Raw genomic sequence first — 57,455 nt, 5'->3', positions numbered from 1 at the left:
CGGCCGATCCGGTCGCCGAAGTGGCCGATGAACCCCGCGGCGAAAGGACGGACCACGTAGCCGATGCCGAGGGTGGCCATCGAGAGGAACTGGCCGAGGAGCGGGTCGATGCCCGGGAAGAAGATCTTGTTGAAGATCAGGGCTGAGGCCGAGCCGTAGATGAAGAAGTCGTAGTACTCGAGCGTGCTTCCGGCGAAGCTCGCCATGGCGGCCTTGCGTGCGTGCTGCCCTGGGGCGTGGGCAGCCACGGCGCTGGCTGCGGAGGTGGGGCCGGCGGTCATGCGGGTCTCCTGGAGGACGACGGTGTCAGGGAATGTGGTGCGCGTCACCAATACCAATCGTTGCGTTAAAACACGCGAGCGTCAATAAAACTGCAAAGTTTCTTCCTGACTGGGAGGATGGAGGGGTGCGCTATGACGGACAGGGGCGGGCTGGCGCCGCCATCGTCGACTTCCCCCGGCCCCAGCGCGGGGGCACGAGCCAGCACCTCCTCGTGACCCTGCTCGGCGAGTTCTGGCGGAGCACTGACCTGTGGCTCCCCACCCGGGCGATCGTCCGGCTCGCCGGGGATGTGGGGCTCAGCCGTTCCGCCGTCACGACTGCCCTGAGTCGGCTTGCTGCGCGGGGAGTCCTCGAGAACGACGGCGGGGGGCGGGCTTCGCGGTACCGCTTCACCGCGGAGGCACGCGCCAGGCTCGTCATTGGTGCCCGTCAGGTGGGCCAATTCGGGGACCCCGGGATCCCATGGGATCGGTTCTGGACCGCGGTGGCCTTCTCGGTCCCCGAGTCGGAGCGCGAGATCCGCGAGGCATTCCGGGCACGCCTCAAGTGGCTCGGGTTCGCCCCCGTCTACGGCGCGCTCTGGTTCTCGCCGCGCGACCGGATGGACCAGGTGCGGGAGGTCGCCCAGGGATACGGGGTCGAGGACTACATGGCGTTCCGCGTCGAGGACGGGGGGTTCGAGGGCCGGCGCCCGGCCATCGTCGACACCGCCGAGCCGCCCCGGCGCTACGCCGAGTTCGCTGATGCGAACGAGGCGGCCCTCGAGCGGATCCGCGCCGGGGCCGTCGGGCCGGCGGAGGGGTTCCGTCTGCGGATCGAGGTCCTGGACGAGTGGCGTGCCTTCCCCTGGGACGATCCGGGGATGCCGTACGAGCTCCTCCCGGACGACTGGCCGCTCCTGCGCGCCCGGGAGTCGTTCGTGGCCATCTTCGAGGCGACGGCGCCCCTCGTGGAGCGCCATGTCCGCACGGTCCTCGGCGAGTCTGCCCCTGAGGCGCTGGCCGGTGTCGTCGTTCCCGCGATGCTGTGAGGGCCGCGTCGTGACGAACTGGTACGTCATCACCGGAGGGCCCAGCTCGGGCAAGACGACCACGGTCAACCTGCTCAAGGAGCGCGGCTATGCGACCACCATCGAGGATGCGAGGCACTACATCGACCTCCAGCGGCTCGGTGGGCGCACCGTCGAGGAGATCCGCGCGCGCCAGGCGGAGTTCCAGCGCAACGTGCTCGCGATCGAGATCGAGCAGGAGGGGCGCCTCGATCCGGAGCAGATAGTCTTCCTCGACCGGGCCATCCCCGACTCGCTCGCCTACTACCGGTTCCTCCACCTCGAGCCGGAGCCCGCGCTCCTTCAGGCGCTCGAGCGCGTCAACTATCGGAAGGTGTTCGTGCTCGATCTCCTCCCCATGGTCAACGACTACGCGCGGACCGAGGACGCCGCGGCGCAGCAGCAGATCCACGAGCTGATCACCGACGTCTACATGGCCCTGCCGTTCCCCGTGGTGAAGGTCCCGCCCCTCGAGGCCTCCGCCCGTGTCGACTACATCCTGGCGAGACTGTAGACGCGCCACCTTGCGAAAACATACCCCCTAGGGGTATGTTCGAAGTGCTGCCAGCGATGCACACGGTCCGCCAGCCGCTACCGTCGATCGCCCCACAGCCCGAACTCATCCGCACTGGGAAAGGAACGGGTACCGAAGGTGAACGAGCACAGCCACCACATGCACGAGGGCGAGGCGCCCGAGACGGAGCGTGCCGCGGGCGAGGTGCATGGCCCTGACCCGCAGGGCCGTGTCGTGACTAGGTCCCACGACGCGCGCGCTGGTCACGACATGGCCTCCCACGACATGGCTTCGCACGACATGACTTCGCACGACATGACGGCCCAGCTCCACGCAGGCCACGGCGACCCCCACGCGGTCCACACCCATGGGGAGCACATGGGCCACTCGGTGGCCATGTTCCGCGACAGGTTCTGGCTCACGCTGGGGCTCTCCGTCGTCGTCGTGATCTTCAGCCCGATGTTCTGGCACCTGTTCAGCGCGATGCCGCCCACGTTCCCGGGGAGCGAGTGGATCGGTCCCGTGCTCGGCACGGCGATCTTCTTCTACGGCGGAATGCCCTTCCTCAAGGGCGGCGTCGGCGAGCTGAAGGCGCGACAGCCCGGGATGATGCTGCTGATCGGAATGGCGATCACGGTCGCGTTCGCGGCCTCGTGGGCCACGAGCCTGCGCATCGGCGGGTTCGACCTGGATTTCTGGTGGGAGCTCGCCCTCCTCGTGACCATCATGCTGCTGGGGCACTGGCTCGAGATGCGTGCGCTCGGCGCATCGCAGGGTGCGCTCGCCGCACTCGCGGCGCTCCTGCCGGACGAGGCGGAGCGCGTTGCGGAGGACGGCGGCACTGAGACCGTCCCTGCCGCCGACCTCGCCCCCGGCGACCTCGTCCTCGTCCGCGCCGGCGGGCGCCTCCCCGCGGACGGCCGCATCGAGGAGGGCACCGCCGAGCTCGATGAGTCGATGATCACTGGCGAGTCCAAGACCGTCACCCGTGGGCCGGGCAGCGCCGTCGTCGCCGGAACCGTCGCGACCGACACGAGCGTGCGCGTCCGCGTCGAGGCAGTCGGGGAGTCGACGGCGCTCGCCGGCATCCAGCGCATGGTCGCCGACGCGCAGGCCTCCTCCTCCCGCGCCCAGGCGCTCGCTGACCGGGCGGCGGCGTTCCTCTTCTACTTCGCGACCGGCGCGGGTGTCCTCACGTTCGTTGCATGGACCCTCCTCGGCGACCTCCCGACGGCGGTCACGGCTACCGTCACGGTCCTGGTGATCGCGTGTCCGCATGCCCTCGGCCTCGCCATCCCGCTCGTCATCGCCATCTCGACCGAGCGCGCGGCGAAGGGCGGCGTCCTGGTCAAGGACCGCCTCTCGCTCGAGCGCATGCGCACGGTCGGCGTGGTGCTGTTCGACAAGACCGGAACCCTGACCAAGGGAGCGCCGGAGCTCTTCGACGTCGCTGCCGCACGCGGTGGCGACGAGCAGGACCTCCTCGCCCTCGCGGCGGCCGTAGAACTGGAAAGCGAGCACCCGGTGGCACGGGCCATCGTCCGCGCTTCCGGCGGGCGCGGGCTCACGGTGCCCCGTGCCACGGGATTCCAGTCCAGCGCAGGCCGCGGCGTCGCCGCCACGGTCGACGGGACGCTCGTCCAGGTCGGTGGCCCCGCCCTGCTGGCCGAGCTCGGGATCGATACGCCGTCCGAGCTCTCCCGCGCCGTCGACGGGTGGAAGGCCCGCGGCGCGTCGGTACTCCACGTGATCCGCGACGCTCAGGTGGTGGGCGTCCTCGCGCTCGAGGACTCGGTCCGCGAGGAGTCGCGGACGGCCGTGAAGGCCCTGCAGCAGCGCGGGATCCGTGTCGCGATGATCACGGGCGACGCCCAGCAGGTCGCCGACGCCGTCGCCACGGACCTCGGCATCGACGAGGTCTTTGCCCAGGTCCTGCCCCAGGACAAGGACCGACGCGTGGCCGACCTCCAACATCGCGGCCTCAAGGTCGCCATGGTCGGCGACGGCGTCAACGACGCCCCTGCCCTCGCCCGTGCCGACGTAGGCATCGCGATCGGCGCCGGGACGGACGTCGCGATCGAGTCCGCCGGGGTCGTGCTCGCCGGAAACGACCCGCGCTCAGTCGTCTCGGTCGTGGAGCTCTCGCGGGCAAGCTACCGCAAGATGTGGCAGAACCTCGTGTGGGCCACCGGCTACAACGTGATCACGGTGCCTCTGGCTGCGGGCGTCCTGGCGTTTGCCGGCGTCATGCTCTCGCCGGCCGCCGGCGCCATCCTCATGTCGCTGTCCACGATCGTCGTGGCGCTCAACGCACAGCTGCTGCGCCGCCTCGATCTGGACCCGCGCAAGGTCGCCGAGGGCCATTGAACCGATGCCCCGCCGGGCCACACCGCGGCGTGGGGCGGCCCCGCCAGCGCCTCACCTCGCGGTGAGAACGGTGTGCATGCCAGCCCAGTAGTGGCCCGGCAGGTTGCAGACCAGCTCGTACGTGCCGGGCTTCAGCTCGACGGTCACCCACGACGACGCGCCGGGGAGGATCCCCTCTCCCGCACCCTCGGCGCAGCTGGCCGAGGCCTCGCCCACGGAGCCGGTCTCGTCGACGCGGCCGTCGGCCCCCACGGACCGCGTGCCCGGGACCTGGCCGGCGGGGAGTGGCAGGATGACGAGCTCGTGGGGGACGCTCCCGGCGTTGGTGACGGCGAACGAGACTTTCCCGCTAGGTACCGAGGCCCTGTCGGAGGAGAGACGCATGCCGCCGCGCATCCTCGGGCCACCCAGCATGCTGCCCATGTCGGACAGGGTCACCTTCACCGTGGGGCCGGCGAAGCTCGGCGCGCTGCACGCCGTTCCCTGCACCGGAGAGCCCGGCAGTGAGAAGGGTCCCGCCGGCATCAGGAGGGCCACGCCGAGCAGTGACGCCGCAGTGAGCACGAGCGCCGCGGCGACCGAGAGGACGATCGTCCGGGTGCTCGGCGAGCCGTTCACCGCCGCACCGTCACTGCCTGCGCCTGAGCGCGTCCCTGCGCGCGTTGAACTCGGTCTCATCGATCTCGCCTCGGGCGAACCGCTGGGCAAGGATGTGCTCGGGATCATCGTTGCCGGGCCACGGGGCACCGTAGCCGCCCGATCTCCCTCTCACACCCCGGACGAGGACCACCACGAGCGCGACGACGCCGCCCCAGAACAGGAGCATCACGATCCCCATCACGATCCAGCCCCAGATACCGCCGCCACCATAGCCGTACATCATCTCGGTTCCCTTCCGACGCAACCAGTCTCTTCCCCAGCACCGCAGATCCGGCAGGGACCTAGTGCCCTTCCTCGTGTCCCTTCCACGGCCGCAGGACCGGGGACCCTTGCCAACGGGGGCTCCGCGCTGAGAGCGTGGGCCACATGGCATACACCCTGACCACCCAGGTTCCCCTTCCCTACGCCGAGGCGATCGACGCGATCAAGGCTGCCCTCGCCGAGCAGGGGTTCGGCGTCCTGACCGAGATCGACATCCGGAAGACGTTCACCGCCAAGCTCGGCCCTGAGGCCGGCGACTCCGTAGGCGACTACGTGATCCTCGGCGCCTGCAATCCGAACCTCGCGAGCAGGGCGATCGCCGCCGAGCCTGAGATGGGCGCGCTCCTGCCGTGCAACGTCGTGGTGCGGCGCGGCCCCGACGCAGAGTCGACCACCATCGAGGCGATCGACCCCCAGACCATGGTGCAGCTCAGCTCGAGCGCGCACGTGCGGGAGGTTGCGGACGACGCCGGCACCCGCCTCCGCGCGGCTCTCGCGGCCCTGCCACTCTGATCCCGTCACAGTGACAGGGGCCCGCGCGGCAGGAGTCTGCGCGGGCGCCGTCTGCGGCTCAGTGCCGTCACCGCGAAGTAGCCGCCCAGGCCACCGAGCGCGGCCATGCCGGTGCGTACGAGCGGCTCGCGCAGGCCCTGCCAGCGGCGGTCGGACGCGACGACCTCCCCGACCCCGCGGATGAACGCCGCCGCGATGACTCCTGCGAGCACCTTGTTGCCGATCCGCTCGGCGCGTGCCACGAGCGGCTCGAGCTCGGCTGCGCGGAGGTGGACCTCGAACCCTCCCGACTCGAGGACGCGGTTCAGGCTGTCGATGAGGTCCGGGACGTCGGCGGCGAGATCCAGGGCGGTGAGTCCGGCGGCCTTGAGCCCGCGCACGATCGCCGCTGGCGAGTACTGCTCGAGCAGGAGCCGGCGCACATGGGGTTCGAGGACCCGTGACAGGCGGAAGCCGGGGTCGAGGACGCGGCCGAGCCCCTCGGCCATCACCATCATCTTGATGACGATCGCCGCCTCGGCCGGCATGAGCAGCCGGTGGTTCCGCACCACCCCCAGGAGCTTCTGCGCGAGGCGGGCCACGTTGACGTCGGCGAGGTCCACGCCGTCGTAGAGCTGGATGAACTCGGCGACGTCCGCGGCCAGACGGGCACGGTCGGTGACGGGCCCGCCGAGCGACATCGACTCGAGGGCGCGCGCGAGCCGGCGGGCGTCCTTGCGGGCGAGGGCGATCAGCAGGTGGCCGAGCTGGCCGCGCAGGTCGTCGTTGATCTCTCCGACCATGCCGAAGTCGATGATCGAGATCCGTCCGTCCGGCTCGACGAACATGTTCCCAGGGTGCGGGTCGGCGTGGAAGAAGCCGTCCTCGAAGATCATCTGCGCGAGCGCCCCGGCCGCATGGTCCGCGAGGGCCCGGCGGTCGATCCCTGCCGCGTCCAGGGCCGTGACGTCGTTGACCTTGATGCCCTCCATGAACTCGAGGGTGAGCACACGGGACGTCGTCGTGTGCCAGAAGACACGCGGGAAGCGGTAGCGGGTGTCGCCCGCGAAGTTGGCGGCGAAGCGCTCGGCGTTCCGCCCCTCCTCGAGGTAGTCGAGCTCCTTGGTGAGCGTGCGTGAGAATTCCGCGACGAGGCCCACCACGTTGTAGTCCTCGAGCACGGGCCACGCGCGGCTTGCCGTTGCGGCGACATTGCGGAGGATCTCGAGATCTTCGCGGATCCTCTCGACCGCCCCGGGCTTGCGGACCTTGACCACGACCTTGGTGCCGTCCGCGAGGCGGGCGCCGTGGACCTGGCCGATCGACGCGCTCGCGAGCGGGGCGTCGTCGAACTCGGTGAACGCCGTGAGCGCGTCCTCGCCGAGCTCTTCGCGCACGACGCCGAGGATCGCCTCGGCGGGGACCGGCGGCGCCGCGTCCTGCAGCTTCGCGAGCTCCAGCTGGTACGCCTCGGGCACGAGATCCGGACGGGTCGAGAGGATCTGCCCGAGCTTCATGAAGGTGGGTCCGAGCTCCTCGAGGGCCAGACGCACGTGCACCGGGCCTCCGATAGGGGCTCCCGGCGCTCCCTTGCCGTCTGCGGCCGAGCGCCCTCGGGGGATGAACCGTGCGAACCCGGCGCGTTCCAGCACCTGACTGAGGCCGTGGCGGGCGAGGACGTCGGCGATCTCGCGGTAGCGACGTGTGTGTGCGGTCCAAGGGCTCGGCGCCATGCCACGAGCCTACGTTGCGCGGGCGGCCGTGTCCCGAAGGCGGTCGCCGGCTACTCGAGCAGGACTCTGGCGAGCCCCTCCGTGACCGGTTTCCGCCCAGCCTCGACGTGGGCCGCGGAGAGGGACTCGGCAAGCTGGGACCGGCCCGTGAGGATCGCGTCGGCGAGGTCGTCGTGCTCGTGGGCGCTGACGTCCAGAGGCCGGTTGACCGAAAGCCCGAAGATCCAGCGGTTGAGGCCCCGAAGAGGCCGCATGGAGCGCTCGAGGAGTGCATTTCCGGCCAGGGCGACGATCTGGTCGTGGAAGGCCGAGTTGAGTTCGGCGGTGGTCGCAAAATCGCCCTCCTCGAGGGCCTTCCGCGCCCTGGCGAGGGTCTCGGTGAGCACGGAGCCGTCAACGCCCTGCGCGACGCGCTCTGCAGCCCGCGCAGCAGCAAACGATTCGAGGAGCACGCGCAGGTCGAACAGTTCGTCGACGTCGTTGAGCGTCAGCCGCCGTACCACCGCGCCGCGGCGGGGAGCGGTGACCACGAACCCGTCCTGCTCGAGCCGGTGGATCGCCTCCCGGACGGGAATGCGGGACACGCCGTACTGCTCCGAGAGCTCGCGCTCGCGCAGCCGCTGGCCAGGCTGCAGCTTCCCGGCGACGATCGTCGCGATGATCTGCTGATAGACCTGCGCGGCCATGGCCTCATCGGGCGCTGTCACCTTGCTCTCCACCCAAGCGACGATACCCGTGTCAGGGCGCGGGAAATGCACGTGGCGGTGGCCTGGATCTGTCGTAATCTGAGAGCACCAGTTCCGCCCCCAGCCGGAGGTCATTGTGACCGTGCCCGACCACCCCACCGTGCCTCGCACCGCGACGGCCCTCCGCCCCGAGCCCGGCGTCCCGGTCCGGTCACCGTGGATCCTCGGCGTGGTCCTCGTCAACGTGGGCATCAACGTGGCGTTCTTCGGACCCCTCCAGGTGCTCCTGGCCCAGCAGGCCGCATACCTCGAGCCCGGGCAGAAAGAGGCTATGTTCGCGCTCGTGACGGGCGCTGGGGCCGCCGTTTCGGTGTTCAGCAACCCGCTGGCCGGTGCGCTTTCGGACCGGACGCCGGGTCGGTTCGGGCGCCGTCGCCCGTGGGTCCTTTTCGGGGCTGTCGGCGGGGCCGTGGCCCTGGTGGCGCTCGCTGGGGCGCCCAACGTGGCGTTCATGACGGCGATGTGGTGCCTCGTGCAGGCGGGCTGCAACTCCGCATACGCCGCGATCACCGCTGCTGTCCCGGACAAGGTGCCCGTGACCCAGCGCGGCACCGTGGGCGGACTCGCGTCCATGGGCGTGACCGCAGGCATCCTGCTGGGCTCCGTGGTGGCGGCCGCCGTCGCAGGCAACTTCTCGCTCGGCTATCTCGTCTGCGCTGCCGCGCTCCTCCTGGGCGTCATCATCTATCTGCTTCGCGCAGATGACGCCCCGATCCTGCGCTCATCACTCGCGCCCTTCTCGCTCGGGAAGTTCGTTTCCTCGTTCTGGATCAGCCCGCGCCGCTACCCCGACTTCGCCTGGGCCTGGATCACGAAGCTGCTTGTGAACATCGGCAACCACATGATCCTGCTCTACCTCATCTACTTCCTGGCGGACCGGGTCCACCTCGAGCAGACGACGGGAATCGCCCCTGCTACCGGCGTGCTCATCCTGACGGGCATCTACGCCGTTCTGGTCATTACGACGAGCGTGATCGGCGGCAGGATCAGCGACTACATGGGCAAGCGCAAGCCCCTTGTGATCATCTCCTCGTGCATCATCGCCGCGGCGTCACTCATCCTCGCCGTAGTCCCCACCTGGGCCGGCGCGCTCGTCGCGGCTTCCGTGCTGGGCATCGGTTTCGGGGCCTATATGGCGGTCGACTTCGCCCTTGTCACCCAAGTGCTCCCGCGCGCCGAAGACACTGGCAAGGATCTGGGTGTCATCAACATCGCCAACTCCCTCGCACAGGTGGTCGCCCCGTCCATCGCGTATCCCTTCGTCGCCTTCCTCGGGGGCTATGTGTCGCTCTACGTCGCGGCGGCGGTGATCGGTCTCCTCGGGGCCGTGTTCGTCACGCGAATCCGCAGCGTTGCCTAGAGGTGACCCCAGAAGGCCGGGGCGACCCATAGGCGGGGCGGCGTAGCGCACGACGGCGAGCGGTCGCCGTCGTGCGCCCCACCAGAAAGTGTGACTCTCGGCAGGTGACCGTCAGAGGGTTCGCTTCAGCCGCGCATGGCGCGGCGGCTGGCCACGATCTCGCAGGCGGTCTTGAGCTGCCGCTCCGCCTCGAAGGGCATGAGCCGACCGGTGCGCACAGCGCTCACGAGCCCCGCGATGATGTGGACGATGCTGCGTCCGCGCTCGTTGTCACCGGCGAGCCGGCCCAGGATGGACCACGAGAGCTCGTCGACCTCACCGACCAAGGCGGTGAGCTCGTGCTCGACCGGCACCACGAGCTCGGAGAGGCAGGAGTTCACGGCCGGCTGGGCCAGGCGCATCGCGAACATTTCCACGGCTGCCCCGGCAAGGTTCCGGGCGCGCTGCTGGTCCGTGCGGGCCGTGGCCGCCCGGTCGTCCACGCGGGCGCGGAGCTCGAGCAGCTGGCGCCGGTAGAGGGCGAGCAGGAGATGCGCGGAAGAGGGGAAGTAGCGGTGGGCCGTGCTCGTGGCGACGCCAGCCTCGAGTGCGACTTCGTTGACGTCGACGTTCGGGTACTCACGGGTGGAGAACTTGGGTGCCGCGTCGAGGATCTGGTCGTACCGGGCAGCCATTCTGGGCGTGGCCGGTGGAGGCGCAGGGGTCACCAGATCCTGGGGCAGTTCGAGCACCGCGCAGCAACCTCTTTTCGGGACGCTTCGGCACCTCCGGCGTGCACAGATGGGGGGTGCGCTGGGGGACTATCCAACTATACGCCAGAGCCCTGTACGGGGGCCGAGGAGCTCGCGGGCCCGGGCCGCCAGCCGATCGAACCGTTGACATGGTCCGGGCCGCGTACTTACGATCGCCGACCATGTCCACGCTGTCTCCGCCTCCTGTGCTGATCCCGCCTGTGCTGATCCCGAGCCCCGTACTGTTCCCTCGTCCCGTACTGTCCCCGAGCCGCCTCCCCGGGCCTGCCGCACAGTCAGGCCTCACGGCATGAGGCGAACCCTCTGGACCAATCCCGACCGACCGATCGCAGACCTCGATGAGCTGCGGACCCGGGCGCGCGCCGTCCTCGCCCAGAATGACAAGGGCACTATGGTCACCGCAGCCCCCAACCTCTACCCGCACCAGTGGAGCTGGGATGCGGCCTTCGTCGCGACGGGCCTCTCGACCGTGGGCGTGCCCCGCGCGCTCGCGGAACTCGACCATCTCCTCGCCGCCCAGTGGGACAGTGGCATGATCCCGCACATCGTCTTCGCCGACGAGGTGCAGTTCCGCGGTGCTGGCTACTTCCCGGGCGTGGACCGCTGGCGGACCGAGGGGGCCTCGCCTGCCGGGGTGAAGTCAAGCGGCATCTGCCAGCCGCCCGTCCACGCGACGCTCGTCCGCCGGATCGTGGAGCGGGCGACGTCGCGCGGCGGCGAGGATGGCCGCCTCGCCGAGGAGTTCGCGCGGCGCACGCTGCCCCAGTGGATTCGGTGGCACGAGTGGATGCGGCGTGCCCGCGCGTCCGACGGGTCCGGCCTCGTGACCATCTACCACGGCTGGGAATCCGGCATGGACAACTCGCCCCGCTTCGACGGCCCCTACTCTCGCGTGCACCCCGGCGACCTCGAGCCCTTTGTGCGCACGGACACGAGAATCGTCGAGGACGCGAGCCAGCGGCCCAGCGACGAGGAGTACGCGCGCTACCTCTGGCTCGTCCAGCAGATGGCGGACGTGCGCTTCGACGATGCCCGCCTCCCCGGGGCGGTGGACTTCCAGGTCAAGGACGTCTTCATGTCCGCCGCATTCGCCGCCGCGAACGAGGACCTTGCGGTGCTCGCGGAGGGATTCGGGCACAGTGACGAAGTGACCCGGCTGCGGGAGTGGTCTGCCGAGTTCCGCGAGGGCGTCGACGCCACGGTGGACCCGGCAACGGGGCTCGCGCGAGACCGTGACCTCCTCACGGGAGAGTGGATCTCCCTCCCGACGATTGCCGGTTTCGCCCCGCTCCTCTCCACCGCCGATCCCGCACTGCGCGCCGCGCAGCTGGTGCTCATCGAGGGCCCGGACTGGGCGGGCGACCCACGCCTCGCGTTTCCCCTCTCGCCTTCGACGTCGACGACATCACCGCTCCTGCGGCCTCGCGAATACTGGCGGGGCCCTGTGTGGCCCGTCGTGACCTGGTATATCGCCGAGGCCGTGCGCCGCCATGGCGACGGCGGGCGGTACGCGCGCTGGCGCGAGGCATCGATCGCCCAGCTCATGGAGGGGCACTTCGGGGAGTACTACGAGCCCTTCACGGGCGAGCCGCTCGGCAGCCACCACCAGTCCTGGACGGCGGCCGTGGCACTTGAATGGCTCGACAGCTCCTGAGCTGACGTTTCCGCCTTGGGAAAACGGACGAAGCCCCCGGTATGATGGCCTTACCTCTTTCTCCGAGGCCGGCGCTCGACGGACATCCCCGCGCATCTGCTGGCCCCCGGAAGTGCCGAACCCGGCAATGACCCCGGATCCCCCTCAAGGCCCGCGCCCTGGACTGTCCTGTGCCCGACGAAGCGGTCGGTGCCCTGTCCAGCGCGAGGCCCACCACGCCGTCGTGCGCCTGACGCCGCGACGGCAACGACCCAGGAGACAACGCCGTGTCCACTCCCACCATCCCTGCCCACTCCACCTCAAGCGGTTCGACTACCGGTTCGACTTCCCTGCCAATCACCACCGAGGAGATCTTCGCCGCGCATGAGGGCGGGAAGCTCTCGATCGGCGTCGACCGTCCGCTGGCCACGAAGCGGGACCTCTCGATCGCCTACACGCCCGGGGTGGCCGAGGTGAGCCGCGCGATCGCCGCGGATCCCGCGCTCGCCCAGACCCACACGTGGGCGTCCCGCCTCGTGGCCGTCGTCTCGGACGGCACGGCAGTGCTCGGCCTGGGCGACATCGGCCCGAGCGCTTCCCTGCCGGTGATGGAGGGCAAGAGCGCGCTGTTCAAGACGTTCGGCGGGCTCGACTCGATCCCGATCGTGCTCAACACCAAGAACGTGGACGAGATCGTCGAGACGGTGGTGCGGATCGCCCCGAGCTTCGGGGCCGTGAACCTCGAGGACATTTCCGCGCCGCGCTGCTTCGAGGTGGAGCGGCGCCTCATCGAGGCCCTCGACATGCCTGTCATGCACGACGACCAGCACGGCACGGCCGTGGTGGTCCTGGCAGCGCTCACGAACGCGGTCCGGGTGGTAGGCAAGGACCTCGCCGGGCTCAAGGCCGTGATCGCCGGCGCCGGCGCCGCGGGCATCGCGATCGCCGAGATCCTCCTCGCCTCCGGCGTCGACGACGTGGTGCTCATCGATTCCAAGGGCACCCTCCACACCGGCCGCGAGGACCTCGCCAAGGGCACCAACTCCATGAAGAGGGAGTTCGCCGAGCGCACGAACCCGCGTGGGGTGGCCGGAGGCATCGCCCAGGCGCTCGAGGGCGCGGACGTGTTCATCGGCGTCTCGTCGTCGAAGGTCCCCGAGGAGGACATCGCGCGCATGGCCGAGGGTGCGATCGTCTTCGCGCTGTCCAACCCGGATCCGGAGGTGGCGCCGGACGTCGCGCGCCGCCATGCCGCCGTCGTCGCCACGGGACGCAGCGACTTCCCGAACCAGATCAACAACGTGCTCGCGTTCCCGGGCATCTTCCGCGGCGCGCTCGACGCAGGGGCCCGCCGCATCACGCCCGCGATGAAGCTCGCCGCGGCCCGGGCGATCGCTGGACTCGCAGAGGACAAGCTCTCGGCGGACTACATCGTCCCGAGCCCCCTCGACCCCCGCGTCGGGCCCGCGGTGACCGCCGCGGTCGCGGCCGCCGTCGTGCCGGGGGAGTAGCCACACCGGCCGGTTCCCAACGCCGCGTCGGGACATGCCGCTAGAGTGCGGCCTTTGCGGCCTTTGCGGCATTGCTGCCTTGCGGCATGTCCTGACGCAGCCTTCGCATGGGGCAGGATGGGCCGGGTGGATACCAGCGTCCTTGCCGCCCTCCTGTGCGGTGCCGCCCTTGCCGTCTCCCTGGCCGGCATCATCATCCCGGTGCTGCCCGGGAGCATCCTCGGCCTCCTCGCCCTCCTCGAGTGGGCGCTGTTCGGCGGCGCGGGGTGGGGCGGATGGCTTGTCTTCGCGCTCGGCGGGGCGCTGTTCGCGTGCGGCATGGGGTCCTCGGCGTTCCTGACGGGCAGGCGGCTCAGGCAACGCTCCATCCCCGGCCGGTCGGTGGTGATCGGTGCAGTGCTCGCAATCATCGGGATGTTCATCGTGCCCGTCGTGGGGCTCGTGCTGGGGTTCGCCCTCGGGCTGTTCCTGAGCGAATGGCAGCGGGCGGGGCACCTCAGGGGCGCGGCGTCGTCGTCATGGGCCGCGCTCAAGGCGACGGGCCTCGGCATCCTCGTCGAGTTCGGCTTCGCGTGCGCGGCCGCGAGCGTGTGGGTCATCGGACTGTGGGTCCACTTCGCGACGCGCTGACCCGCCCCGCACGCGAGGCGGCGAAACCCGCGAAGCCCGCGAAACCCGCCGGAGATCCGTACCCGAAACGGGAGGGTGCGGGGGTCGCTAGCATGGTGGGCATGTCTTCCGGCGAGCTGGGCCGTAGGCCCTCGTTCCACGACACCCGGGACCTCACGCCGTTCCGTGGCGCGCAGGTCTACGCCCCCGTGCGCGGGGCCGGGCGCAGGATCGCGCAGCGGGTGGCCGGGAGAGTCCGGGCCCCGCGGCTGAGGGCGTTCGCCTCCAAGGTCGAGAAGCAGGTGCACAGTGCGGTGTTCGTGCACGGTGAGCCCGAGCGGCTCGTGCTCCTCGCCCGGGCGCATCCGGGCTGGTCCGGGGTCTGCTACGTCATGGCCGGCATGCAGGCGTACCGCCAGCACCACCACGCCCAGGCCGCCGAGCTCCTCGCCCGGGGGCTCGCTGGCTCGAGCGAGCCGGCCGCGGCCGCGTTCGCGAGTCAGTATCTGGGCGGTATCCGGCACTGGATCGAGGTATCCGAGGGTGTCGATGTGGAGGTTCTGTTCAGCGAGGAGGCCGTGGCCCTGGCGCTAGCGCACAGCCTCCGCGAGATCGGCCGCCCGGACGAGGCACTCGACGTCCTTGCGCCCCTCCCGCCCTCGGTGCCCTCGGCTCTCGCCGCGTGCGGCATCGCGGCGGCGCTCGGGCAGCCGCTGGAGATCGTGGCGCGGACCGAGGGCCTGACCAACGCGACCGACCTCGCTGCGGCCCTGCTCGTCCTGCGGGCGAGGGCCCTGCGCGAGCTGGGCCGGCGTGCCGAGGCGCAGGCGGCGGTCCGCGAGGCCATGCGCCGCCGCCGCACCGCCTTCGCCGTCAAGAACGCCGCGGCCACCGAGCGCGCATTGCTCATGCTCGGCGTGGGACGGCGCGGCAGGAACGGCGGCGGTGCGTCTGCGCCGTCGTCCGCCTTCGACGAGCTCCGCGCCGTTACCCGAGCGCGCCGCGCCCGCGAGTCCGAGGCCCGCGAGCTGTGGCTCCGGGACTTCCAACAGCTCGACCGGGCGCCGGGGGAGTAGCGCGCGGCGCCTGCGGTGCCTGCGGTCCTCCGCCTTCCGGCTCTGCGAGCAGGGGAGACGTCCGGTAGGGGATCACGGTGCGCAGGATCATGCGGGTCGAGGTCCGGCGGATCCCGGGACAGAGGCGGATCTCTTCGGACACCCGGTAGAGGTCGTCGGGGCTCGTCGCGACCACGCGGATGAGCAGGTCGGTGTCCCCGGCCGGGGCGAGGCATTCGAGCACCTCTGGGATGCCGCCGAGGGCGGCGACGGCCTCGTTGAGGTGGCTCTGGTCGAGCTCAGCGCTGACCTCCGCGAGGACGCCCCGGCCAAGGCCCTCGGGCTGGACTCGGGTGCTGTTGGCGCGGAACACGCCGCTCGCCGTCATGCGTTCGACGCGTGACTGCACCGTGCCCCTCGCGAGGCCCAGCTTCTGCGCGAGCACCATGATGGGCGCGCGCGGGTCCTCGTCGAGCGCGAGCAGGATCCGTCGGTCTGTCGGGTCAAGCTGCTGCGATTTGACCACTCCTCGCCTAGAATTCGGTGAACCGTTGATCAGATTGACCACTCTACGCCGAGCCTGTTGTCAGTGGTGCTGATGGCTTGCTCTCATAGTGGCAGACAGCCCAACGGTCCATCGGCCGGGAGGGCGTGGCGACGGCCCGTTCGGAACATCAACCGCCCGGGACCTGAGGAGGGCACCACCGGCCCGGCCGCACGGTTTGGTTGGCGCTATCTGGCTTATTTGGCGTCGCGCCAGCACGCGGGAGGCCCCTCGGCACATGCCGAGGGGCCTCCCGTTGCGTCCAAGGTGTGCCGGGTGCGTGGTGGGCCACCGGGTCGTGCGCTGGGGAGGTGCCGGGCTGCCGGTTCAGCTCGCGCGGCCGACGACGAGCGCCGGCTGGGTGCCCGTGTGCGGTCCGGAGCGGGCCGGGGCCGCGGCTGGCCGTGCCGGGCGCATCGGGGAGACGACGGCGATCGCGCGTGCGGGCGCAGGCTTCGTGGCGGCGAAGGCGGCGGGTATCGCTACCTCCTCGTCGTCGGGTTCGGCGTCCTCCGACCCGGATGCCTGCGACGGAGATGCGGCGGCGGCCTTCGAGGCGGCGGTTGCGGCAGACGCGGCGGCCGCGTCCGCCCGCCGGGCGGCCAGGATGGCATCGGCCTTGGCGACCACCGCCTTGCGGGTGTACTCGGTGCGGGCGGCCTCGGCGAGCATCTCGGGCTCTTCGTGGGGGCGGGTGCGGAGCAACCGCAGGATCGTCGCGACGATTGAGGCCACACCCTGGCCGGCGCCGGCGATGATCAGCGTGATGACGGTGGCGGCTGCGAGGAACACGATGAGGGCGCCACCGACGATCAGCGTTCCGAAGTACACCAGATTGGTCACCATCAACGCATCGTCCACAGCAACTCCTCCCCAGAAGGCCAGCCCCAAAAGTCGGTGGGCCCAACGGCTCCAGCCACGACCTGTCCATTGTTCACAGAAAGCCCCCCTGTGGGACAAGCGAGAACCGCCGACGTTGCCGAAAAGCAACGGACCTGTTATCCAACGTGACAGACGGCTCACACTTGTCTCGGGAACATCTCGCTGGCCCCGCGGGTTGCCGCTGACGTGACTGCTCTCTCGATCCTGGACCTCGCCCCCATTGTGGAGGGCTCAACAGTCGTGGACGCGCTGGCCTCGGCCACGCGTCTCGCGCGCGTCGCCGAGGAGGCCGGGTACCGACGCCTCTGGTACGCCGAGCACCACAACTCCGACGCCCTGGCCTCGAGCGCCACGGCACTGCTCATCGCCAACGCCGCAGCGAACACGTCCACCCTGCGTGTCGGCTCGGGCGGGATCATGCTCCCGAACCACGCGCCCCTCGCCGTCGCGGAGGCCTTCGGCACCCTCGCGAACCTCTACGGCGACCGCATCGATCTGGGTCTGGGCCGAGCACCCGGCACCGACCCGCGCACCGCGGCCCTGCTACGCCGTGGGGCGCGGGACGACGGCGAGGCCGCCTTCGCCTCGAACATCCGCCTCCTTGCGTGGTTCTTCGGGGAGCAGGTTGACGACGCCGAGTCTGTTGAACTTTCGCATGGCGTCCACGCCTCCGTTGCCCGCGGAACGAACGTGCCGCTGTGGGTCCTCGGAAGTTCGACGGCGGGGGCCGCCATCGCGGGCCAGCTCGGCCTCCCCTTCGCTGCCGCAAGCCACTTCGCCCCGTTCCAGCTCTCCGAGGCGATCTGGACCTATCGGCAGATGTTCAACCCCTCCGCCCCGACGGCGCAGATTTCCGAGCCATATGTCATGGCGGGGGCGAACCTCATGGTCGCGCCCAGCCGCGAGGAGGCCGAATTCCTCTTCACGACGCACCAGCAGATGTTCCTCGGCATCCGGCGCGGCACCCGAGGCCCGCTCCGCCCGCCGGTCAAGGAGATGGACTGGTCGCCGGCCGAGGAACAGATGGCCACGTCGGCGCTGCGGTTCTCCGCGGTCGGGACGCCGGCGGAGGGCGCCGAGTTCCTCCGCAGCTTCGTCTCGTCCTACGGGATCGACGAGGTCATCCTCACCGGCTACGCCCACGACCCGGCCCTGCGGGAGCGTTCCTTCCACCTCTTGGCTCAGGAGTGGGCGTCCCGCCCCTCGCACGTGCTGAGTTGAGCAGCGCCGCCGCGCCTCACCCCCTGCTCAGGCCAACTTTTCCACGGCGCGCGAGGGAGTGGGCGCGTGCCGCATCGAGGGCCGCGCGGACGATCTCCTCGCCGGCTCGGACCCCCGGCGTCTCGGTGACCCGTAGTCCCGACCGGGTGTAGCCTGCGGCCTCGAGTTCGCCGTGGCACGGCCGCAGCGCGACGTCGGCCATCTCGAGCAGCCCCTGGTCCAGGAGCGAGTCCCCGGCGGCGACGAGGGACGAGGCCCCGACGCGTTCCATGACCTCGGCGACCGCGGCCTCCTTCGTCACTGACGCCGGGACGCAGTACAGCTTGCGGCCCTGGAGCGACACGACCCACCCGCGCTCCCTACACCAGGCCGTAAGCCCCGCGACGTAGCCTTCGGGCAGCTCGGCCCGCTCGACGATCGCGTACGCGAAGAGCTCCTCCGCCGTGCGGACCCGCTGGACCCCGGGCGACGGCTTGGTCGACAGGCGTGCCACGACCTCCTCGAGGGGTGCCGACCAGCGCCGCACGGCGTCGTGCACGCGGGCGGCCCACGCGCCGTCGGGCTCGCCGCGGTGGAGGAGGACGCCGCCGTTGGTCGTGATCGCATACCGCGTGCGCGGAAGCTGGACGCGGCGGAACTGGGCGCGTGTCCGGGTCGTGACGGGCACGAGGAACGCGTGGTCGAGGAGCTCCCGGAGAAGGTCCTCGGCAGCGCGCGTCATATAGCTCAGGGGGAGGCCCTCGTGCATCTCGCTCACCACGAGCCGGGGCGCCGCGTGGTCCGGCCCGTCGAGATAGAGAGCCTTGGCGGAGTAGATGAGGGTCCGGTCGAGGTCGCACGCGACGACCGGCAGGCCGGAGAGGTGCGCGGGGAGCTGGTCCTGGGGTGCGGACGCGCCGGGGCCCGCGGCCGGGGGCTCCCCGGTGGTCGGCTGCAGTGTCTCAGACATCGAGGACCGTCTTCCCATCGGCCCCGGTCGCACCGGGGGTGAACTGCGGATGGATGAGGCCCACGCAGCTGTAGGGCAGGTCCGCGACCGGTTCGACCGGGACCCCTCGTTGCGCGGCGAGCAGGAGCACATGGGCGAGGTCACCGCGAAGGAGGCGCCCGGCGTCGTCCGTCGCGAGCAGCTCCGGACGGGCCAGGACCTTCCATGGGACGCGGCGCAGGAGCACGCGGGTCGTCTCGCCGACGCCCGGCTTGACGAGGTTGACGGCGCTGAGGAGGGGGCCGAGACCGTGCTCCACCGCGATGCGTTCGACGGCGGCCCAGCCGGCCCAGGTGGGCTCGACCCGCGGCTTCGGCTCCGCTTCCGCCCACCGAGTCCGCGTGCGCTCCGCCATGACGTTCGGGAAGCATGCTGCGACCGCATCGACGAACGCGTTCGAGACGTCCCGGCCCGCGAGCTCTCGATAGAACTTGGCGCCGTGCAGATCATGCGGTCCGATGAGCGCTTGATTGAAGACCGTGCGGGATACCAGTCCCGAGACCGTCGAGTTGAGGCACGCGGACGGGATGAGGAAGTCGTCCCGCGTGCCGAACACCCGCACGCAGTGCCCCGGGTCAGCGAGGACTGCGAGCTCGGCGGAGAGGCGCGCGCTGCCGGACCCGGGGTCTGTGGCTGAGAAGGCCTCGACGGCGGCGGCGAGCTCGCGCGATCGCACCCTTGCCCGTCCAGCCGTCCACGAACATGATCTGCTCGGGCCGGTGCCGGGTGAGGAGGTACCGCAGCGCGTTCCTGTCGATGCCCAGCCCGCGCACGATGCTCATCGTGTAGTGCGGCACGTCGAGCCCGTGAGCGTGCCGGGCCCAGCGGCGCATGAGGACTCCGATCGGCGTCCCGGCGCGGGCGAGCGAGACGAGCGCAGGTTCGCGGTCCCGCAGTGCGAGGACCTGCTCGGTCACGTCCGCGACGGCCCGCGCAATCCGGTGCTTGGACTCCGTGAGCGCCTCATGGAACAGGGCCTGGTACTCGGGGCTCGGCTCGTACTCTTGGGGCAGCGACTCGGCGTAGCTCGCTCGGCCGGACTGGATCGCCGCCTCCCGCTCGTGGGCCGGCGCCTCGAGCTTGGCCCCGGAGAGGTCCTTGAGCAGCCACGCGACGTCGTCCGGAGGGTAGGAGCCGAAGACTGGTCCGCGCATCGGCTCCTGATAGGGCGGCGCGGCGTCGAGGTGGAGCACGACGACGGTTCCCGCCTCCCGCGCGAGGGCTTCCGTCACGCTCGGCTCGCCCTCGGCAGGCGTGCCCGCGAGGCCCGGGGCCGTGAGGTGCTCGCGTGCAGAGCCCGGTTCGGGGACGTAGACGATCGCGTCGAACGGTGCGCCGCTTCGGTCCGGTCCGGCGCCGGCGACGTTGTAGGTGAAGCGCCGGGCCGTGCCGGGGGCGCCGTCCTCGGCATGGTCGTGGGACGCGAACGTGATGGCCGAACGGATCGCGTACCCGGCCTCGTCGTGGGCGTGGACGGGGGAGCGGGTCGTCGAGGAGACCAGGACACGCGGCGCGTGGGCGTGGTCCGCATCGAGCTCGGACGCCAGCCTGTCCGCGATCGCGAGCGGGAGCGCGAGGTGCTCCTCGGATCCGAGCACCAGGACGCGCGCGTGGCGCGGGACGCCTGCCCGCGCGAGGGCGGCTGCCGCCGCGCTGCCCGATGCGAGCGCCGTTTCGGCGAGGCGGGTCCCGTGAGGCCCAGCGGTGTCGACGCCGAACCGGGCGCTGCGAATGTGTTCGGCCTGCACATCGACGTGCACCACCCTGCCCGCACCGCCGAGGTCACCTCCCGTGGTGCCGAGGTCACCTCCCGTGGCACCGAGGTCGTGCCCTGCGCTTCCTGCGAGCCATGCCGTAGCCCGTTCGAGGACGTCGTCGGGCAGCTCGACGGCTCCCTGCCCCAGCGCCACCACCCCCAGGTCGCAGCCGAGCTCGGCCGCGAGCGCATCGAAGCGCGCCCGGTCCTGCCCAGAACGCAGGTCTAAGAGGGTGGCGACCACATACCGGCGGCGGGCCGGGCCGCCGCCGGTCGCGGCGTCGTCGTGCGCGGGAATGGCGTCCCTCATCGACCCGCCCGAATCAGGCGAGCCAGCCCCCGGTCGCCATGCGGCATGAAGCTCGCGCACGGTGTTCAGAACGGTTTGACCGGTGCTGAGCTCGTCGTCGACGAGGACCACCGTGTCCGCGCGGGCGAGGCGCTCAGGGTCACTCGGCACCAGGGTGTGGCTCGTCGCATGCGAATGCTCCTCCTCGAACGCGCCGAAAGGCCGCACACGCGTCGCGATCCGCGTCGAATGGAGGTAGTACGAGCCGAGGAATTCCGCGACGAGGTGCCCGAGACCCGTCGCGGTCTCCGCGTAGCCGAGCGTGACGATCTCACCGGACCCAGCAGTCCGTGCGGGCGGCGATGCGGGGAGCGGGAGCACCTCGGGCCTGCGCGGAGCCGAGCCCGCGAGCCAGCCGGTGATCGCGCGGGCCGCCTCCTCGAGGTCCGAAGGCTCCGGTGTCCCGTCCAGACCCAGGTGCAGGGCGGCCGTCGCGCCCAGGAGCCGGCCCGCGCCGATCGCCAGACCCGGCGGGGTGGGGACGTGTTTCGCGAGCACACGCGAGACGAGCAACTGCGCGCGCCTCGGATTGCGTCGCACGGCGAGACCCGCAAGCGCGTCGACGGGCAGGAGGCTGCCGGGCGACGTCGTGAGCCGGATCCCGAGCCGGTCCCGCACGACGGCGCCGCTCCATTCGTGCGCCTCTGCTGCGGACCCGATTTCGGCACCGCGGGGGGTGACTTCGGCGCCAGGCGGGGTGATCTCGGCGTCACGGGGGGTGACTTCGGCGTCACGGGGGGTGATCTCGGCGGTGTCTGTCATTTCATGCTCGCTTCCAGCAGGTCGACGAAGGTCACCTCGGGACGCGCCACGCCGTAGGCGTCGGCCCGCCGCAGGGTGCGCCGGGCCCAGGCCCGGTGCGGCTTGGACTCGTTCATGCGGTTCCCGGATCGCGACGCCGTGGCGCCCCCGCCCTCCGAGGCCATGATGTCGAGGGCATCGTGGTACTCCTCGTGGCTCACAACGTGCAGCGCGTGGACCACAGGAATGTGGGCCGGGTGGATCACGGTCTTGCCGAGCAGCCCGTTGGCGAGGTCCAGCTCGATCTCGCGGATGAGCCCGTCGAGGTTCGCCCCGAGCAGCTGCTCGCGCAGCACGGTCGAGTTGGACTCGTCGAACGGGGTGGCGCGCAGGAGCGGGCGCAGGATCCGTTCGGTGTTGGAGTAGTGCTCCCATACGGTGCCAGAGATGGTCCAGCCCTCGTCGGTCCTGCCCAGAATGCTCACGACGTCGGCAATCACCTCCCCCACGACGGCGACGTCGTAGATGGTCAGGTCACGCGAGCGGCGCAGGCCGTAGGCCGAGGCGATGTCCGTCGCGCCGAGCCGGACCGAGAGCACGAGCCCCCGGTGGGCACGCAGGAGGTCGCGGACGCCGAGCAGCGCCTCGGCCCGCGTCTCGCGGTGCGTGGTCACGGCGTGCTCGATGATGGGCATCGCCAGCAGCGGCGTCTGCCGGGCCAGTTCGGTGTTGAGGCGCTCGAGTGCGGCCAGGAACTGCTCGCCCCGCCCCGAAGCGTTCTCGAACTTCGGCAGGACGAAGCCCGTCAACAGGCCCGCGGCGCGACCGAGCCTGCGGCCCACGTCGAGCAGCTGCTCCGGGGACCTCGGCCGCACGAACAGCAGAGGCAGCCGGTCCGGGACCGTGCCGGACGCCTGCGCGAGGGCCCGCGCCTGCTCGAGCTCCATCAGCGTCGCGATCACGCTCGCCTCGGCACGTTCCACGTCCGCGTCGGCCACGGAGTCCTCGAGGCACAGGACGTTGCTCGTGCAGCCCGCCCTGGCGCGCTTGAGGATGGTCTGGGTCAGCTCCGGGCGCGATCCCGGCGTGTATAGGGTCGCCCCGAGCCCGGTCGCGAGGGTCTCGCGGTCCGAGGCTGGCCCGATCTCCTGCGGCGCTCGATGGAACAGCCGCGTCCGGCTGCTCTCAGTGAGAAACGAGTAGTGCAGCACGTGTCCCCCCAAAGTGTGTGCGTGCGGTCCGGCCACCGACGGGTGCGGTCGGTGTCGGTGTGGCGTCGCGGCCAGCGGCGTCGCCGTCGGCCTGAGAGCACCGGGTCTAGCGCCGCAGGGTTCCCAGCCCCACGGTCATCGTGAACGCGAACTCGCGCCAGATCTCCCCGTCGTCCCACTGTTCGGGCACCGACTCGGCGCGCAGCTCCAGGAGCGCGCCGATCCGGGTCGCGGTCAGGACTGTCCGCTGCCCCGGGCCGAGAGCACCCTGGACGGCGATGGCTGAGCCGTCGAACGTCTGGACCGTCATGGTGCCGCCGGCCCCGATGAAGAGGGCACGCCGGAGACTGCGCACGTGGCGCAGCACCACAACGGCGTCACGATTAACGAAGCTCACGAGGGGCCGGTTCCCCGGCGTCGGAATGGCCGTGCCGATCTGCTCGCGGTGAACGCTCTGCGCGCCCGTCGTGCGGTCCTCGCCCTCCCACGCGGTCCCGCGCGTCCCCGTGACGAAGAGTGATCCGATTCCCGCTTGCCTCGGGTTCAGACGCACGACGGCGTGACTCGCCGTGAGCTGGTGGAGCCCGCCGAAGGCGGGGGCCGGGTAGAGGCGCGACTCGACGGTCCGGGCCAAGCCCCGTGGCGCCGATGGCGCCGGGGCGGGCCGAGGCGACAGGTCAAGCGGGTCCCGGAGCACGGGCTGCGGCCCGGAGCGTTGCTGCCCGGAGTCCTGCCGAGCCGGAGTCTGGGGGGACGAGAGATCGAGGGGGCTTCGACTCCGCTCGCCCACCGGTCCGGGATTCCGTGTGCGCTCGACCTGAGCCACCGGTTCCTTCACGCGCCGCGTCATGAAGGGAACGTCAGCGCCCCGCAGGCCCTTCATCAGAGGTCGAGCCCGAAGTCACGGGCCACGCCGGCGAGTCCGTTCTCGTACCCCTGCCCGAGGGCACGGAACTTCCAGTCGTCCCGGTGCCGGTACAGCTCGCCGAACATCATCGCCTTGATGCGCTCGCCGTTGACGGCGGGGACATCGAAGCGCAGGAGCTCGAAGCCGTCGGGGCGGGCGAGCCGGATGTACGAGCCGCGCACGGCGCCGAACGTTCCGGGGCCCCGGACCTCGGGGTCCACATAGGCGAGGAACGCGATCTTGGAGACCTCGGCCGGGATGAGTCCGAACTCGACGTCGACCTGTTCGGTGTCGTGCTGGCCAGCGGCTGAGCCGGCCTCGAAGCGGACGCCGCCGCCCGCCGTCGTGAGCTGATTGAAGAAGACGAGGTGTTCGGGGGAGATGGCCCGGCCGTCGTCCCCGCAGAGGATCGCCATGGAGGTCAGCTCCGACTGGGGGCCGTTGCTCGGCACGAGCTGCCAGCCCATGGCCACCATGACCCCTGTGAGCCCTGGGTTCTCCGCGGTGAGCGGCGCGTTGCTGCCTGCGACCATCGTGGCCATCAGTGCGTTTCTCCTTCTCGCAGGGTGGAATCGGGGGTGAGGTGGATCCCGCCGACGTCGAACTTGTCCTGCAGGAACCGTCCGTGCACGCTCAGCTCCGCGATGGCGCCGGTGCGGACCTGGTGGTCGAGATCGAGGGCCGTGGAGTGGAGGATGTCGAGCTGCTCGAGCAGCTTCTCCGATTCGGGGCTCGCGTCAGTGTGCGTCTCCGGCGGAAGGGCCCGGTACACGCGCAGCGACGTGGGCAGGTAGTCGGTCACGATCGCGTTGAGCAGGACGCGCTGCTCGGTCGAGGCACCATGCTCGGCGATGTGGTCGATGAGGTTCGCGAGGAGGTCGTCGGTCTGGCGGACCCGCGAGAGCGCGAGGGGCGGCAGGACCGATCCCGCGCGGCGGATCGCGCTGCGCAGGGTGCCCAGGGCTGTGCGCGTCTCCTCGAGCTCCTGGGCCTGGGTGAGCGGGAGCTGCTCGTCGAGGGCATGCTCAGGCTCGTGCCCGGCACCTCCGAACAGCGAGCCGAAGAACTTGGCGACCATGCTTGCTAGCCTAGCCTCTGGGCCATGCCGCGACGCGGGTCAGTACGGCTCGTCCGCTGTGGGCAGATGGCTCGCGTAGGTCTCGAAGGAGCAGGGGAACGCGACGGCGAACATCGCGTCAACCTCCGGATTCTCTCCATGGCCCCCGGCGAGCCGCAGTGCGACCAGCGTGTTGATCAGCATGCCGTTGGCGAAGAACTGCTTGGTCTCGTGCTCGTCGAAGCCAGCCTTGTCTCGGATGAGCTGCCAGGTGCGCAGGAAGCACGCACGGGCCTCCGGTCCGATCACGGGATCGCCTCCGAGCAGGAAGGCCTGCGCGAGCACCTGATGCAGCCCGCGCTCGGCGATGAGGCCCACGTACGCCATGCCCAGGCGCTCGTGGAGGGAGCCCGGCTCCGCGCCGACGGCGCCCGCGGGTGAGGCCACCGTGTCGGCTGCTTCGGCGCGGCGTGCCTCTTCGATGGCCCCGAGGAATGTCTCGGCGAGGAGACGCTCGGCGCGGGCGAGCACTTCGAGGAAGAGCTTCTCCTTGGTGCCGAACATCCGCACGACGTACGGCTGGCTCACGCCCGAGGCCTGGGCGACGAGGTCCGTCGTCGTGCCTCCGTAGCCGTTCGCGGCGAACACCGCAGTGGCCTCGCTCAGAATGAGCTCGCGCCGCTCTGCGGCCGGCATACGGGTGCGGGGAATCTGCTCGGTTTCCACACTTGACATGTTATCAGCCGATTACTTAGCCTCTTAGTAATCGATCGATAACTAATCCTCCAGCTCGCTCGCCCAAGGAGCATTCCGTGGCACTCGATCAAGGTTCCTCCTCCACCCGCGCCGCGCAGCGGCCCGTCTGGGCCGTCGTCGCGGCGGCGTCCCTCCCCATGTTCATGGCCACGCTCGACAACCTGGTGGTGACCAACGCGCTCCCCACGATCCGGGCTACCCTCGGCGCGAGCGTCGATGAGCTCCAGTGGGTCGTCAACGCCTACACCCTCGCCTTCGCGAGCGGCATCCTCCTTGCGGCCGGGATCGGGGACCGGATCGGCCGCCGATCCGTCTTCCTCGGCGGGATCGCACTCTTCACGATCGCCTCAGCCCTCGCCGCGCTCAGCACCGATCCGGGCCAGCTCATCGCCGCCCGGGCCGTGCAGGGGATCGGAGGCGCCGTCGTCGTGCCCCTCTCGCTCGCGCTCATCACTGGATCAGTCACAGCGCAACGGAGAGCGCTCGCCATCGGCATCTGGGGCGGCATCTCGGGCCTCGGCGTGGCCGTCGGCCCGCTCGTGGGCGGTCTCGTGCTCGGATCGTGGTCCTGGGAGGCCATCTTCTGGATCAATGTCCCCGTGGGCGTGGTCGCGGTCGTGCTCGCACGGCTTGGCCTTCCAGAGTCCCGCGGCCTCAGCGAGCCGCTCGACGTGCTCGGCGCGGTCCTGGGCGGCGCGGGCGTCTTCGCCCTCGTCTACGGGATCATCCGCGGCGGGGCCGTAGGCTGGGGCGCCGCCGAGACGGTCGTCTCGCTGGTCGCGGCAGCCGTCCTTATCGCACTGTTCCTTCTCCGGCAGCGGACGACGGCGGCTCCCCTCCTCCCGCTCGGGATGTTCGCCAACCGCCCCTTCACGGCGTCCAATGTCCTGGGGTTCGGCATGAGCTTCGGAACGTTCGGCGCGATCTTCCTCCTCATCCAGTTCCTCCAGTTGGTCCAGGGGGACACCGCGCTCGAGGCGGCCTGGAAGACTGCGCCGTGGACGCTCGCGCCCATGGTCGTGGCCCCGGTGGCCGGTCTCTTCGTCTCTCGGATCGGCGCGAGGCCGTTCATCGCGGCGGGCCTTGTACTCCAGGCCATCGGTCTCGGGTGGATCGCGCTCGAGATGACCCGGGCCATCGAGTATTCGGCGCTCGTGCCGCCGTTCGTCCTCGCGGGCGCTGGAATGGGCCTCGTGTTCGCCCCGCTCTCCACGGCGCTCCTCGCGACCCTGCCTGAGGCCGGCCATGCGAAGGCGTCCGGCGCCAATGCGACGATCCGGGAAGTCGGGGTAGCCCTCGGGATCGCCGTCTTCACCACGCTCTTCACCTCGTGGGGCGGGAACCTCACGCCCACCGGGTTCGTGGACGCCGCGCGCAGCGTGGTCGGTGTCGCGGCCGGGATTCTGGCGGTGACCGCCATCGGCGCGGTCGCGGTGCCGGGCGCGGCGGGCAAGGTCCGGCCGGCGCCGCGGGAGGTCGCAGTCGCGGGGTGATCCTCGGCTTGCCGGTCGCGGGCTGCCGGGCGCGGTCTGGCGGCGCGGGAGGTCGCAGTCGCGGGGTGATCGTCGGCTTGCCGGTCGCCAGCTGCCGGTCGCGGTCTGGCGGCGCGTCGAGTCGCGTCGCGTGGCAGGCAGTTGTATCTTGAAGCTTCGCAAGCAGCGAGGGCCGGGATCCCCGGCCCTCGCTGCTTTCCCGGCCGTTAACCCGTCGTTCATGCTCCCTTTCCGTAGCGCCCGTACTGTCCCGAGGGTCCAGCTTTTCCCCCAGCGCTGGCTGGCGCGCGCCTTTGACGAAAGGTCCCTCGGGCCATGGGCAGACGAAGTACTTCCCCTTCAAGCCGTCGCGCCTCCCGTCGACGCCGCGCAACCCGTCCCTGGGGACGCCTCACGATCATCGGGGGCACGGTCGCAGCCCTGGTCCTCGCAGGATTCCTGTGGGCGCCCTCGCTCTACAATTCGCTGACCGTCAACCGCATTCCGAAGGCAACGACGGCCAAGCTCACACCGACGCAGCCCGCAGCAGCCCTCGTGGGGGACACCTTTCCGAGCGCCCCGGGCGCCGCCCCGTGCACCCGGCTCAACGTGCTCGCCTCGCCCGAGAACGCGGGAATGGTCCGCGCCGTCGCGGACGCCTACCAGGGAGCCAAGCGGAACGCAGGCGGGCGTTGCGTGGACGTCAAGGTTGCGGCCCGCAAGTCCGGTCTGGCCGCCGACGACGCCGCGCGCGGCTTCGCCGCGACGCCCGCCGACCAGCAGCCCGCCGTGTGGATCCCGGATGCCTCGGTCTGGCTCGCCACCGCCCGGTCCGCCAAGGGGCAGGGCTCCTCGATCGTCCCCGAATCCGGCATGAGCGTTGCCTCGACCGCCGTCACGGTCGCGATGCCGCCCGAGATGGCCGCCGCACTCGGCTGGGACGCGAAGCCGCCCACGTGGGCGGACGTCTACAAGGTTGCCTCCGACCCGCGCAGCTGGGAGCGTGCTGGCAAGCCCGAATGGGGCTACTTCCGCATCGCCAAGGCCAACCCGACCATGGCAAGTTCCGGCCTCTTCGCCCTCGCGACCGCCTACTCGGCTGCGGCCGGGCACAGCGGCATGCTCACGACGGCGGACCTCGCCTCGAGCTTCGTGACCTCCCAGGTGCGGCTCGGGGAAAGCGCGACGAGCAGCTACCTCACCACTCCGGCGCACTTCCTGAACTCGATCCGTGACGCGGCGGACACCAAGGCGGCATCCGGCACCCTCTCCGCCGTCATCACCGACGAGAAGTCCGTGTGGGAGTACAACCGCGGGATCACGAGCCCCGACGGCACAACCCTTGCCAATGGTGCCCCGCCCAAAGTCCAGCTCACCCCGTACTACCCGTCCGACGGCGTCTTCGCGGCCGACTCGCCGGCCGTCGTGCTCTCCGCGACGTGGGTCGGTGACGCCCAGCGGGCAGCAGGCGAGGACTTTGTCCGGTTCGCGCGGACCACAGAGGGCCAGACCGCGGTGCGCGCCTCCGGGTTCCGGGACATCCGCGGTGAGGCGGACCTCGCGGTGGCCGACGCCGGTCACTTCGGGACCGCGTCAACGATCCTCGAGACGCCCTCGGCCGAGCTCGTCACCGGACTGCAGAAGGGCTTCGCCGCGGTGCGCAAGCCCGCACGGGTGCTGTTTGCCGTGGACGTCTCCGGTTCGATGCGAGACGAGATCCAGCCAGGGGTCACGAAGATCCAGGCGGCGAAGAATGCGGTCGACGGCGCTCTGGCCCTCTTCGGGTACGACGACCAAGTCGGGATCGAGGGCTTCTCCAACAAGGACGGCGGCGCGCTCGAGCCCGGCGTCGTGCAGCAGCTCGCGAGCGTCAAGGCGCAGCGGGAGTCAATCTCCGCCAAGGTGCACGGGCTGTCCCCGATCGCCTACACACCGCTCTATGAGGCCGTGGGGCTCGCCGTGGACACGGTGGGCGCCGGCTACCGCTCGGACGCGCTCAACTCCGTGATCCTCCTCAGCGACGGCACCAACGACACGGCACGGCCGGGCACGCTCGAGGACACGATCGCGAAGCTGTCTGCCCAGTCGGCGACGGGCAAGAAGATCAAGGTCTTCACCCTCGCCTACGGGGCTCAGGCGGACACCGAGGCGCTCCAGAAGATCGCGGCCTCCTCGGGCGGTCAGTACTTCGACGCGACCGACCCGACGCGGATCCAGGACGTGCTCAAGGACCTCGCCAGCAGCCTCTGAGCCATCGTGCGCCCATTACCATCAGACAGGAATGGGCTGGTGCGCCGGTTTTCCGGACGCACCAGCCCACTCGGGCGGTGCCGCATCGTGCGGCCAACCGCTGCCTAGTGTGTTGGGCTGACAGTGGCCTCGTAGGTGAGGATCTCCGTGCCGTTGCCCTCGTCACCGTTGTCAGGCGCGACCTTGAGCGTGAGGTGGTCGCCGTCCGCGGTCATCTTGAAGGGATTGCGCGTTGCGACATGGCCGGCAGTGGACCACTTCTGGAACGGGACCTCGCGGATCACGCTTTGGGACGTCAAGTCGATCATCGCCATCCCGCCCAACTCGTAGGTTGCGCTGCTTCCCCCAGCGGCCGGGGTCTGGGGAAGGTTCGTCACGCCCCCGCACAGCATCTTGGAGTTCGGCACGTACTGGCAGTCCTGGTAGTCGATGAAGAAGTTCGGGTTGTCCCACGTGGCCAACTGCTTGCCCTGGAGGTTCCATTCGGCGAAGCGGCGCGAGCCCCAGGTATTGCCCACAAGGTGGCCCGTCTGCAGATCCCTGACGATGCCGCCGAAATGGTCGGGGACCTCGAACTGCTTCTGCACGTCCAGGGTTCCAGCGTCGACGCGGTAGATGATCGCGCTGCTGTTGGGCCGGTACTGCGCCACGGGAACCCACACGTTGGTCCCGTCGAAGTCGATCCCACCCGGGTGGTACATATCCCCCTCCCCGAGGGTGATGTCCTTCTGGAGGCTGCCATTCCGGTCCATGACGAAGAGGTGGCCCACTCCCTTGCCGGGGGTGCGGTCGAAGCCGTTCTGCGGGGTCGGGTACTTCACGGTCGGCTCGATGATCTGGACGGCCGAGAGGAAGATGTGGTCCGGGCTGAAGGCGATCCCCTCGGTGTGGTACGTGGGAAAATTCAGCTTCTGCTTGCTGGTAAGCTGCCAGCTCGTGCTTCGGCTCACAGCATCGAAGTCGGTGGCGAGGGTCGTCGTGACGTCGTGGTGGTCGATGTTCCCTGACGGCTGGCCGGCCGCTTGTGCGGCAACGGCGCCCCCTGCCGTGAGAGCGATGAATGCAGCCATTCCGGCCGCGATGATCTTGCGCTGACGTGTCCTACTCATGAGGAGCCTCCGTAGACGGGGTTCGCAAGGGGCCGACAGTGCCGGCCCATGAGCATGTCCTAGCATTCACGCGTGAACGCTGGACGAACGTGCTATGAACGCACAGCGCGCCCGCAGCACGCACGGGGGAAGTGAGGCGGCGCCGTCATACGTCAGAGAGCGTACGCTCGTGTCATGCCGAAGAGCCGCACGCGCAAGCCGAAGAACACCCGCCCGCGCACCGCGACGCCGCTGGGCGAGTACGAGCGCCGGCGCCGGAGTGTCGACCTCATGGTCGACCGGCTTACCCCCGACTACATCGCATGGGCGTCCCAGGGCGAGGATGACCTCTCCGCCTTCGCCACGGGCCAGCTGCTCGTGGTGAAGATGTTCGTCACGATCGTCTCGAGCCTCGGCAAGGGAGCCCCGACCCTGCGCCTCGACCCTGATCAGGTGGCCGGTTTCCTGCCGCCGTTCCTCGACGACGTGGCGGCCTCCGCGGATCCGGAGGACGCGGCCGTCGACGACCAGAGGTACGTGGTGGGCACGCTCGTGGACTGGCTCAGCTTCCTCGAGGAGACCGGCCGGTGGGAGGGGACCGCCGACGAACTCGAAGCCGTGGCGGAGGTCCTCGACACCGAGGCGGAGAAGCTCGGCGGGATTGTGGACGCGAGCCCCCGAGACGGTCTTCCTGAGGCGACAGAGGAGGAGGCCGCCGAGTTCGCCGCAAGCGCGCCGTTCGTGCAGCACGCCCGCGCGCTCCTCGGCTGGCTCGGCGCCGGACGCGAGACGACTCCGGACGCCACGCTGTCCGAGGACTCATTGGCCACCGCGGCCGAGATCGTGGGCTCCCCCGACCGGGCCCGTCGACTGTGGGAGGCCATGGTCAACGCCGAACTCGTGGACGTCACAGGCGGGTCAGCGCGGCCCGGCGAGGGCGCCGCCGATCTGGGGAACAGCGATGGGCTGGGGCAGCTCGAGGCGCAGTTCCTCGGGACCGAGATCGTGGTGGCCGCATGCACCGACGGCACACCGGGCACGCTCGAGGGCGAGACCGCCGCGGTCCTCACGACGATCCTGACCGCCGCGGTCCACCAGGAGCCCTTCCCCCTCGACGACGTCGTTTCCCTGGGTGCCGACCCCAGCGGCCTCAACGTGCACGGGGATGATCTGGGCGTGGAGGAAGAGCTCGGCCCCGACGCATCCCAGCAGCTCAAGGGGCTCGCCGAGGGGCTCCTCACGGAGATCCGGGAGCTCGAGGCCCTGGGACTGCTCACCACGGCTGACGGCATGGTCAGCGTCCCGGTCGCCGCCCTCGACGCCGTCTATGACGCGGTCGTGGACTACGAGGGCGGCGAGGCCGACGACGAGGACGAGCAGCCGCTCGACTACGCCGCGCTCGACGAGGACGGCGGGGAGGCCGCCGACGACGCTGCGCTCGAGCTGGCCGACCACCCCGAGGACGCCGGGGAGCCGGAGGCCTGACTCAGGCGTTCCCCTCCTGCCGGCGCACGCGCTCGATGTACGGGCGCGACCTCTCGAGCCCCGACTCGAGCGCCTGGACCGTGCTTTCCATGTTCTTGGCAGCCTGGGAACGGAACGTGTCGATCGCGTCCATCGTCTGGTAGATGTTCGCGAAGGCCTTCTCAAGCGTCTGGACCGAGACGCCCGAGCTGGACGCCTGCTGGTGGATGCGCGTGGTCTGGTCCTTCAGCATCTCCGAGGTTCGCAGGATCATGTTGTTCGTCGTCGTGTTGATCGCGTCGATCTGGTCGAGCACGAGCTTCTGGTTGGCGAGCGCCTGCGCGACGATCACCGCCGTGCGGAGGGCGCTGATCGTCGTCGTGCGGGCGCGGTCCACGCCCTTGATGAGCTCGGTGTTGTTCTTCCGGATCAGGTCGATCGCGAGGTAGCCCTGCACTGACACGGCCAGCTGCGTGAGGATGTCCTGACGGCGCTGGCGCACGGGGAACAGGACATCCGACTCGAGGTGCTGCGCGTGCTCGGTCTGACCGTTGCGGCGGACTTCCTCGATCTTCTCGACCGTGGCCTTGTCCAGTTCCTGGGCGAAGACGGCGTACTCGGAGAGCTGCTTCATGACCTCCCAGAGGTTCGTCTTCTCCTCGGCGAGCGACGCGTTGTCCTTCATGAGGGCGTCCTGGCCGGACATGAGGGCCTTGATGATCTTGTCCAGCTGCGTCTGGGCCGACTCGTAGCGCTGGAAGTAGCGCGCGAGCTTGTTGCCGCCCGGGACGAAGCCGAGGATCTTCCGGCCCGCGCCCAGCTCCTGGTTCGGAGTGAGGTCCTCGACGGTGGTGCGCAGCTCGCCGAGGGTCGAGGCGACGTACATCTGGGCACTGTTGCCCGACTTCTTCGCGCTCGCGCGCGACGTGTTCGAGTGGTCGAGCATGCGGTTGGAGGCGTCCGAGGAGGCGACCATCTCCCTGCCCGCGAAGCGGTTGAGGCCCTCGACCTTCTGCTGGAAATCGGGGCTCCGCGAGTCCATCGCCGCGATCTCCGCCACGAAGGCCTTGGCCTGGCTCGCGATCTCGGACTGGCGCTCGCTGCCGACCGGGACCATCCCTGCGGCTTCCTCCTCCTTCACCACGGGCGCGGAGTCGGGTGCCTGGAGGACGAGGGCGTCCTGGGACTCGGTGGGGTCTGGTGGGGTCAGGGAGATGGACATCGCGAAGGCTCCTACAGGTGGAGGGTGGGCCGGATATGGGGCGGGTACTGCCGCGGGGACGTCGTCAGCCGAGGTTCACGCCGAAGTCGGTGGCGACGCCGGCCAGACCGCTCGCGTAGCCCTGGCCGACTGCCTTGAACTTCCACTCGCCCGCGTTCCGGTAGAGCTCTGCGAAGATCATGCACGTCTCGGCGGCGGCATCCTCCGAGAGGTCATAGCGAACCACCTCGGCGTTCGAGGCCTCGTTGACGATGCGGCAGTAGGCGGAGCGGACCATGCCGAAGTTCTGCCGGCGGGCCTCGGCCTGATCGATGCTGACGACCACGACGATGCGCTCGATGTCGGCCGGCACGTTGACGAGGTGGACCTTGATCTGCTCGTCGTCGCCCTCGCCCTCGCCCGTGCGATTGTCGCCCATGTGCTCCACCGAGCCGTCGGCCGACTGCTTCTGGTTGTAGAAGATGAAGTCCGCGTCGGAGCGGACCTTGCCGTTGGCACCCAGAAGCAGGGCCGAGGCGTCCAGATCGAAGGCGTCGCCCGTCGTCGTGCGCGGGTCCCATCCGAGGCCCACGATCGCGTTGGCCAGACCCGGGTCGGTCTTGGTGAGGGAGAGATTGCCGCCCTTGGAAAGGGTCAGTCCTGCCATGTCATGCTCCTTCGGGATTGAGGTCTGGGTCCTGCCTGTGCCGCGGCGGTCAGTCGAGGACGATGCCGTAGTCGGTGGCGACGCCGTGGAGGCCGGACGCGTAGCCCTGGCCCACCGCGCGGAACTTCCACTCGTTCCCGTGGCGGTAGATCTCCGCGAAGATCATGCACGTCTCGCTCGCGGCGTCCTCGGTGAGGTCGTAGCGCACGACCTCCTGCGCGGTGGAGTCGTTCACCACGCGGCAGAACGCCCCGCGGACCATGCCGAAGTTCTGGTGGCGCGCCTCGGCCTGGTCGATCGAGACGACGATCACGACCTTCTCGATCTCGGGCGCGATCTTCGTGAGATCGATGAGGATCTGCTCGTCGTCGCCCTCGCCCTCGCCGGTGCGGTTGTCGCCCTGGTGGACTACCGAGCCGTCCTTGGACTCGAGCTGGTTGTAGAAGATGAAATCGTCGTTGCTGCGGACCCTTCCGCGTGCCGAGACGAGCAGGGCGCTCGCGTCGAGATCGAACATCTCGCCCGCCGTCGTGCGTGGATCCCAGCCGAGGCCGACCATGGCCCGAGTGAGGCCCGGATCCGCCTTGGTGAGGGAGAGGTTGCTGCCCTTGCTGAGGGTGAGGCTTGACACGATGCTCCTTGCTGCGGGTGAGATTGTTCGAACGTCAGGTCGCTATTGGGCCAGGACGGCCGTTGCGGGGGCCACGAGATCGCCGACCGTGCGGCCGTTGGCCGGCTGGCCGATGGCTGTGAACTTCCAGCCTGCACCCTCGCGGGAGAGCTTGGCCATGATCATGGCCGTGTACGGGCCCTGGTCGGTCAGCGTGTAGCGGGCCACTTCCGGGCTGCCGCCTGCGGAATCGTCGATGACGCGGCAGAACGCGTTCTTGATCTGGTTGAACGTCTGCTGCGAGTAGCTCGTGATGACGAAGACGATGTGCTGTACGGCTCCGTTCACGCTCGGCAGGTTGACCATGATGGTCTCGTCGTCGCCGTCCCCCGCGCCGGTCAGGTTGTCCCCGGTGTGCCGGATCGACCCGTCCTTGCTCGTGAGCTGGTTGAAGAACACGGTGTCGAGGGCCTGGCCGCCTGCGTTGTACAGGATGGCCGAGGCATCCAGGTCGATCTCCGTGGCGCCCCCGCCGAAGAGGCCGCCCAGGAAGCCCTTGCGGGGCTGCTCGACGGCGTCCCAGCCGAGGCCCAGGCGGACCTGGGCCATGCTCGAGCCGTCCTTCTTGGTCAGGGAGAGTCCCTGGCCCTTCTGCAAGCTCAGTCCCACAGTGTGCTCCTTACGTTCGTCTCTACAGGGTGCGGTTGATACGGTGCGGTTGGTCGGGCCCGATTACGTGGTGTGTGCGGGCTCGGGCTCTGATGCCCTTTGCTTGTTCCTCCGGATCGAGGCCAGGAAGGCGGCGCCGATGAACAGCACGCCTATCAGGCCGGTGACGATCTCGCTGACCTCCACGCCGATCGTGATGAGGAGGATGACGGCGAGCGCGCCGATGGCCCAGTGGGCGCCGTGGTCGAGGTACTCGAACTCGTCGAGCGTGCCCTGGCGGACGAGGTACACGGTGAGCGAGCGGACGAACATCGCGCCGATGAGGCCGAGGCCGAGGGCGATGATGATCGGATCGGACGTGATCGCGAAGGCGCCGATGACGCCGTCGAACGAGAACGACGCGTCGATGACCTCGAGGTAGAGGAACAGCATGAACGCGGCCTTCCCCGCGACCAAGACTGCCTTGCCGGGACCCTTGCCATGCGTGCCGCCCGCCATCGCGGGAATGTCGTCTGCATCGATCTCGCCGCTCACGTCGGTGTCGAAGAGCTCCCCGAGGCCTTGGACGAGGAAGTAGGTGACCATGCCGAAGATTCCGGACATAAGCACCGGGCCCTGAAGCTCTGAGCCGCTGAGCAGGCCGATGAGGGCGAGGGCGAACAAGCCGACCACGAGCGAGGCGCCGTTCATCCTGCCGACTTTGGCCAGCGGGATCTCGAACCAGTGCAGCCACTTGATCTCGCGCTCCTCGAAGAAGAAGTCGAGGAAGATCATGAGCAGGAAGATGCCGCCGAAGGCAGCGATCTGCGGGTGGGCGTGGTGGAGCACGTACGCGTACGTGCCCGGCTCGTTGATGGGGCCCTTGGCGAGGGCGAGCTGGACGGCCTCGACGGGGTTGAGCTTGGCGGTGAGCCCCACGATCAGGAGTGGGAAGAGCACGCGCATGCCGAACACGGCGATGACGATGCCCACGGTGAGGAACATCTTCTGCCAGAAGGGGTTCATCCGCTCGAGGATGCGGGCGTTCACGACCGCGTTGTCAAAGCTCAGGCTCACCTCGAGGACGCCGAGGACGAGCGCGAGGAAGAGGGCCTGCGGGCCCCCGTAGAGGAAGGCCGCAACGAGCGCGACGGCGCTCACCCCGAACGACCATCCGAAGGTTCTTACAAACACGTGGGGCGCAGAGCTCCTCGTTCAGGCCCGGGGTGCCGGGCGGCAAATCTGTAGGCTGCGCAGCCCGAGGAGCGGTTCCCCCCGAGACCAGCCACGGTCATTATGTCGTGGTGGCCCGACAGTTCTGAACCCCGGCGGGCCGAAGCAGCCTCTGGGACTTCAACGGGGGAGCGGCGGGGAGGGTTCCCTGGCTGTGTTCCCATCGGAGAACCGCTTGTCCTCCGCAGCGACTCCTGGACGGTGGCTCCTGGACCTCGCGTACGACGGCGCGTTGTCCACATGCGCCCGTCTTCACCTTTCGCCCCGGTCGATTCGCGCGCGAGCCTAGACCCATGTCCTTCCCGCTGCCGCACCCTGGACCTTGGCTCGCGAGCGATATTGCAGCCCGCCTTGGATCCAGTCGGGCCCCGGCTCGGCTTGTGTCATCCGGCGCTCTCCTGCGCATTTCCTATGGCGCGTACTACGAGGCGAAGGCATGGGAGTGCCTCTCCGAGGAAGACCAGCACCTTGCCGTCCTCGCGGCGCACTACCCCTATCACTCGCGGCGCGGGAGGCCTGGATTCCTTTACTCCCACCTGAGCGCCGCCCGCGCATACGGCATCGATCTCTGGAATCCGGATGCCCTTGTTCATGTCATGGCCCCAACTGCCGTGGCCCGAGGGCGGCGGCGTGAGGATGTCGTCATCCATCGAGGGGAGGTGCCGCCAGAGCAGCGCGGATTCGTCGGAGGCCTCCCGGTGACGTCCCTCGAACGGACGATCGTGGACTCGGCCCGTGTGCTTCGTCCGGGGCAGGCCCAGATCGTCGTGGACCACGGGCTTCGCCTTGGCGCCGAGCCGGACGTCCTGCGCGAGCTGGTGGAGACGGCTTCGGGACGACGAGGCGTGCTCACGGCGCGCCGGGCGCTGGACCTGGGCTCCGGCCTGAGCGAGTCGGCAGCAGAGAGCCTTCTCAACTACCTTCTTGCCGGTATGCCGTTCCCCAGGCCCCAGCAGCAGATTCGGGTCGAGACCCGGTATGGCAGGCATCGGGTCGATGCAGGGTGGCCAGCCGTCCGCCGTGGCATCGAAATGGACGGCAGGAACAAGTACTTCGACTTCGCGCCGACCGACGACGTCATCTTCCGCGAGCGCCAACGCGAGAAGGCCCTCATGGAGGACGGCTGGCTCTTCCTCCGGCTCGAGTGGCGGGATCTCTTCCAGCCGACCGTGCTCGAGGCACGCATCACGAAACTCATCGCCTCGGCCGGACCCGAAGGGGAGGCGATGCTTCGGCGCGCTCAGGCGGGTGCAGCCTGATGGGGACGAGCATCGGTGAAGTGGCTGTTCTCTTTCCGCGTGGCCGTTCTCGACGGGTCGAGAACGGCCATCTCAGAAGAGAACAGCCATCCCGGACTAGCGCTCGAGCTGGTGCGGTCGAGGACGTCGCTAGACTGGGTAGCCGTGCCAGAAGCGACCCCAGAGCCCGACGTCCCCGTGATCGGTGCGCGCCCGGGGCACATCGCGTTAGCGACCGCGACGCCGTCCGCCCGAGCATCGGTCCCAGAGCCCGACGTCCCCGTGATCGGTGCGCGCCCGGGGCACACCGCGTTTGCCGCCGCGACGCCGTCCGCCCGAGCACCCCGGACTCCCGGCAGGCGGCCCGCTGCGGCGGGGACCCCGTCGTCGTCCATGGCAACCCGGCTCGCGGACCTGGAGGCTCTCCACCGCGGACCTGCGTGGGCTCTCACCCGGTCGGCGCCCTGGACGATCGCCGCGCTGCAGATCGCGTTCACGCGCAACAGGCCCCAAGTGGAGCTCGAGACGTTCCATGAGGAGCTCGACACCTTCCTCAGCGACCTCAGGACGCACGACGCCGCGCTGGGCGCCGCCCCGACGGCCGGCACCGCGGGCGGACGCGCCGTCGCGGATGACTGGACGCGCCGTCGTTTCCTCGCCCGCAGGTCCCAGGGTGGGCGGATTGTGTACGAGCTCACCGAGGCTGCGGCGCGCGTGCTCGCGTTCCTCGACTCCCTCTCGTCGGAGCGCTCCACGCTCACCGGGTCGCGGCTGGGCACCCTCCTCAACGACGTCGAGAAGCTCGCGCGCGAGACCAACCCGGACACGACCGCGCGCATCGAGTCGCTCGAGGCGGAGATCGAGGAGCGGCTCGAGCTGGTGCGGGCCCTGCGCGCCGGGGAGCAGAGCGGCGGCCTCGACGACGACACCGCGCTCGAGGCCGCGGAGAACATCCTGGACCTCGCGGGCGGGGTGCCCGCGGACTTCAAACGCATGCGGGACCGCATCGAGGACTCGGTGGGCCAGCTGCGGAACCAGATCATCGAGGAGTCCCTCACCAAGGGGGCCACCATGGCCCAGGTCCTCGAGGCTGACAGGCGGCTGCGCGATTCGAGCGAAGGCCGGACGTTCCGCTCGTTCACGGCCTTCCTGGACGACCCCGAGCAGCAGCTGCGCTTCCGCGCCGCGATCTCGGAGGTGCTCGCGCGCGATTTCGCGGACGGCCTCGACCACGAGGAGCGCGAGACGCTCCGCAGCCTCGTTGCCGAGCTGCGCGAGGCCAACGCCCAGATCCAGCGCATCTACGGCAAGCTCTCGGAGAGCCTCAACACCTACGTCCAGAGCGACGACTACCGCCAGTCCGTTCGACTCCGGGACGCCATACGTCACGCCGAGCAGGCCGTGCGCCGGCTGCCGTACGCCCGCGAGGAGTCCGGGTTCGCGCCCGCGCCGGAGCTGTTCGGCGCCGAGTTCGAGTCGCTGTGCATGGTCAAGCTGTTCGACCCCGATGAGCTCGCTCCGCCGCCACGGCTTGCCGAGCCGCTCAGTTTTGGCCGCGAGGAGCGGGCCCGCTCGGCGCGCACCGCGAAGGCGCGGGCAGCGACGCTCCGGGAGGCGGTCGCCGTCGCTCTCGAGGCCGGCGACGGTCATGCCGCGCTCTCCGACATCTGGCATCAGATGCCTGCCGAAGAACAGCACATCAACTCGATCCGCGCGCTGCTCGGGCATCTCCTCCAGTCGGGCGTGTCCTTTGACCGTGCCTCGTGGGCACTGCTGGATTTCGAGCAGGTGGACGGGACGCGCCGTCGTGCGTTCGTCCCCAACGCGACGGTGACCCGCCAACCGCGCGACACCCGCCCTCCCCGCGAGCAGGAGAACTAGATGCACCCCACCGAGGTCACCCCTAGCGGCACCGAAGTCACCCCGTCTGACGCCGAGGTCACCCCCGGTGCCGCGCTGTACGACGGCGACACCGGCATCCTCCCGCTCAGAGTTCGCCAAGTCCTCGTCCGCCTCCTCAAGGGCCCCTACCTCGACGGCGGCCGCGACGAGAAGGCCTGGACCACGCTCCTGGACCACCAGGACGTGCTCCGCTCGCGCCTGTCCGAGCTGTTCCTCCGGCTGGCGGTCGACCGCGAGCGGAAGATCGCCGTCCTGCGTCCCGTCGACCCCGAGCTGCTAGGGACGGCATCCCGCGCCACGGTCCTGCGCCAGCAGCGCGCCCTGAGCCGGGTCGAGACCATCCTCCTGCTCCGCCTTCGCCTCCTCCTGGACCGGCATTCCACCGCCCAGACCGAGCCGACGGTCACGCTCGAGGAGCTCGCGGACGTCGTCGCCCACTATCAGCCCGCAGAGCAGCAGGACGCGCTCCGCGACGCCGATACCGTGAACCGCGCCGTCGCCAAGCTCCAGGCCCGGCGCCTCCTCATCCCCACCGCCCTCGACGATGTCTACCTCATCTCCAACGCCCTCCCGCTCGCGCTCCCGTTCGAGAACATCGGCGACGTGACGCGTCATCTCGAGGCGGTCGCTGCCGCCGGGCCGGTGCGGGATGGCAGCCTCGCGCACGACGCCGGCCAGCTCGCCTTGGAGGTCGACGGCGCCGACGACGTGGACGGGTCGGACGACCTCGAAGCCCCCGATCTCGAGGGCACAGGGGGTGACCTCGGGCTCACCGGGGGTGACGTCGGGCTCACTGGGGGTGACCTCGGCGACGAGGAGCAGGAGGCCTCCCTGTGAGCGTCGCGGCCATGCTCCCGCTCGGCACGGACATCAACCCGGGCCAGTACCGCCTTGCCCTCGTTCAGGTGGTCAACTGGGGCACGTTCCACGGTGCCCACACGATGCACGTGGACCGCGCGGGCACGATGCTCACGGGAAACTCGGGCGTGGGCAAGTCGACGCTGTTCGACGCGATCGCCCGGGTCTTCGACGCCCGCCCCCGCTCGAACGAGGCGGCCGCGGCGCGCACGGGCCACAGCGAGGACCGCCGCACCACGTACACGTACATGCGCGGCAAGGTCGGCGACGTTGCCGTCGGCGAGGGCCAGGCGAGCGCCTTCCAGCGGCCCGGGGCAACCTGGAGCGCCATCGCCCTCACCTATAGCAACGCCGCGGGTACCTCGTACACGCTCACGGCCCTCTTCGACCTGCCCAAGAACGGCACGGAGTCGAGTCTGGGCCGGTTCTACCTCATCGACTCGGTCCCGCTCGACATCGCGGCGGTCGAGGGCATCACCGGCACCGGACACAGCAGGCGCTTCACACGGTCCGCGCTCGAGGACCTCTTCCCCGATGCCCAGGTCTTCGATGTCCACAAGAACTTCGCCGAGCGCTTCCGCCGGCTTCTGGGCATCTCAAGCGACCAGGCCCTCCCGCTCCTGCGTGTCATCCAGGCCGGCAAGGGCCTGGGCGGCAGCGTCAACAGCTTCTTCCGCGACCAGGTCCTCGACCCGCCGGCCACGCTCGCGGCCGCAGACGAGGTGGTCGAGGAGTTCGGAAACCTCGTCTCGATCCGGCAGCGGCTCGAGGACGTGCGGCTCCAGCGCGACCAGCTCGCCCCGGTCCCGCAGCTCAACCAGGAGTACGAGGCCGCCCTTTCGGAGGCCGCACGGCTCCGGGAACTCGCCGACGAGCCGTTCGACGCCGTCCGGCAGTCCCACGCCGTCGCCGTCCAGGAACGCCTCATCACCGGCATCCGCCAGCGCGCGGAGGCCAAGGCCAAGGAGCTCTCCGCGGAGCGCCACCGCCGCGATGCGCTCGCGACCGAACTGCGTTCCCTCGAGGCCGAGTACAACAGCGCCGGCGGCAACCAGATCTCCACCCTCGAGCAGGCCCGCGACAACGCGACGATGGGCCTGCACCTGCGCCGCGAGATCGAAGCGGCGGCGAAGGCGGGGATGCACGACGCCGGCCTCGACGTCCCGTTCTCGGCCGAAGGGTGGGCGGCTGCCCACCTGCAGGCCGCCGAGGCCCTCGCACGGCTCGAGGGCGATGCGGACGCGCTCCGGGAGGCCCGCTTCGATGCCTTTGAGGCACATGCGACCGCGAAGCGCGAGCTCGCCCGGGCCCGCGAGGAGCTCGTCGCGATGTCCCAGAGCAAGAGCCTCCTGCCCCAGAACGCCGTTGAGAACCGCGCAGCCATCGCCGAGGCGCTCGGCGTTGCCGAGGACGAGATGCCGTTCGGCGGTGAGCTCATCGACCTGGCCGAGGAGGCGGAGTGCTGGCGGCCGGCCGCAGAGCGGGCGCTGCGCTCGCTGGCCACGACCCTGCTTGTGCCCGGCGAACACTTCGCGGCGGTGACCCGCTGGCTCGATGCGAACCCGGTGCGGGGCGCCGTGCGCGCCGTCGACCTCTCCTCCCGTGTCCCGGGCGCCGGGCCCGCGCTCAAAGCAGTGGGGGAGCGGGACCTCTTGGCCAAGCTCGACATCCTCGATTCCGGTGAGCATGCCGACGCCGGCCGCTACGTCCGCGAGCGCATCGCCGTGGACTTCGCCTACGTGTGCGTCGAGGACCCGGAAGAGCTTGCGGGCCTCGAACGTGGCCTGAGCCTCGGCGGCGTGGTCAAGCGCGGCCGCGGCACGGTCGAGAAGGACGACCGCTTCGCGGCGCGCGGGGACTACGTCCTCGGGTTCGACAACGCCTCCAAGGTCGAGTTCCTCGCCGCGCGCATCCTCGACCTCGAGTCCTCGCTCACGGCCGCCGCCGAGGCAGCGCAGGCGAGCGAGGACTCGCACCAGGGCCTGTCGCGCCGGCTCGAGGCCCTGGGCCGCGTGGCCCGGGACGAGCGTGCCTGGGACGAGGTCTCCTCGAGCGCAGCTGAGGAGGAGCTGCGCCGCATTGGCGCCCGACTCGAGGACGCGCTCGCGGCCCAGAGCGACCTCGAGCCGCTGCGCGCCAAGGTCGAAGAGGCGCGCGCCGAGCATCAGGCCTCCACCGAAGGCGCCGCGGTGCTCCAGAGCGAGTACCGCCAGCTCGACGCCCAGCTCTCGACCGCCGATCGCCTCCTCGAGGCCGCCCGGACCCGCCTCGCCGATGCGCCTCCGTCGGCCGCCGCGGCCGGGACGCTGAGCCCGCTGTTCGCTGAGTTCGGCGAGCCCGAGGACCAGCACGACCTGGAGCGGATCGCGGCCGAGGTGCACGCGCGGCTCGGCGCCCGCGTCCATGCGGCCGAGAGCCGCGCCCAGGCCGCCGCGGAGCGGCTCACGCGTATCTTCGAGCAGTTCCAGCGGGACTGGGGCTCGGCCGTCTCGGCGGACCACGGGACGGCGATCGGCGCGGCGAGCGCGTTCGAGGCACGCTACCGCCAGATCGTCTCCGAGGGTCTGCCCGCACAGGAGGCCCAGTTCCGCGAATTCTTCGCCCAGCGCACGCACGAGTCGTTCTCGACCCTCCTGCACCTGCTCGACGAGGAGCGCCGCGGCATCGCGGCCCGCATCCTGCCGCTCAACTCGATCCTCGCGGGCGTGGACTTCCACGACGGCTCGTTCCTCGAGCTCGACATCAGGCAGACCGTCCCCGCGTCCGCGAAGCAGTTCAAGGACGCGATCGTCTCCGCGCTCAAAGCGCGCCACGCGCCGTCGTCCGCAGGTGCCTCTGCGGGTGCCTCTGGGGGCGCGGCCAGTACCGCGCACGACGCCGCGGGCTCGCCTCGCACTGCCGGCGAGAGTTCGCAGGACGCGGACCAGCTCACCGTCCGGTACAAGACGCTCGAGGCGCTCGTGAAGCGGCTCTCGTCCCAGACGCCCGAGGACCGGCGCTGGCGGTCCGACGTCCTGGACACGCGCACGCACGTGTTCATCTCGTGCAAGGAGCACCGGGTGTCGCGAGACGCCGGGAACGGCAACCCCGAGGGCCCGCGGGACGAGGTGTTCGTGCACGCGGACACTGGCTCGATGTCCGGCGGCGAGCGGCAGCGGTTCACGGCCTTCATCATGGCCGCCGCGCTGAGCTACCAGCTCGGGATCGCGGAACACGGGTTCACGGGCTACGGGACGGTCATGATGGACGAGGCATTCGTCCTCGCGTCCGAGGAGTTCGCCGGCCAGGGCATCGCGGCGCTGCACGAGTTCGGCTTCCAGCTCCTGCTCGCGGCCCCGGAGAACGTCATCGACCTTTCGCGGTACCTCGGGTCGGTGACCGAGATCCTGCGGGACAAGCGGACCAACCGTTCGGGCCTCATCGAGGGGCCGCCCGCCGGGACAGCCTCCAGTCCGGGGGATCCGGCGTCGCAGGCGAACCCCGTGGACATCGTGCTGCGCTGACGGGCCGCGCTGACGGGCCGCCCGGCGGGACCCCCCGGCGGGGCTGGCCGGGCCCCGCGCGCGCCCCGGGCCCGGAGACCCCTCACCAAGGGCCCGTCGGGGCAACGTCCAGCAAGCTCGGAGACTGGCTCGCTACGGTGGGCCCGCGCCTCCGGTGGGCGCCCGATCCACTTGGAGGTACGCCGCATGCGCAAGTCTGACGACGCGCCCTACAGCAATCTGTATCAGAAGTCGCTCGCGTACGACCGGCGCTGGGTCTACCGCCGACGCCGCGTGGCCGTCCTGGCGGGGGTCCTCGCCGTGGTCCTCGTGGTCGGCGCGGGGATCTGGGCGGTCTCCCTGTACTTCGGATTCGAGAACGGAATCCGCCGGTCGCAGGCGATCAGCGGCGGGGCGGGCCTCGACCAGGACGTCAACATCCTCCTCATGGGCCTCGATTCGCGCCTCGACGAGAACGGGAAGCCCTTGAGCCAGGAGGAGTACGACGCACTGCACTCCGGATCGGCGGACGACGGCGGCTACAACAGCAACGTGCTCATGGTCCTGCACGTGCCGAAGGACGGCAGCCAGGCCACGGTCATCTCGATCCCGCGCGACGACTACGTGGACCTCGCCGGGGCGCCCGATGGCGTCAAGCAGGGAAAGGTCAAGCAGGCGTACGGGTACCGCATGGACGAGGCCATGCGCGAGCTGTCCGCGGACCCCAAGGGCAAGAGCCAGGACGAGACCTACCAGGCGGCCCGGGACGAGGGCCGCAAGGCGGAGATCGCCACGGTCGAGAACTTCCTCAAGATCAAGATCGACCACTTCGTCGAGGTCACGATGGCCGCGTTCCTCTCCGTGGCAAAGGCCGTGGCCCCCATCACTGTGTGCCTCCAGGAGGCCACCAAGGACACCTACTCCGGCGCGGACTTCAAGGCCGGCCAGCAGCAGCTCACCGCGCAGCAGGCTGTCGCGTTCGTGCGGCAGCGCCGCGACACCACCCGTTCGGGGGTCGAGCTGACGGACCTCGACCGTGCGCGCCGCCAGCAGGCGTTCATCTCCTCCCTCGCGACCCAGCTCAAGCAGAAGGGCACGATCACGGACGTCGGGAAGGTGACGGGCATCGTCGACGCGCTCAAGGGCAAGATGGCCCTAGACGAGGGCTTGAACCTCATCGACTTCGGCATGAAGGCCAAACAGCTCACAGAGAACAAGACGAAGTTCGTGACGCTGCCGATTGTGGAGTTCGGCTGGTCGGACACGGGCGAGTCCGTGAACATCGTGGACGCGGGCGCGATCCAGCAGCAGGTCGCGGACCTCCTCAACCCCCAGCCCACGCCGACCCAGGCCCCTGCCCAGGCCGCGTCTGGGCAGTCGCAGCCCGCAGTCGCCTCCGACTCTGGCGCCCAAGCCCCCGCCGCGACGCAGGCAACGGCGCAGGGCCAGGCCAAGTCCGCGGCCTCGGCAGCGGCCCCCGGGCCCTCCCCGTCGCCGACCTCGACGTACAACGCGGGAGACTGGTCCGACGCGCTCATCGGCGGCGGCATCCCCTGCGTCAAGTGATGGGCCACATGACCTGCGAGACGTGGCCACCCGACGGGCAGGGGCCGTTGAGTGGCCACCATGCGCGTCGCCCGGCGTTAACCCCCGCGTTGACCGCGTGTGACCTGCCGTCCCTACGCTGGCGGCGTGGCTAGCGCTCGCAGGCGGTTCGTGGCCCTGGGCGACTCCTTCACGGAAGGCGTCGGGGACTGGAGTCCGGTGCTGCCCAATGGAGTCCGCGGATGGGCGGACCGGGTCGCCGAGAGGCTCGCAAAGACCGAGAAGGGCTGGGAGTACGCGAACCTCGCGGTGCGGTCGAAGCGGCTGCGCCACATCGTCGCGGATCAGCTCGGGCCAGCCCTCGCGATGGAGCCCGACATCGTGACGCTCTACGCCGGCGGCAACGACATCCTCGATGTGGGCACCGACATGGACCAGCTCCTGGCGCAGTACGAGGACCTCGTGCGCCAGCTCGCCGCGACCGGTGCCACCCTCGTGCTGTTCACCGGATACGACGTCAAGGTCAACCCCCTCCTCGAGCCGCTCAAGCACCGCAACTGGCAGTACAACGAACGCGTGCGGAGCCTGGCCTCGGAGTTCGACGCCGTCCTCGTGGACTACTGGTGCTTCGACGAGTACGCGGACCGGCGCATGTGGGACAGCGATCGCCTCCACATGTCCAAGGCCGGGCACAAGTTCCTCGCTCGGATGGTGCTCCACCACCTCGGCTATCCGCAGAGCTTCAAGCCCCGCGAGTGGGAGCCGCCCGCCCGGCGCGGGGCGCGCGAGTGGATCGCCGCGCAGCGCGCGTGGCTCAACGATTGGGTGGTCCCCCTGATCGGACGCAAGATCCGCGGCGTCACCCTCGGCGATCACCTCATGCCCCGCTGGCCCGAGCCCGTCAAGGTCCCGCGCAAGGGCGGCCTGCGCCGCTACGTCGAGGAGCACCCCGAGGCCCTCGACAACACCCCGGACTGGGTGCAGTAGCGCGCCCAGCATGCGGACGAGCGGCACCCGCCACGCGTCGTCGTGTGCTGCGACCCCGTAGGCTTGGCGGGTGCCTGACGTTTCAACCATCCTTGTCCCGTGTCCCTTCGCGCCCTGAGGGCGGACGGTAGCCTGACGGCGCCGTGGCTCCTGATCCTCGCGTTCCTCGGGACCACCGCCCCGCTGTCGACGGACGTCTACCTGCCGAGCTTCCCGCGCGTCCAGCAGGAGTTCGCCGCGTCCGCGTCGGGGGTCCAGCTGACCTTGACGGGCTTCCTGATCGGCATGGCCGTGGGGCAGCTCGCCTTCGGCTCGCTCTCGGACAAGTTCGGGCGGATGCGGCCGCTCCTCGTCGGGACGGCCGGGGCGATCCTCTCCTCCGTCGTGGCAGCACTGGCTCCCAACCTCGAGGTCCTCATCGCCGCCCGGCTCGGCCAGGGGCTGTGCGGTGCGGCGGGGATCGTGATCGCGCGTGCCATCCTCGTCGACCTGACGCGCGGTGCCGAGACCGCCCGGACCATGAGCCTGATGATGACCGTGGGCGGCGTGGCCCCCGCGGTCGCCCCTTCGTTGGGTGCCCTCCTCGAGGACCCGATCGGCTGGCGCGGCATCATGTGGGTCCTCGCGGCGCTGTTTGTGGTCATGTCCGTCAGCGTCGTGACGGTGTTCCGTGAGACGCTGCCGCCCGAGGCGCGCGGGCACCACGGCGTGGTGGGGGGGTTCGCCGAGCTGTTCAAGGTTCCCCGGTTCCTCGGCTACGCAGGACTCTTCGCCACGACCTTCGCCGTCATGATGACGTATATCCCGGCCTCGCCGTTCGTGTACCAGACCGTCATGGGGCTGCCGCCGATCGCGTACGGGGCGCTGTTCGGGGCGAACGCCGTCGGGCTCATCGGGGCCGGCTACACGTCGTCGCGGCTAGTGCGCCGCGTGCCCGCGCAGCGCATCGTGACGGTGGCCGCGGCCGCGCTCCTCGTGGTGTGCGTGGTCCTGCTCGCGCTGGCGCTTGCGCCTGTGCCCCGCTGGCTCCTCGCGATTCCGATCTGGTTCGCCGTGACAGGGGTCGGGTTCATCATGGGCAACTCCTCGGCCCTCGCCCTAGACGCCGTGCGGCACGTCTCCGGCAGCGGGTCCGCCCTGCTCGGCGCGGCCCAGTTCGTGTTCGGTGCGATCGTCTCGCCGCTCTCCGGACTCGCGGGGGAGCACACCGCCGTCCCCATGGCGATCATCATGACGACGGCGGCCGCTGCCGCCGCGCTCCTGGCGCTGGTCCTGCGGCGCCGCCACGGCTGAGGACCGGCTGGCTGAGGACCGGCTGGCTGAGGTCGCCGAGCCGCAGGGCAGGTGCGGGCCGGACTACCTGCCGAGGTCGGCGGGCTCGAAGCTCCACAGCTCTGCGGAGACGCCCACGGGACGCTGACGCTGCTCTGGCGAGGGGGCGCCGTCGGCCACCGCCCCCTCGGCCCGGGCGCCTGCACCTTCGCTGGCGTCCCCGGCACCGGGCCGCCCGTGCCCGTGGCCGAACGATGCCGAGTTCTTCCACGCCTCGTAGCTCTCCTCGTCGGCCCACCGGGTCACGACGAGCCAGACGTTGCGACCGTCGGTGGGCTGCAGCAGTTCGAAGCCCTCGAAGCCGGGCTGACCGTCCACGGCGCCAGCCCGGCCGGCGAAGCGGCGCGCGAGCTCGTCGCCGGACTCTGCGGGGACGGTGATGGCGTTGATCTTCACAATGCTCATGCCCCGATCCTCGCAGGCGACGCTGACCGGCGCCTGAACATGACGGCCCCGCGGCTCGCAGCGCCCGCTACGCTTGTCCCTGACGCGTCATGGGGGCGCCGTCAGCACGGCGAAGGGGACCACCGTGGACTTCATGACCGGCCCGCTGAGGGCACGTGTCGCAGGACAGGCCGTCATGGCCGAGACCCTCCGGCTCCAGGCGGGAACGCCGCGCCGCCGCGGGCTCGCCCGGCTCTTCGGGGCCAATCCGCTCGCGCCGGAGGCCCGCAGCTGGTACGCCGGCGCCGTGGGCGAGATGCGCGTGGCGCGGGCCCTGTCCAAGCTCGGCCCCGAGTGGCACGTCCTCCATTCCATTCCGGTGGGCACCCGCGGCTCGGACATCGACCACCTCGTGGTCGGCCCGGGCGGCGTCTTCACCCTCAACACGAAGAACCACGCGGGCAAGGACGTGTGGGTCGCTGGCAGCGTGCTCATGGTCAATGGGCAGCACGAGAAGTACCTGCGCAATTCCGCGCATGAGGCCAAGCGCGCCGCTGCCCTCCTCACACGCGCGGTGGGCCGCGAGGTGCCGGTGCGCGCCGCCGTCGTGCTCGTGGCCCCGCGGCGGGTGACCATCCGACGCTTCGCCGAGGGCGCCGCGGTCGTGACCGACTCCCAACTGCGCCGCTGGCTCACCAAGCAGGCGAAGCTCCTGAACGCGGGCGACGCCGCCCGGCTCGCCGCCGTCGCCGCGGAACCGTCCACGTGGGGTCACCAGCAGGCGCCGAGTGAGGACCCGTCGGCCACGAGGATGTCCTTCGGCGCTCTGCACACCGCGGTCATGAGGGCGCAGGGGCGGCGCCTCGTGTGGGCCGGCGCGGCCGCCGTCACGCTGTTCGGGAGCGCGGCCGGGAGCATCTGGCTCCGCTAGCGCACGCTGCGTCCCGGCCGCAGTAACCTCGGCGCCCGCAACCACCCCGCAGCCTCGGCGCTACGTGCCGTCGTTAGACTCGCCTCAGCATCCATGACGCGCAAAGGAGCACTCATGACCACGTGGCGGATCAGGGACTTCCACCCCTCGGACCTCGACGGCATCCTCCACCTCTGGAGTGCCATGACGGCCTCTGGAATCGAGCCCGTGTACTCGCTCTCCGAGGTGCTCGCGAGCTGCCAGAAGGACGTGGCAGTCGTCGCGCTCCAGGGGGACGACCTCGTGGGCGCCGCGGTGGGCCGCGCGGCCCATGAGCAGGGCTGGATCGTCTTCCTCGCCACGCTCCCCGAATGGCGCTCTCGCGGGATCGGGACGGCGCTGCTCGCGGCGCTTGAGAACCGCATGGCCCCGCTTGGCCTCACGAAGCTCTCGGCCCTCATGCCGGACACCGAGACCCGCCTCGAGGCATTCCTCAGCCGGGGCTTCAAGGACGTGCAGAACCTGCGCTTCTTCGAGCGACAAATCCCCGTGGCGCGGACTGAGCTCGAGCCGCTAGCGCAGCTCGGCGGCCGCGTCCTGCCGCGGGACCTGTGGGACCAGGTCGCTGGCATGAAGAACGAGAAGCAGCTCCTCGAGCGCAGGCTCGTCCTTCCCCTGGCCCAGGCAGAGCTCGCGGACGAGTTCGGCGTGGTGCCGCCGCGCGCCGTCGTGCTCTTCGGCCCGCCCGGGACCGGCAAGACGACGTTCGCGAAGGCGATCGCGTCGCGCCTCGAGTGGCCCTTCGTCGAGGTGTTCCCCTCGCGGCTGGCCGGCGAACCGGAGGGCCTCGCGGGAGCGCTGCGCAAGACGTTCCTCGAGATCTCCGAGCTCGAGCACGCCGTCGTGTTCCTCGACGAGGTCGAGGAGATCGCGTCGCACCGCGCGGGCGATCCGCCGAGCCCCAACCAGGGCGTCACGAACGAGCTGCTCAAGATCATCCCGGCCTTCCGCGAGCAGCCCGGCCGCCTGCTGGTGTGCGCGACGAACTTCATCCGCGCCCTCGACTCGGCCTTCCTGCGCCACGGCCGCTTCGACTATGTCATCCCGATCGGCCTCCCGGACGCCGAGGCCCGCCACAGCATGTGGGAACGCTTCATCCCCGAGGCGGTCCTGCCGGAGGTCGACGTCGCGCAGCTCGTGGCGCGCACCGAGGGCTTCTCGCCGGCGGACATCGAGTTCGCGGCCCGTTCCGCGTCGCAGCGCGCGCTCGAGAAGGCGGTCTATCGCGCCGAGTCTCCCGCTGGGGCCCCCGCTGGGGCCCCCGCTGGGGCCCCAGCCGGGCGCGTCCCGGTGCTCGGCACCGCGGGGTCCGCGGCCGCTGGAGGTGCGCTCCACCGCGACGCCTCGGAGCTAGAGGGCGGCGTCGCGCACGACGTCGCGCACGGCTCCCACCACGACGTCGCGCACGGTTCCCCGCACGACGGCGAGCTGGCCGCCGACGCCGGGGCCGCGAACGGGCGGCGGGGGCCTACCACGGAGGACTACCTGGAGGCGATCGCCGAGACCAAGACGACCGTGAGCGAGGAGGTCGCGGCGGCCTTCCTCGAGGACATCGAGGAGCTCGCCCGCGCGTGACGGAGGCCTTCCCTCAGGCGGGCTGCCCTGGCGCCCGCCGGAGCGTGCGGCCGCGGAATGCTGTGAGTCCGCTGTGGCGCCGATGTGAACTGAGCCCCTCCCTCGTGGGAGAGTGTTCCTATGACAGCGCAGGAGGTCCAGGCCGTCGACGCGCCCCGCGGCACTGAAGACTCGGGGCCAACGACCAGCGGGACGGCATCGGACGGCCCGTCCTCCCGCTGCACCCCCGTGACGCCGCGGCTCAAGCCGCTCTTCCACGTGGCGCGGCGGTTCGCACAGGGGTGGAACGACCTCCGCACCCGTCAGGCCCGGCATGGCGACTATGTGGCCCAGGTCGTGGCGTACCGGGGCTACGGCAGCACCCGCCGAGTGCGTGTGCTCGGGCGCGTCCTCTACTCGCGGCCGGGGCTGCATGGGAATTCGGACGCCTTCAACAACTTCCGCGGGTGGGTCTCCTTCACGTCTGTTCCGATCCAGCATGCGGAGGTGACGGTCGAGATCGAGGGTGCGCGCGCCGTCGTGCGTGCTGATGGCGGCGGCGTGGTGGATGTGCTCGTCGACGTCGAGCTCGAGCCGGGATGGCATGAGGTGCGGATGAGCGCCGAGGGCGCCGAGCCGTCTGTGGCCCAGGTGATGATCGTCGAGCCAGGGGCACGGTTCGGGATCGTCTCGGACATCGACGACACCGTGATGGTCACCGCGCTGCCGCGCCCGTTCCTCGCGCTGTGGAACACGTTCGTGCTGAGCGAGCGCGCCCGCACGCCCACGCCGGGCATGGCGGTCCTGCTGGACCGGCTCGCCGCCGAGCACCCAGAGGCGCCGGTCGTGTACCTATCGACCGGGCCGTGGAACTCCGCGCCCACGCTCCAGCGGTTCCTGGGCCGCAACCTGTACCCGGCCGGTCCCCTCCTGCTCACAGACTGGGGCATGACGCCGGACCGCTGGTTCCGCTCCGGCCGCGAGCACAAGCGCGAGAACCTCGAGCGGCTCGCCGCCGAGTTCCCGGACATCCGCTGGCTCCTCGTCGGGGACAACGGCCAGCACGACGAATCGATCTACGCCGAGTTCGCCGCGGAGCACCCCGCCTCCGTCGGGGCAGTCGCCATCCGGCAGCTCTCCCCGGGGCAGGCGGTCTTCTCCGGGGGCACGACGCATGACGGCGATTCGGTCGCCTCCCGTCAGGACGTCGTGTGGGCGTCGGCGCCCGACGGTGCGGGGCTCGCCGCGCAGCTCGAAGCCGCCGGAGTGGTGTAGGCGCCGCCTCCCGTCTGGGGTCGCCCCACCGACAGCTTTCGATCGGATCCCCCGACCCCTTGTTTCTCCACCCCCTCCCGGGGGAAGAATGGCCCATGACCGTCCTCGTGAGGTCCCTTGAGACCGCCGTCCCGTCCACCCTCCTCAAACAGCCCGAGGCCCGAGACGTCTTCGCCGCGCAGGAGGGGCTGACACGCCTCGGCCAGCGGCTCGTCACGGCATGCTTCGACGCGGCCGCGATCGATACCCGCTACTCGGCCATCGCAGAGTTCTCGTGGGACCGCCCCGACCATGACCCGGACTTCTTCGACCCCAGCACCGGGACCCTCCTGACGCCGAGCACCAAGACGCGCAACGACCTCTTCGTCCGCGAGGCCACCCCGCTCTTCACGGAGACGGCCCGCCGCGCCCTCGATAACGCGGATGGCATCGCGCCCGAGGATGTCACCCACGTGGTCACGGTCTCGTGCACGGGCTTCTTCAACCCCGGACCGGACTACCGGATCGTGCGCGATCTGGGCCTGAGCCCCTCCGTGCAGCGCTTCCACCTCGGCTTCATGGGCTGCTACGCCGCGTTCCCGGCGCTGCGCATGGCCAAGGCGTTCTGCGACGCGGACCCGAACGCCGTCGTGCTGGTGGCGATCGTCGAGCTCTGCACGCTCCACGTCCGCAGCTCGAACAACCCGGACACCATCCTCGGGGCGTCCTTGTTCGCCGACGGCGCCGCGGCGGCCGTCGTGACCGCGCGCGGCCTCCCGCTCACGCGGCCGGCCCTCTCGCTCGACGCGTTCGAGACGACCCTGACGCCTGTGGGCGAGGAGACGATGGCCTGGAACATCGGCGACGAGGGCTTCGAGATGGTCCTCGGGACCTACGTCCCGCACATCATCGACGACCACATCACCGGTGCGCTCGAGCCGCTGCTCGCGCGGGACCCGGAGCTTGCCGGCCGCCCGCACGCGGAAATCGACCACTGGGCCGTACACCCCGGCGGCCGCAGCATCGTGGACAAGGTTGCCGCGCGCCTTGGGCTGTCCGAGGCGCAGGCCGCGCCCGCCTACGACACCCTCCGCGAGTTCGGCAACATGTCCAGCGCCACGATCATGTTCGTCCTCGAGAAGATCCTCGCGCTGCCCGTGGCGACTGGCGCTGGCGCACACGACGGCGCCGGGCCGGGTTCGCGCGCCGCCGGCGCCGAGCGCGTGTGCGCGATGGCGTTCGGCCCCGGCCTCACCGTCGAGACGGCACTCATGACCCGACTCCTGCCGTAGCGGCGGGGCAGGAGGGTGGAGGCGCACGGCCGGCGCGAGGTGCACGACGCCGTCGTCGTCGGCGGGGGGCCGGTGGGGATGTGCTTCGGAATCCTCCTGGCGCTCCACGGGGCGGACGTCGTAGTCCTCGAGGCGAGGCCCGAACGGCTCGGCCACACCCGCGCCATCGGCATCCATCCGCCCGGTCTGCGCGTCCTGGAGCGGGCCGGCGTGGCAGGGGCCCTCGTGGCGCAGGGGGTGCAGATCGGGGAGGGCGTCGCGCGCTCGCGGGCCTCGGGCCGGACGGAGGAGATAGCAAGGCTGCATTTCGATCCTCCCGTGCTCGCCGTGCCGCAGTGGGCCACGGAGGAGGCGCTCGAGTCCCGGCTCGCCGCGATCGCCCCCGGTGCCCTCCGCCGCGGCGTGCGCGCGGTGCGGACCGAGCAGACGGAGGGCGGCGCCGTCGTGCGCTGCGAGGACGGCACGTACGCGGGGCGCTGGGTCGTCGCGGCCGACGGCGCGCGCTCGCCGCTGCGCTCGTGCCTCGGCGTCCCCACGTACGGGCACCCGCTCCGCGACGCGTACCTCATGGGGGACTTCGCGGACGCGACGGGCGACGGCGCGCTCGCCGTGCTGCACCTCGAGGCGGCAGGAATCGTCGAATCGTTCCCGCTGCCGGGCGGGGTACGTCGATGGGTGGCGCATCTGGACGAGCCGGCCGTCGACCCCTCTGCCAGGGACCTCGCGCAGATCATCGAGGAGCGGACCGGCGCGGGCCTCGACACTTCCACGTGCACGATGCTGAGTGCCTTCACGGTCACGGAGCGGCTTGCGGCACGGATGGTGGTCGGGCGCGTGCTGCTCGCGGGGGATGCCGCCCATGAGGTGAGCCCCATCGGCGGCCAGGGCATGACTCTGGGATGGCTCGATGCCGAGGCCTTCGCCCCGCTCATCGCTGCCGGACTCGATTGCGGTGGTTCCATCGGTAGCGGCGGTGGTGCCAGGGGTGGTTCCGGCTCCGGCTGGTCCCAACTCTGGGCCGCGGCCGAGCGCGAGCGGCTGCGTGCGGCGCGTGCGGCCGCGCGGCAGGCGGGGGTCAATATGACCCTGGGCAGGGCCCTCCCGCCGCCGCTCATGGCCGCGCGCAACGCAGCGTTCCGCAGGCTCTACGGCGTCCCTTGGCTCGGCGGCCGCACGGCGGCGCGCTTCACGATGCAGAGCTGATCACGCAGCGTGAGGGCCGGGCGCATGTGTCGGATTAGTGCCGGTCTGAGTGGCCCCGCACCCCGCATCAACCCGACAGTTCGCGGGGTCGCGCCCGGGCGGTGAGAGCGGCCGGGTGGAGGACCCACGGATCGCGGGGGAGCGCCTCGGGGCGGAAGTCCCGGAGTGCGTCCCCGAGCGCGCTAGGCAGGCCAAGCGACTCGAGGAGGAGCGCTGTCACCTGCTCGGCTGGCACCCCCAGGAGCGCGAGGGCCGCAAGGGTCACCGCGCCGTCGCGCTTCGCGAGCCGTCGGCCAGCTGGGTTGAGCACGAGCGGCACATGCGCGTACGAGGGCACGCGCACGCCGAGCAGCCCCGCGAGGTACGCCTGCCGCGGGGTGGAGGGCAGGAGGTCGTCGCCGCGGACCACCTGGTCCACACCCTGCGCGGCGTCATCCACGACCACCGCGAGGTTGTACGCCACGACCCCGTCGTTGCGCCGCAGCACGAAGTCGTCGACAACGCCCGTGTACCGCCCGTGCAGGCCGTCGGTGACGGCCCATTCGGTGACCCCGGCGCGGAGGCGGATCGCGGCGGGACGCTCCGCGCGGCGTCGTGCGCGCTGCGCCTCGGTGAGGTCGCGGCATGTCCCGGGGTACGCCCCTTGCGGCGCGTGCGGGGCGCTGGGCGCCTCCTGGATCTCACGGCGCGTGCAGTAGCACTCGTAGGTGAGGCCCGCCGCGGTGAGGCGCGCGATCGCGTCGTCGTACAGCGAGCCGCGTTCGGTCTGGCGGACCACCTCGCCGTCCCAGTCGAGGCCGACGGCGGCGAGGTCCCGCAGCTGGACGGCCTCGGCTCCAGCGCGGGCCCGGTCCAGGTCCTCGACGCGCAGGATGAAGCGACGGCCCGTGGACCTCGCGAAGAGCCACGCGAGCAGCGCCGTGCGCAGGTTGCCGACGTGCAGTTCGCCGGAAGGGCTGGGGGCGAAGCGGCCGGCGCCGTGATTCATGGGCACAAGGCTACTGGTCCGAGCCGCTACTGGCCCAGCGCCTTCCTGACCGCCGGAACTACCTCCGTGGCGAACAGTTCGATCGACGCCGAGGTCTCGGCGAAGGGCAGTGTCCCGAGGCCCACCTGGGCCATGAAGCGGTCGGTGCCGAGCATCTCGTGCGTCGCGAGGATGCGCTCGGTGATCTGTGCGGGGCTGCCCACGAGGAGTCCGCCGCCCGGACCCGCCCACGCATCGAACTGCTCGCGCGGGAATCCATCGGCGGGGCGCGGCATGTTCTGCTCGATGTACGCCGCGTAGTGCGGGTAGAACGTATCGCGGGCCTCCTGCGACGTCCGCGCCACATACAGGTGGCTGCCGGTTCCGACTCTGAGGGACGACGCCGCGTGGCCGGCTTGGGCGGCGGCTGCCCGATAGAGCTCGACGTGCCGCGCGAAGTGCTGGGGTCCCGACAGGAGCGCGAGGAAGAGCGGGACCCCGGCCTGCCCAGCGCGGACGAAGCTCGACGGCGTGCCGCCCACGCCGCGCCAGATCGGGAGCCGGTCCTGGACGGGCCGCGGCGCGATCGCGGCGTCCTGCAGGGCGTGATGGGCGCGCTGCCTGCCATTCGCGGATCCGGGTGTCGGCCACGTGACGTCGGCCTGCTCCCGCATCTGCAGGAGGAGCTCGAACTTGTCCTCGAACAGGGCGTCGTAGTTCGCGGGGTCGTAGCCGAAGAGCGGGAAGGACTCGGGGAAGACGCCGCGCCCGGCGATGATCTCGGCGCGGCCGCCGGAGATGATGTCCAGGGTTGCGAACTGCTCGAAGACGCGGGCCGGGTCCTGGGTCGAGAGGACGGTGACCGCTGTGGTGAGCCGGATCCGCTCGGTCTCGCGTGCTATTGCGGCTAAAACGATCTCCGGCGCGGAGAACGCGAAGTCGTGGCGGTGGTGCTCGCCGAGGCCAATGATGTCGAGCCCCGCCTGGTCCGCGGCCTTAGCGAGCCGGATGGTCTCGTCGATGCGCTGGGCGGCCGAGCGGGAGGTGCCTGAGGCTCCGCGAGTGAGCTCGCCGAACGTGAAGATGCCGAAGTCCATAGTCACTTGAACATTCAACCATCACGATCGTATTCCCGCGGCATCGGATTCTGCGTCCCTCCGTGCCTGGATGGTGCCGGGATCGACGGGAGGGCCCTCCCTGAAACAGGGACGGCCCTCCGCATCGCGGTTCTGGTGTGGGACGGTCCTAGAAGAGGTTCCTAGAACACGGTCCACGTGCCGGGAACGTTGACTGTGATGCCATTCGTCGTGTCCGTCACGCTGAGGTTGGTCCAGGCGGCGCTCAGGAGCGTTGTGGTCTGTCCGGGCGGGCAGATCAGATTCGAAAGGATGGTACCCATCGACGGCGCGTTGAGCGTTTCGCTCGCGATCACGTTGCCGCCCGCGGAGGCGGTGAAGGGCTCGGACTTGGACACCGTGTTCGAGAAAGCGGTCTTGTTGGAGGCCTTCGGATGGTTGGAGCCGCCGTTGATGCAGCCGAGGACGAACGAGAACGTCGCCGTGGTCGTGACGTCCACGGTGGCCCCGGCTCCGACGCCGGCTTCTTTGAAGTTCACCTGGAGGTCACTGCCGACGAGCTGGGCGTTGACGTAGATGAAGTGCGGATTGCCGCCGCCGCCAGAGGCGGCCTGAGCGGGCGCGCCGATCGCGAAAACGGCGAGGAGGGTGACGGCGAGGATGGACAGGAATCTGCGGATACGCATGGTGGAGCTTCTTGGGACGCAGGGTCTTGGAGCGCCTCCCCAGCAAAGGCTGATGCGGAGCTGGCCCCCCAGCTGGCTTCCGCGCCTATCGGCGGCCGGTTGCGCAGAACCGTCGGCCGCTTCGATTCTACGCCGCGCCGTAGCAGAAGGGAGGCGCGCGGACGACGGCGCGTGCCCGCCGTCGTCCGCTCCGCGCCTCGCCCGTCGGTGACCCCGCTCCGCGCCTCGCCTGTCAGTGACCCCCCGGGCCCTCAGGCGCCTTCTCAGCCGGCGGGCGTGAACTTCGCCATGAGCTCGTCGCGGACATCGGCGAGGTGGGACGGCGTCGCGACGAGCGCGGCGGGGAGGGCCGGCTGCGTGGGTGCGGAGACGCCGGCGAGGGGGTCGTCCGTGCGGGGGGCAGACAGCGTGAGGGCGGCGCCGACGTCGGGCGCAGCCGCGTCCCGGCGGGTGAGCGGCGTGAGGCCGAACCGGTGCTCGACCGTGGCGAGGATGCTCGTGTGATCGAGGGGCGTGGTCCCCGGTGCTACGCGGAACACCGTGCCGGCGGGGATGAGGGGGCTCACGAGGACGGTGGGCACACGTGGGCCAAAACGGGTGAAGTCGAAGCCGAACTCGCCTGGGGAGCTGTCCGGTGGCGTGGCACCCGAGGGCGGC

50 protein-coding genes and 2 pseudogenes (2 of these 52 cut by a window edge) are annotated in these 57,455 nt (G+C 70.5%); 25 read left to right on the top strand and 27 right to left on the bottom strand.

Annotated elements, in window-relative coordinates:
• Positions 1-281 carry the 5' portion of an MFS transporter gene (locus tag RBS60_RS03240; protein WP_307956084.1) on the bottom strand. The gene continues 1,060 nt to the left of window position 1, outside the view, so the window shows 281 of its 1,341 coding nt (coding positions 1-281); its start codon is at positions 279-281; the stop codon falls past the left edge of the window.
• Between the two features lie 125 nt (positions 282-406).
• Between RBS60_RS03240 and RBS60_RS03235 the strand changes: the two genes are divergently transcribed.
• The 3 genes from RBS60_RS03235 (at position 407) to RBS60_RS03225 (ending at position 4,211) form a co-directional block, all read left to right on the top strand.
• The gene (locus RBS60_RS03235) at positions 407-1,312 is read left to right on the top strand and encodes a PaaX family transcriptional regulator C-terminal domain-containing protein (protein ID WP_307956083.1); all 906 of its coding nucleotides are present in this window, start codon (positions 407-409) and stop codon (positions 1,310-1,312) included.
• Positions 1,313-1,322: 10 nt separating this feature from the next.
• A complete protein-coding gene (locus RBS60_RS03230) occupies positions 1,323-1,844 on the top strand; it encodes an ATP-binding protein (protein ID WP_307956082.1) in 522 nt (173 codons plus the stop codon).
• Positions 1,845-2,144: 300 nt separating this feature from the next.
• Positions 2,145-4,211: a copper-translocating P-type ATPase gene (locus tag RBS60_RS03225; RefSeq protein WP_374049218.1), complete on the top strand. Its 2,067-nt coding sequence runs from the start codon at positions 2,145-2,147 to the stop codon at positions 4,209-4,211.
• 51 nt (positions 4,212-4,262) lie between these two features.
• On the opposite strand, the gene RBS60_RS03220 is transcribed toward RBS60_RS03225, so the two are convergent.
• Both RBS60_RS03220 and RBS60_RS03215 read right to left on the bottom strand, forming a co-directional pair.
• Positions 4,263-4,829, bottom strand: a complete 567-nt coding sequence (locus tag RBS60_RS03220) for a sulfocyanin-like copper-binding protein (RefSeq protein WP_307956081.1) — start codon at positions 4,827-4,829, stop codon at positions 4,263-4,265.
• A gap of 10 nt (positions 4,830-4,839) precedes the next feature.
• A complete protein-coding gene (locus RBS60_RS03215) occupies positions 4,840-5,094 on the bottom strand; it encodes an SHOCT domain-containing protein (RefSeq protein WP_307956080.1) in 255 nt (84 codons plus the stop codon).
• Between the two features lie 143 nt (positions 5,095-5,237).
• Here RBS60_RS03215 and RBS60_RS03210 point away from each other — a divergent pair, with 143 nt between their 5' ends.
• Positions 5,238-5,645: a DUF302 domain-containing protein gene (locus RBS60_RS03210; RefSeq protein ID WP_307956079.1), complete on the top strand. Its 408-nt coding sequence runs from the start codon at positions 5,238-5,240 to the stop codon at positions 5,643-5,645.
• A gap of 5 nt (positions 5,646-5,650) precedes the next feature.
• Here the strand turns inward: RBS60_RS03210 and RBS60_RS03205 are convergent, their stop codons facing one another.
• Positions 5,651-7,357 (bottom strand): AarF/ABC1/UbiB kinase family protein, encoded by a 1,707-nt coding sequence (locus RBS60_RS03205; protein ID WP_307956078.1) that lies wholly within the window; start codon positions 7,355-7,357, stop codon positions 5,651-5,653.
• Between the two features lie 50 nt (positions 7,358-7,407).
• Positions 7,408-8,064 carry a GntR family transcriptional regulator gene (locus RBS60_RS03200; RefSeq protein ID WP_307956077.1) on the bottom strand — a complete coding sequence of 219 codons (657 nt, stop codon included), beginning with the start codon at positions 8,062-8,064 and terminating at the stop codon, positions 7,408-7,410.
• Between the two features lie 121 nt (positions 8,065-8,185).
• On the opposite strand from RBS60_RS03200, the gene RBS60_RS03195 reads away from it, so the two are divergent.
• Positions 8,186-9,463, top strand: a complete 1,278-nt coding sequence (locus RBS60_RS03195; protein ID WP_307956389.1) for an MFS transporter — start codon at positions 8,186-8,188, stop codon at positions 9,461-9,463.
• Between the two features lie 125 nt (positions 9,464-9,588).
• Here the strand turns inward: RBS60_RS03195 and RBS60_RS03190 are convergent, their stop codons facing one another.
• Complete coding sequence (locus tag RBS60_RS03190; protein WP_307956076.1) at positions 9,589-10,137, bottom strand: helix-turn-helix domain-containing protein; 549 nt, start codon at positions 10,135-10,137, stop codon at positions 9,589-9,591.
• Positions 10,138-10,504: 367 nt separating this feature from the next.
• Here RBS60_RS03190 and RBS60_RS03185 point away from each other — a divergent pair, with 367 nt between their 5' ends.
• From RBS60_RS03185 to RBS60_RS03170, 4 genes are all read left to right on the top strand, one after another.
• Positions 10,505-11,869 carry an MGH1-like glycoside hydrolase domain-containing protein gene (locus RBS60_RS03185; protein WP_307956075.1) on the top strand — a complete coding sequence of 455 codons (1,365 nt, stop codon included), beginning with the start codon at positions 10,505-10,507 and terminating at the stop codon, positions 11,867-11,869.
• A gap of 281 nt (positions 11,870-12,150) precedes the next feature.
• Complete coding sequence (locus RBS60_RS03180; RefSeq protein ID WP_307956388.1) at positions 12,151-13,359, top strand: NADP-dependent malic enzyme; 1,209 nt, start codon at positions 12,151-12,153, stop codon at positions 13,357-13,359.
• A gap of 126 nt (positions 13,360-13,485) precedes the next feature.
• Positions 13,486-13,989, top strand: coding sequence for a DUF456 domain-containing protein (locus RBS60_RS03175; protein ID WP_307956074.1), 504 nt, complete (start codon positions 13,486-13,488; stop codon positions 13,987-13,989).
• 101 nt (positions 13,990-14,090) lie between these two features.
• On the top strand, positions 14,091-15,044 hold the full coding sequence (locus tag RBS60_RS03170; protein WP_307956073.1) for a hypothetical protein: 954 nt from the start codon (positions 14,091-14,093) through the stop codon (positions 15,042-15,044).
• Positions 15,045-15,084: 40 nt separating this feature from the next.
• Here the strand turns inward: RBS60_RS03170 and RBS60_RS03165 are convergent.
• Positions 15,085-15,549, bottom strand: a pseudogene (locus tag RBS60_RS03165) (Lrp/AsnC family transcriptional regulator); the annotation flags it as partial.
• Positions 15,550-15,894: 345 nt separating this feature from the next.
• Positions 15,895-16,428 (bottom strand): hypothetical protein, encoded by a 534-nt coding sequence (locus RBS60_RS03160; protein ID WP_307956071.1) that lies wholly within the window; start codon positions 16,426-16,428, stop codon positions 15,895-15,897.
• 207 nt (positions 16,429-16,635) lie between these two features.
• Between RBS60_RS03160 and RBS60_RS03155 the strand changes: the two genes are divergently transcribed.
• A complete protein-coding gene (locus RBS60_RS03155; protein ID WP_307956070.1) occupies positions 16,636-17,670 on the top strand; it encodes an LLM class flavin-dependent oxidoreductase in 1,035 nt (344 codons plus the stop codon).
• 16 nt (positions 17,671-17,686) lie between these two features.
• On the opposite strand, the gene RBS60_RS03150 is transcribed toward RBS60_RS03155, so the two are convergent.
• The 8 genes and pseudogenes from RBS60_RS03150 to RBS60_RS03115 all read right to left on the bottom strand — a co-directional run bounded on the left by RBS60_RS03150 (position 17,687) and on the right by RBS60_RS03115 (position 25,414).
• Positions 17,687-18,619, bottom strand: coding sequence for an HAD family hydrolase (locus tag RBS60_RS03150; RefSeq protein ID WP_307956069.1), 933 nt, complete (start codon positions 18,617-18,619; stop codon positions 17,687-17,689).
• Positions 18,612-19,013, bottom strand: a complete 402-nt coding sequence (locus RBS60_RS03145) for an RNA-binding protein (RefSeq protein WP_307956387.1) — start codon at positions 19,011-19,013, stop codon at positions 18,612-18,614. Before RBS60_RS03145 ends, RBS60_RS03150 begins: the two co-directional genes overlap by 8 nt.
• An 81-nt stretch (positions 19,014-19,094) precedes the next feature.
• A pseudogene (locus RBS60_RS03140) lies at positions 19,095-21,525 on the bottom strand (phosphoribosyltransferase domain-containing protein); the annotation flags it as partial.
• Complete coding sequence (locus tag RBS60_RS03135) at positions 21,522-22,715, bottom strand: HpcH/HpaI aldolase/citrate lyase family protein (protein ID WP_307956068.1); 1,194 nt, start codon at positions 22,713-22,715, stop codon at positions 21,522-21,524. The pseudogene RBS60_RS03140 and the gene RBS60_RS03135, both read right to left, overlap by 4 nt.
• A gap of 106 nt (positions 22,716-22,821) precedes the next feature.
• A complete protein-coding gene (locus tag RBS60_RS03130; RefSeq protein ID WP_307956067.1) occupies positions 22,822-23,349 on the bottom strand; it encodes a hypothetical protein in 528 nt (175 codons plus the stop codon).
• 248 nt (positions 23,350-23,597) lie between these two features.
• Positions 23,598-24,164, bottom strand: a complete 567-nt coding sequence (locus tag RBS60_RS03125; RefSeq protein ID WP_307956066.1) for a TerD family protein — start codon at positions 24,162-24,164, stop codon at positions 23,598-23,600.
• Entirely contained in the window at positions 24,164-24,700 is a 537-nt protein-coding gene (locus tag RBS60_RS03120) for a hypothetical protein (RefSeq protein ID WP_307956065.1), read from the bottom strand. The genes RBS60_RS03125 and RBS60_RS03120 overlap by 1 nt, the downstream gene beginning before the upstream one ends.
• A gap of 39 nt (positions 24,701-24,739) precedes the next feature.
• Entirely contained in the window at positions 24,740-25,414 is a 675-nt protein-coding gene (locus tag RBS60_RS03115) for a helix-turn-helix domain-containing protein (protein WP_307956064.1), read from the bottom strand.
• 77 nt (positions 25,415-25,491) lie between these two features.
• Between RBS60_RS03115 and RBS60_RS03110 the strand changes: the two genes are divergently transcribed.
• Together RBS60_RS03110 and RBS60_RS03105 are read left to right on the top strand one after the other, a co-directional pair.
• Positions 25,492-26,928 carry a DHA2 family efflux MFS transporter permease subunit gene (locus RBS60_RS03110; RefSeq protein WP_307956063.1) on the top strand — a complete coding sequence of 479 codons (1,437 nt, stop codon included), beginning with the start codon at positions 25,492-25,494 and terminating at the stop codon, positions 26,926-26,928.
• Between the two features lie 315 nt (positions 26,929-27,243).
• A complete protein-coding gene (locus RBS60_RS03105; RefSeq protein ID WP_307956062.1) occupies positions 27,244-29,157 on the top strand; it encodes a substrate-binding domain-containing protein in 1,914 nt (637 codons plus the stop codon).
• 104 nt (positions 29,158-29,261) lie between these two features.
• On the opposite strand, the gene RBS60_RS03100 is transcribed toward RBS60_RS03105, so the two are convergent.
• The gene (locus RBS60_RS03100) at positions 29,262-30,266 is read right to left on the bottom strand and encodes a DUF6454 family protein (RefSeq protein WP_307956061.1); all 1,005 of its coding nucleotides are present in this window, start codon (positions 30,264-30,266) and stop codon (positions 29,262-29,264) included.
• Positions 30,267-30,440: 174 nt separating this feature from the next.
• Between RBS60_RS03100 and RBS60_RS03095 the strand changes: the two genes are divergently transcribed.
• Positions 30,441-31,730: a hypothetical protein gene (locus RBS60_RS03095; protein ID WP_307956060.1), complete on the top strand. Its 1,290-nt coding sequence runs from the start codon at positions 30,441-30,443 to the stop codon at positions 31,728-31,730.
• 1 nt (position 31,731) lies between these two features.
• Here the strand turns inward: RBS60_RS03095 and RBS60_RS03090 are convergent, their stop codons facing one another.
• The 5 genes from RBS60_RS03090 to RBS60_RS03070 form a co-directional block, all read right to left on the bottom strand.
• A complete protein-coding gene (locus tag RBS60_RS03090; protein ID WP_307956059.1) occupies positions 31,732-32,931 on the bottom strand; it encodes a toxic anion resistance protein in 1,200 nt (399 codons plus the stop codon).
• A 64-nt stretch (positions 32,932-32,995) separates the two neighbouring features.
• Positions 32,996-33,577 (bottom strand): TerD family protein, encoded by a 582-nt coding sequence (locus RBS60_RS03085; protein WP_307956058.1) that lies wholly within the window; start codon positions 33,575-33,577, stop codon positions 32,996-32,998.
• 49 nt (positions 33,578-33,626) lie between these two features.
• Positions 33,627-34,208 carry a TerD family protein gene (locus tag RBS60_RS03080; protein ID WP_307956057.1) on the bottom strand — a complete coding sequence of 194 codons (582 nt, stop codon included), beginning with the start codon at positions 34,206-34,208 and terminating at the stop codon, positions 33,627-33,629.
• Between the two features lie 42 nt (positions 34,209-34,250).
• Positions 34,251-34,856 (bottom strand): TerD family protein, encoded by a 606-nt coding sequence (locus RBS60_RS03075; protein WP_307956056.1) that lies wholly within the window; start codon positions 34,854-34,856, stop codon positions 34,251-34,253.
• A 63-nt stretch (positions 34,857-34,919) separates the two neighbouring features.
• Entirely contained in the window at positions 34,920-36,029 is a 1,110-nt protein-coding gene (locus RBS60_RS03070; RefSeq protein WP_307956055.1) for a DUF475 domain-containing protein, read from the bottom strand.
• Positions 36,030-36,448: 419 nt separating this feature from the next.
• Between RBS60_RS03070 and RBS60_RS03065 the strand changes: the two genes are divergently transcribed.
• The 7 genes from RBS60_RS03065 to RBS60_RS03035 all read left to right on the top strand — a co-directional run bounded on the left by RBS60_RS03065 (position 36,449) and on the right by RBS60_RS03035 (position 47,373).
• Complete coding sequence (locus tag RBS60_RS03065) at positions 36,449-37,327, top strand: hypothetical protein (RefSeq protein ID WP_307956054.1); 879 nt, start codon at positions 36,449-36,451, stop codon at positions 37,325-37,327.
• A 372-nt stretch (positions 37,328-37,699) separates the two neighbouring features.
• Positions 37,700-39,187, top strand: a complete 1,488-nt coding sequence (locus tag RBS60_RS03060) for a DUF3375 family protein (protein WP_307956386.1) — start codon at positions 37,700-37,702, stop codon at positions 39,185-39,187.
• Positions 39,188-40,045: a DUF4194 domain-containing protein gene (locus tag RBS60_RS03055; RefSeq protein ID WP_307956053.1), complete on the top strand. Its 858-nt coding sequence runs from the start codon at positions 39,188-39,190 to the stop codon at positions 40,043-40,045.
• Positions 40,042-43,569 carry an ATP-binding protein gene (locus tag RBS60_RS03050; RefSeq protein WP_307956052.1) on the top strand — a complete coding sequence of 1,176 codons (3,528 nt, stop codon included), beginning with the start codon at positions 40,042-40,044 and terminating at the stop codon, positions 43,567-43,569. Before RBS60_RS03055 ends, RBS60_RS03050 begins: the two co-directional genes overlap by 4 nt.
• 186 nt (positions 43,570-43,755) lie before the next feature.
• Positions 43,756-45,114 carry an LCP family protein gene (locus RBS60_RS03045; RefSeq protein WP_307956051.1) on the top strand — a complete coding sequence of 453 codons (1,359 nt, stop codon included), beginning with the start codon at positions 43,756-43,758 and terminating at the stop codon, positions 45,112-45,114.
• A 126-nt stretch (positions 45,115-45,240) separates the two neighbouring features.
• Positions 45,241-46,080, top strand: a complete 840-nt coding sequence (locus RBS60_RS03040) for an SGNH/GDSL hydrolase family protein (protein ID WP_307956050.1) — start codon at positions 45,241-45,243, stop codon at positions 46,078-46,080.
• Positions 46,081-46,179: 99 nt separating this feature from the next.
• Positions 46,180-47,373: a multidrug effflux MFS transporter gene (locus RBS60_RS03035; RefSeq protein ID WP_307956049.1), complete on the top strand. Its 1,194-nt coding sequence runs from the start codon at positions 46,180-46,182 to the stop codon at positions 47,371-47,373.
• Positions 47,374-47,436: 63 nt separating this feature from the next.
• Here RBS60_RS03035 and RBS60_RS03030 read toward each other — a convergent pair whose 3' ends face one another.
• Complete coding sequence (locus RBS60_RS03030; protein ID WP_307956048.1) at positions 47,437-47,817, bottom strand: antibiotic biosynthesis monooxygenase; 381 nt, start codon at positions 47,815-47,817, stop codon at positions 47,437-47,439.
• 133 nt (positions 47,818-47,950) lie between these two features.
• On the opposite strand from RBS60_RS03030, the gene RBS60_RS03025 reads away from it, so the two are divergent.
• The 5 genes from RBS60_RS03025 (at position 47,951) to RBS60_RS03005 (ending at position 54,069) form a co-directional block, all read left to right on the top strand.
• Complete coding sequence (locus RBS60_RS03025; RefSeq protein WP_307956385.1) at positions 47,951-48,727, top strand: nuclease-related domain-containing protein; 777 nt, start codon at positions 47,951-47,953, stop codon at positions 48,725-48,727.
• Positions 48,728-48,841: 114 nt separating this feature from the next.
• Entirely contained in the window at positions 48,842-50,341 is a 1,500-nt protein-coding gene (locus RBS60_RS03020; RefSeq protein ID WP_307956384.1) for a GNAT family N-acetyltransferase, read from the top strand.
• A 120-nt stretch (positions 50,342-50,461) separates the two neighbouring features.
• Positions 50,462-51,595, top strand: coding sequence for a phosphatase domain-containing protein (locus tag RBS60_RS03015; RefSeq protein ID WP_307956047.1), 1,134 nt, complete (start codon positions 50,462-50,464; stop codon positions 51,593-51,595).
• 95 nt (positions 51,596-51,690) lie between these two features.
• Positions 51,691-52,866, top strand: a complete 1,176-nt coding sequence (locus RBS60_RS03010; protein WP_307956046.1) for a type III polyketide synthase — start codon at positions 51,691-51,693, stop codon at positions 52,864-52,866.
• A 15-nt stretch (positions 52,867-52,881) separates the two neighbouring features.
• The gene (locus RBS60_RS03005) at positions 52,882-54,069 is read left to right on the top strand and encodes an NAD(P)/FAD-dependent oxidoreductase (protein WP_307956045.1); all 1,188 of its coding nucleotides are present in this window, start codon (positions 52,882-52,884) and stop codon (positions 54,067-54,069) included.
• Positions 54,070-54,136: 67 nt separating this feature from the next.
• Here the strand turns inward: RBS60_RS03005 and gluQRS are convergent, their stop codons facing one another.
• The 4 genes from gluQRS to RBS60_RS02985 form a co-directional block, all read right to left on the bottom strand.
• Positions 54,137-55,057 carry a tRNA glutamyl-Q(34) synthetase GluQRS gene (gluQRS, locus tag RBS60_RS03000; protein WP_307956044.1) on the bottom strand — a complete coding sequence of 307 codons (921 nt, stop codon included), beginning with the start codon at positions 55,055-55,057 and terminating at the stop codon, positions 54,137-54,139.
• 26 nt (positions 55,058-55,083) lie between these two features.
• Complete coding sequence (locus RBS60_RS02995) at positions 55,084-56,133, bottom strand: LLM class flavin-dependent oxidoreductase (protein WP_307956383.1); 1,050 nt, start codon at positions 56,131-56,133, stop codon at positions 55,084-55,086.
• Between the two features lie 161 nt (positions 56,134-56,294).
• Positions 56,295-56,798: a hypothetical protein gene (locus RBS60_RS02990; protein WP_307956043.1), complete on the bottom strand. Its 504-nt coding sequence runs from the start codon at positions 56,796-56,798 to the stop codon at positions 56,295-56,297.
• A gap of 263 nt (positions 56,799-57,061) precedes the next feature.
• A protein-coding gene (locus RBS60_RS02985) for an alkaline phosphatase family protein (RefSeq protein ID WP_307956042.1) crosses the window boundary here: on the bottom strand, positions 57,062-57,455 show its 3' end. 929 nt of this gene lie beyond the right edge of the window; only the last 394 of its 1,323 coding nucleotides appear in the window; the start codon falls outside the window, past its right edge; its stop codon occupies positions 57,062-57,064.

The sequence above is a fragment of the Sinomonas sp. ASV486 genome (assembly GCF_030908215.1).
Classification (GTDB): Bacteria; Actinomycetota; Actinomycetes; order Actinomycetales; family Micrococcaceae; genus Sinomonas; species Sinomonas puerhi.
This window is presented reverse-complemented; position numbering and strand designations above follow the sequence as displayed.

Bases quoted from the DNA above. Each gene is read 5' to 3' on its own strand.
- gluQRS (WP_307956044.1), bottom strand. From the start codon at position 55,057: ATGAATCACGGCGCCGGCCGCTTCGCCCCCAGCCCTTCCGGCGAACTG.
- RBS60_RS03205 (WP_307956078.1), bottom strand. From the start codon at position 7,357: ATGGCGCCGAGCCCTTGGACCGCACACACACGTCGCTACCGCGAGATC.
- RBS60_RS03060 (WP_307956386.1), top strand. From the start codon at position 37,700: ATGGCAACCCGGCTCGCGGACCTGGAGGCTCTCCACCGCGGACCTGCG.
- RBS60_RS03190 (WP_307956076.1), bottom strand. From the start codon at position 10,137: ATGGCTGCCCGGTACGACCAGATCCTCGACGCGGCACCCAAGTTCTCC.
- RBS60_RS02990 (WP_307956043.1), bottom strand. From the start codon at position 56,798: ATGCGTATCCGCAGATTCCTGTCCATCCTCGCCGTCACCCTCCTCGCC.
- RBS60_RS03020 (WP_307956384.1), top strand. From the start codon at position 48,842: ATGACCACGTGGCGGATCAGGGACTTCCACCCCTCGGACCTCGACGGC.
- RBS60_RS03085 (WP_307956058.1), bottom strand. From the start codon at position 33,577: ATGGCAGGACTGACCCTTTCCAAGGGCGGCAATCTCTCCCTCACCAAG.
- RBS60_RS03025 (WP_307956385.1), top strand. From the start codon at position 47,951: ATGACCGGCCCGCTGAGGGCACGTGTCGCAGGACAGGCCGTCATGGCC.
- RBS60_RS03185 (WP_307956075.1), top strand. From the start codon at position 10,505: ATGAGGCGAACCCTCTGGACCAATCCCGACCGACCGATCGCAGACCTC.
- RBS60_RS03030 (WP_307956048.1), bottom strand. From the start codon at position 47,817: ATGAGCATTGTGAAGATCAACGCCATCACCGTCCCCGCAGAGTCCGGC.
- RBS60_RS03145 (WP_307956387.1), bottom strand. From the start codon at position 19,013: ATGGCGGAGCGCACGCGGACTCGGTGGGCGGAAGCGGAGCCGAAGCCG.
- RBS60_RS03115 (WP_307956064.1), bottom strand. From the start codon at position 25,414: ATGTCAAGTGTGGAAACCGAGCAGATTCCCCGCACCCGTATGCCGGCC.
- RBS60_RS03095 (WP_307956060.1), top strand. From the start codon at position 30,441: ATGCCGAAGAGCCGCACGCGCAAGCCGAAGAACACCCGCCCGCGCACC.
- RBS60_RS03105 (WP_307956062.1), top strand. From the start codon at position 27,244: ATGGGCAGACGAAGTACTTCCCCTTCAAGCCGTCGCGCCTCCCGTCGA.
- RBS60_RS03225 (WP_374049218.1), top strand. From the start codon at position 2,145: ATGACTTCGCACGACATGACGGCCCAGCTCCACGCAGGCCACGGCGAC.
- RBS60_RS03045 (WP_307956051.1), top strand. From the start codon at position 43,756: ATGCGCAAGTCTGACGACGCGCCCTACAGCAATCTGTATCAGAAGTCG.
- RBS60_RS03090 (WP_307956059.1), bottom strand. From the start codon at position 32,931: ATGTCCATCTCCCTGACCCCACCAGACCCCACCGAGTCCCAGGACGCC.
- RBS60_RS03055 (WP_307956053.1), top strand. From the start codon at position 39,188: ATGCACCCCACCGAGGTCACCCCTAGCGGCACCGAAGTCACCCCGTCT.
- RBS60_RS03120 (WP_307956065.1), bottom strand. From the start codon at position 24,700: ATGGTCGCCAAGTTCTTCGGCTCGCTGTTCGGAGGTGCCGGGCACGAG.
- RBS60_RS03100 (WP_307956061.1), bottom strand. From the start codon at position 30,266: ATGAGTAGGACACGTCAGCGCAAGATCATCGCGGCCGGAATGGCTGCA.
- RBS60_RS03150 (WP_307956069.1), bottom strand. From the start codon at position 18,619: ATGTCTGAGACACTGCAGCCGACCACCGGGGAGCCCCCGGCCGCGGGC.
- RBS60_RS03010 (WP_307956046.1), top strand. From the start codon at position 51,691: ATGACCGTCCTCGTGAGGTCCCTTGAGACCGCCGTCCCGTCCACCCTC.
- RBS60_RS03125 (WP_307956066.1), bottom strand. From the start codon at position 24,164: ATGGCCACGATGGTCGCAGGCAGCAACGCGCCGCTCACCGCGGAGAAC.
- RBS60_RS03215 (WP_307956080.1), bottom strand. From the start codon at position 5,094: ATGATGTACGGCTATGGTGGCGGCGGTATCTGGGGCTGGATCGTGATG.
- RBS60_RS03015 (WP_307956047.1), top strand. From the start codon at position 50,462: ATGACAGCGCAGGAGGTCCAGGCCGTCGACGCGCCCCGCGGCACTGAA.
- RBS60_RS02995 (WP_307956383.1), bottom strand. From the start codon at position 56,133: ATGGACTTCGGCATCTTCACGTTCGGCGAGCTCACTCGCGGAGCCTCA.
- RBS60_RS03170 (WP_307956073.1), top strand. From the start codon at position 14,091: ATGTCTTCCGGCGAGCTGGGCCGTAGGCCCTCGTTCCACGACACCCGG.
- RBS60_RS03210 (WP_307956079.1), top strand. From the start codon at position 5,238: ATGGCATACACCCTGACCACCCAGGTTCCCCTTCCCTACGCCGAGGCG.